Annotated in this window: 48 protein-coding genes, 1 tRNA gene and 2 pseudogenes (2 of these 51 only partly in view); 27 read left to right on the top strand and 24 right to left on the bottom strand. The window is 67.9% G+C overall.

What is annotated here, in order from left to right:
* The 3 genes in view from fdh to nrfD are tightly spaced (each overlapping or abutting the next) and all read left to right on the top strand, a layout consistent with a single transcriptional unit that may run on beyond the window.
* Positions 1–1974, top strand: the 3' portion of a protein-coding gene (gene fdh, locus AC5Y7D_RS05065) for a formate dehydrogenase (RefSeq protein ID WP_499922224.1). Its footprint begins 1332 nt before the window's first position; the window shows 1974 of its 3306 coding nt (coding positions 1333–3306); its start codon lies off the left edge, out of view; the stop codon is at positions 1972–1974.
* Entirely contained in the window at positions 1974–2930 is a 957-nt protein-coding gene (locus AC5Y7D_RS05070) for a 4Fe-4S dicluster domain-containing protein (protein ID WP_499922225.1), read from the top strand. Before fdh ends, AC5Y7D_RS05070 begins: the two co-directional genes overlap by 1 nt.
* A complete protein-coding gene (gene nrfD, locus AC5Y7D_RS05075) occupies positions 2927–4000 on the top strand; it encodes an NrfD/PsrC family molybdoenzyme membrane anchor subunit (RefSeq protein ID WP_499922226.1) in 1074 nt (357 codons plus the stop codon). The genes AC5Y7D_RS05070 and nrfD overlap by 4 nt, the downstream gene beginning before the upstream one ends.
* A 6-nt stretch (positions 4001–4006) precedes the next feature.
* Here nrfD and selD read toward each other — a convergent pair whose 3' ends face one another.
* Positions 4007–4978 (bottom strand): selenide, water dikinase SelD, encoded by a 972-nt coding sequence (gene selD, locus AC5Y7D_RS05080; protein ID WP_499922227.1) that lies wholly within the window; start codon positions 4976–4978, stop codon positions 4007–4009.
* A gap of 252 nt (positions 4979–5230) precedes the next feature.
* On the opposite strand from selD, the gene AC5Y7D_RS05085 reads away from it, so the two are divergent.
* From AC5Y7D_RS05085 to AC5Y7D_RS05105, 5 genes are all read left to right on the top strand, one after another.
* Positions 5231–9439, top strand: coding sequence for a PE family protein (locus AC5Y7D_RS05085; RefSeq protein WP_499922228.1), 4209 nt, complete (start codon positions 5231–5233; stop codon positions 9437–9439).
* 67 nt (positions 9440–9506) lie between these two features.
* Positions 9507–9600, top strand: a tRNA-Sec gene (locus AC5Y7D_RS05090).
* Between the two features lie 29 nt (positions 9601–9629).
* The gene (gene selA, locus AC5Y7D_RS05095) at positions 9630–10937 is read left to right on the top strand and encodes an L-seryl-tRNA(Sec) selenium transferase (protein ID WP_499922229.1); all 1308 of its coding nucleotides are present in this window, start codon (positions 9630–9632) and stop codon (positions 10935–10937) included.
* An 11-nt stretch (positions 10938–10948) separates the two neighbouring features.
* Positions 10949–12724 carry a selenocysteine-specific translation elongation factor gene (gene selB, locus AC5Y7D_RS05100; RefSeq protein WP_499922230.1) on the top strand — a complete coding sequence of 592 codons (1776 nt, stop codon included), beginning with the start codon at positions 10949–10951 and terminating at the stop codon, positions 12722–12724.
* A gap of 17 nt (positions 12725–12741) precedes the next feature.
* On the top strand, positions 12742–14001 hold the full coding sequence (locus AC5Y7D_RS05105; RefSeq protein ID WP_499922231.1) for an adenylate/guanylate cyclase domain-containing protein: 1260 nt from the start codon (positions 12742–12744) through the stop codon (positions 13999–14001).
* Here the strand turns inward: AC5Y7D_RS05105 and AC5Y7D_RS05110 are convergent.
* Together AC5Y7D_RS05110 and AC5Y7D_RS05115 are read right to left on the bottom strand one after the other, a co-directional pair.
* Positions 13998–15023, bottom strand: a complete 1026-nt coding sequence (locus AC5Y7D_RS05110; RefSeq protein ID WP_499922232.1) for a phosphotransferase family protein — start codon at positions 15021–15023, stop codon at positions 13998–14000. The genes AC5Y7D_RS05105 and AC5Y7D_RS05110 overlap by 4 nt on opposite strands.
* The gene (locus AC5Y7D_RS05115; protein WP_499922233.1) at positions 15020–16234 is read right to left on the bottom strand and encodes an acyl-CoA dehydrogenase family protein; all 1215 of its coding nucleotides are present in this window, start codon (positions 16232–16234) and stop codon (positions 15020–15022) included. Before AC5Y7D_RS05115 ends, AC5Y7D_RS05110 begins: the two co-directional genes overlap by 4 nt.
* A 62-nt stretch (positions 16235–16296) precedes the next feature.
* On the opposite strand from AC5Y7D_RS05115, the pseudogene AC5Y7D_RS05120 reads away from it, so the two are divergent.
* Positions 16297–16398: pseudogene (locus AC5Y7D_RS05120) on the top strand (hypothetical protein); the annotation flags it as partial.
* Here AC5Y7D_RS05120 and dmpG read toward each other — a convergent pair.
* Genes dmpG through AC5Y7D_RS05135 form a run of 3 tightly spaced genes read right to left on the bottom strand, consistent with a single transcriptional unit; the run spans position 16385 to position 19112 of the window.
* On the bottom strand, positions 16385–17392 hold the full coding sequence (gene dmpG / locus AC5Y7D_RS05125; RefSeq protein ID WP_499922234.1) for a 4-hydroxy-2-oxovalerate aldolase: 1008 nt from the start codon (positions 17390–17392) through the stop codon (positions 16385–16387). The pseudogene AC5Y7D_RS05120 and the gene dmpG overlap by 14 nt on opposite strands.
* A complete protein-coding gene (locus AC5Y7D_RS05130; RefSeq protein ID WP_499922235.1) occupies positions 17389–18348 on the bottom strand; it encodes an acetaldehyde dehydrogenase (acetylating) in 960 nt (319 codons plus the stop codon). The genes dmpG and AC5Y7D_RS05130 overlap by 4 nt, the downstream gene beginning before the upstream one ends.
* Positions 18345–19112 carry a 2-keto-4-pentenoate hydratase gene (locus tag AC5Y7D_RS05135; protein ID WP_499922236.1) on the bottom strand — a complete coding sequence of 256 codons (768 nt, stop codon included), beginning with the start codon at positions 19110–19112 and terminating at the stop codon, positions 18345–18347. Before AC5Y7D_RS05135 ends, AC5Y7D_RS05130 begins: the two co-directional genes overlap by 4 nt.
* Before the next feature lie 102 nt (positions 19113–19214).
* Between AC5Y7D_RS05135 and AC5Y7D_RS05140 the strand changes: the two genes are divergently transcribed.
* The 3 genes from AC5Y7D_RS05140 to AC5Y7D_RS05150 are packed head-to-tail and all read left to right on the top strand — an operon-like array spanning position 19215 to position 22628.
* Positions 19215–20783 carry a bifunctional 3-(3-hydroxy-phenyl)propionate/3-hydroxycinnamic acid hydroxylase gene (locus AC5Y7D_RS05140; protein ID WP_499922237.1) on the top strand — a complete coding sequence of 523 codons (1569 nt, stop codon included), beginning with the start codon at positions 19215–19217 and terminating at the stop codon, positions 20781–20783.
* The gene (locus AC5Y7D_RS05145; protein ID WP_499922238.1) at positions 20780–21655 is read left to right on the top strand and encodes an alpha/beta fold hydrolase; all 876 of its coding nucleotides are present in this window, start codon (positions 20780–20782) and stop codon (positions 21653–21655) included. The genes AC5Y7D_RS05140 and AC5Y7D_RS05145 overlap by 4 nt, the downstream gene beginning before the upstream one ends.
* Positions 21648–22628 carry a VOC family protein gene (locus AC5Y7D_RS05150; RefSeq protein ID WP_499922239.1) on the top strand — a complete coding sequence of 327 codons (981 nt, stop codon included), beginning with the start codon at positions 21648–21650 and terminating at the stop codon, positions 22626–22628. The genes AC5Y7D_RS05145 and AC5Y7D_RS05150 overlap by 8 nt, the downstream gene beginning before the upstream one ends.
* On the opposite strand, the gene AC5Y7D_RS05155 is transcribed toward AC5Y7D_RS05150, so the two are convergent.
* Complete coding sequence (locus AC5Y7D_RS05155) at positions 22625–24862, bottom strand: NADP-dependent isocitrate dehydrogenase (protein ID WP_499922240.1); 2238 nt, start codon at positions 24860–24862, stop codon at positions 22625–22627. The two genes, AC5Y7D_RS05150 and AC5Y7D_RS05155, sit on opposite strands and share 4 nt — an antisense overlap.
* Before the next feature lie 152 nt (positions 24863–25014).
* Positions 25015–25593, bottom strand: coding sequence for a TetR/AcrR family transcriptional regulator (locus AC5Y7D_RS05160; RefSeq protein ID WP_499922241.1), 579 nt, complete (start codon positions 25591–25593; stop codon positions 25015–25017).
* Between the two features lie 179 nt (positions 25594–25772).
* On the opposite strand from AC5Y7D_RS05160, the gene AC5Y7D_RS05165 reads away from it, so the two are divergent.
* Positions 25773–26672 (top strand): SDR family NAD(P)-dependent oxidoreductase, encoded by a 900-nt coding sequence (locus tag AC5Y7D_RS05165; RefSeq protein WP_499922242.1) that lies wholly within the window; start codon positions 25773–25775, stop codon positions 26670–26672.
* A gap of 10 nt (positions 26673–26682) precedes the next feature.
* Positions 26683–27639, top strand: coding sequence for an alpha/beta fold hydrolase (locus tag AC5Y7D_RS05170; RefSeq protein ID WP_499922243.1), 957 nt, complete (start codon positions 26683–26685; stop codon positions 27637–27639).
* Here the strand turns inward: AC5Y7D_RS05170 and AC5Y7D_RS05175 are convergent.
* From AC5Y7D_RS05175 to AC5Y7D_RS05205, 7 genes are all read right to left on the bottom strand, one after another.
* The gene (locus tag AC5Y7D_RS05175; RefSeq protein ID WP_499922244.1) at positions 27621–29237 is read right to left on the bottom strand and encodes an FAD-binding protein; all 1617 of its coding nucleotides are present in this window, start codon (positions 29235–29237) and stop codon (positions 27621–27623) included. The genes AC5Y7D_RS05170 and AC5Y7D_RS05175 overlap by 19 nt on opposite strands.
* A 154-nt stretch (positions 29238–29391) precedes the next feature.
* The gene (locus AC5Y7D_RS05180; protein WP_499922245.1) at positions 29392–30777 is read right to left on the bottom strand and encodes an L-serine ammonia-lyase; all 1386 of its coding nucleotides are present in this window, start codon (positions 30775–30777) and stop codon (positions 29392–29394) included.
* A 45-nt stretch (positions 30778–30822) separates the two neighbouring features.
* Positions 30823–31587, bottom strand: a complete 765-nt coding sequence (locus tag AC5Y7D_RS05185) for a PP2C family protein-serine/threonine phosphatase (protein WP_499922246.1) — start codon at positions 31585–31587, stop codon at positions 30823–30825.
* The gene (locus AC5Y7D_RS05190) at positions 31584–32945 is read right to left on the bottom strand and encodes an aromatic ring-hydroxylating oxygenase subunit alpha (protein WP_499922247.1); all 1362 of its coding nucleotides are present in this window, start codon (positions 32943–32945) and stop codon (positions 31584–31586) included. Before AC5Y7D_RS05190 ends, AC5Y7D_RS05185 begins: the two co-directional genes overlap by 4 nt.
* Before the next feature lie 9 nt (positions 32946–32954).
* Positions 32955–34715: an N-acyl-D-amino-acid deacylase family protein gene (locus AC5Y7D_RS05195; protein WP_499922248.1), complete on the bottom strand. Its 1761-nt coding sequence runs from the start codon at positions 34713–34715 to the stop codon at positions 32955–32957.
* 121 nt (positions 34716–34836) lie between these two features.
* Positions 34837–35271 carry an ATP-binding protein gene (locus AC5Y7D_RS05200; protein WP_499922249.1) on the bottom strand — a complete coding sequence of 145 codons (435 nt, stop codon included), beginning with the start codon at positions 35269–35271 and terminating at the stop codon, positions 34837–34839.
* Between the two features lie 48 nt (positions 35272–35319).
* Entirely contained in the window at positions 35320–35697 is a 378-nt protein-coding gene (locus tag AC5Y7D_RS05205; protein ID WP_499922250.1) for an STAS domain-containing protein, read from the bottom strand.
* A 278-nt stretch (positions 35698–35975) separates the two neighbouring features.
* On the opposite strand from AC5Y7D_RS05205, the gene AC5Y7D_RS05210 reads away from it, so the two are divergent.
* The 4 genes from AC5Y7D_RS05210 to AC5Y7D_RS05225 are packed head-to-tail and all read left to right on the top strand — an operon-like array spanning position 35976 to position 39743.
* Positions 35976–37025, top strand: coding sequence for an ABC transporter permease (locus AC5Y7D_RS05210; protein WP_499922251.1), 1050 nt, complete (start codon positions 35976–35978; stop codon positions 37023–37025).
* 3 nt (positions 37026–37028) lie between these two features.
* Positions 37029–38021, top strand: coding sequence for an ABC transporter ATP-binding protein (locus tag AC5Y7D_RS05215; RefSeq protein ID WP_499922252.1), 993 nt, complete (start codon positions 37029–37031; stop codon positions 38019–38021).
* A 46-nt stretch (positions 38022–38067) separates the two neighbouring features.
* Positions 38068–39189, top strand: coding sequence for a catalase family peroxidase (locus AC5Y7D_RS05220; protein ID WP_499922253.1), 1122 nt, complete (start codon positions 38068–38070; stop codon positions 39187–39189).
* On the top strand, positions 39189–39743 hold the full coding sequence (locus AC5Y7D_RS05225; protein WP_499922254.1) for a cytochrome b: 555 nt from the start codon (positions 39189–39191) through the stop codon (positions 39741–39743). The genes AC5Y7D_RS05220 and AC5Y7D_RS05225 overlap by 1 nt, the downstream gene beginning before the upstream one ends.
* 4 nt (positions 39744–39747) lie before the next feature.
* Here the strand turns inward: AC5Y7D_RS05225 and AC5Y7D_RS05230 are convergent, their stop codons facing one another.
* Positions 39748–40689, bottom strand: coding sequence for an extracellular catalytic domain type 1 short-chain-length polyhydroxyalkanoate depolymerase (locus AC5Y7D_RS05230; RefSeq protein ID WP_499922255.1), 942 nt, complete (start codon positions 40687–40689; stop codon positions 39748–39750).
* A 76-nt stretch (positions 40690–40765) separates the two neighbouring features.
* On the opposite strand from AC5Y7D_RS05230, the gene AC5Y7D_RS05235 reads away from it, so the two are divergent.
* Positions 40766–41221 carry a MarR family winged helix-turn-helix transcriptional regulator gene (locus AC5Y7D_RS05235; protein WP_499922256.1) on the top strand — a complete coding sequence of 152 codons (456 nt, stop codon included), beginning with the start codon at positions 40766–40768 and terminating at the stop codon, positions 41219–41221.
* On the opposite strand, the gene AC5Y7D_RS05240 is transcribed toward AC5Y7D_RS05235, so the two are convergent.
* The 5 genes and pseudogenes from AC5Y7D_RS05240 to AC5Y7D_RS05260 form a co-directional block, all read right to left on the bottom strand.
* Positions 41218–42570 (bottom strand): acyltransferase family protein, encoded by a 1353-nt coding sequence (locus AC5Y7D_RS05240; protein WP_499922257.1) that lies wholly within the window; start codon positions 42568–42570, stop codon positions 41218–41220. The genes AC5Y7D_RS05235 and AC5Y7D_RS05240 overlap by 4 nt on opposite strands.
* A 79-nt stretch (positions 42571–42649) precedes the next feature.
* Positions 42650–43726: pseudogene (locus AC5Y7D_RS05245) on the bottom strand (PE family protein); the annotation flags it as partial.
* Positions 43727–43736: 10 nt separating this feature from the next.
* Positions 43737–44117, bottom strand: coding sequence for a hypothetical protein (locus AC5Y7D_RS05250; protein WP_499922258.1), 381 nt, complete (start codon positions 44115–44117; stop codon positions 43737–43739).
* A gap of 80 nt (positions 44118–44197) precedes the next feature.
* Entirely contained in the window at positions 44198–45370 is a 1173-nt protein-coding gene (locus tag AC5Y7D_RS05255; protein WP_499922259.1) for a sulfotransferase family protein, read from the bottom strand.
* Positions 45367–46440: a DUF1214 domain-containing protein gene (locus tag AC5Y7D_RS05260; RefSeq protein WP_499922260.1), complete on the bottom strand. Its 1074-nt coding sequence runs from the start codon at positions 46438–46440 to the stop codon at positions 45367–45369. Before AC5Y7D_RS05260 ends, AC5Y7D_RS05255 begins: the two co-directional genes overlap by 4 nt.
* 17 nt (positions 46441–46457) lie before the next feature.
* Between AC5Y7D_RS05260 and AC5Y7D_RS05265 the strand changes: the two genes are divergently transcribed.
* Complete coding sequence (locus tag AC5Y7D_RS05265; protein ID WP_499922261.1) at positions 46458–47060, top strand: TetR family transcriptional regulator; 603 nt, start codon at positions 46458–46460, stop codon at positions 47058–47060.
* On the opposite strand, the gene AC5Y7D_RS05270 is transcribed toward AC5Y7D_RS05265, so the two are convergent.
* The gene (locus tag AC5Y7D_RS05270) at positions 47047–47619 is read right to left on the bottom strand and encodes a TetR/AcrR family transcriptional regulator (protein WP_499922262.1); all 573 of its coding nucleotides are present in this window, start codon (positions 47617–47619) and stop codon (positions 47047–47049) included. The genes AC5Y7D_RS05265 and AC5Y7D_RS05270 overlap by 14 nt on opposite strands.
* Before the next feature lie 142 nt (positions 47620–47761).
* Here AC5Y7D_RS05270 and AC5Y7D_RS05275 point away from each other — a divergent pair, with 142 nt between their 5' ends.
* The 3 genes from AC5Y7D_RS05275 to AC5Y7D_RS05285 are packed head-to-tail and all read left to right on the top strand — an operon-like array spanning position 47762 to position 51608.
* On the top strand, positions 47762–49981 hold the full coding sequence (locus AC5Y7D_RS05275; protein WP_499922263.1) for an acyl-CoA dehydrogenase family protein: 2220 nt from the start codon (positions 47762–47764) through the stop codon (positions 49979–49981).
* A gap of 8 nt (positions 49982–49989) precedes the next feature.
* The gene (locus AC5Y7D_RS05280; RefSeq protein ID WP_499922264.1) at positions 49990–51198 is read left to right on the top strand and encodes a thiolase family protein; all 1209 of its coding nucleotides are present in this window, start codon (positions 49990–49992) and stop codon (positions 51196–51198) included.
* A gap of 2 nt (positions 51199–51200) precedes the next feature.
* The gene (locus AC5Y7D_RS05285) at positions 51201–51608 is read left to right on the top strand and encodes a Zn-ribbon domain-containing OB-fold protein (protein WP_499922265.1); all 408 of its coding nucleotides are present in this window, start codon (positions 51201–51203) and stop codon (positions 51606–51608) included.
* A 73-nt stretch (positions 51609–51681) separates the two neighbouring features.
* Here AC5Y7D_RS05285 and AC5Y7D_RS05290 read toward each other — a convergent pair whose 3' ends face one another.
* Together AC5Y7D_RS05290 and AC5Y7D_RS05295 are read right to left on the bottom strand one after the other, a co-directional pair.
* Complete coding sequence (locus tag AC5Y7D_RS05290; RefSeq protein ID WP_499922266.1) at positions 51682–53136, bottom strand: aldehyde dehydrogenase family protein; 1455 nt, start codon at positions 53134–53136, stop codon at positions 51682–51684.
* Between the two features lie 99 nt (positions 53137–53235).
* Complete coding sequence (locus AC5Y7D_RS05295) at positions 53236–54213, bottom strand: LacI family DNA-binding transcriptional regulator (RefSeq protein ID WP_499922267.1); 978 nt, start codon at positions 54211–54213, stop codon at positions 53236–53238.
* A 224-nt stretch (positions 54214–54437) separates the two neighbouring features.
* Between AC5Y7D_RS05295 and AC5Y7D_RS05300 the strand changes: the two genes are divergently transcribed.
* The 4 genes from AC5Y7D_RS05300 to AC5Y7D_RS05315 all read left to right on the top strand — a co-directional run.
* A complete protein-coding gene (locus AC5Y7D_RS05300; RefSeq protein WP_499922463.1) occupies positions 54438–54665 on the top strand; it encodes a hypothetical protein in 228 nt (75 codons plus the stop codon).
* Positions 54559–54903 (top strand): CoA transferase, encoded by a 345-nt coding sequence (locus AC5Y7D_RS05305; protein ID WP_499922442.1) that lies wholly within the window; start codon positions 54559–54561, stop codon positions 54901–54903. Before AC5Y7D_RS05300 ends, AC5Y7D_RS05305 begins: the two co-directional genes overlap by 107 nt.
* Positions 54904–54985: 82 nt before the next feature.
* Complete coding sequence (locus AC5Y7D_RS05310; protein ID WP_499922268.1) at positions 54986–56143, top strand: thiolase family protein; 1158 nt, start codon at positions 54986–54988, stop codon at positions 56141–56143.
* Positions 56140–56335 carry the start of a Zn-ribbon domain-containing OB-fold protein gene (locus tag AC5Y7D_RS05315; RefSeq protein ID WP_499922269.1) on the top strand. 218 nt of this gene lie beyond the right edge of the window, so 196 of the gene's 414 nt are visible here — the first part of the coding sequence; its start codon is at positions 56140–56142; its stop codon lies beyond the right edge, outside the window. The genes AC5Y7D_RS05310 and AC5Y7D_RS05315 overlap by 4 nt, the downstream gene beginning before the upstream one ends.

Genomic DNA, 56335 nt, shown 5'->3' on the forward strand with positions numbered 1-56335 from the left:
ACCCTTGGTGCGCAATTCATCCGCACCGCAACCATTTTGCAACTACTGCTGGGCAATGTCGGGCGCCCCGGCAGCGGCATCATGGCGCTGCGGGGGCACGCCACCATCCAGGGCTCCACCGACATCCCGACGCTGTTCAACCTGCTGCCCGGCTACCTGGCGATGCCCAAAGCGGGCGTCCACGACACCTTCCGGGAGTACATAGAGGCGGTCGGCCCGAAGAATCAGAAGGGCTTCTGGGCCAACGCCGACGCCTACCTGATCAGCCTGCTCAAGGCGTGGTGGGGCGACGCCGCGCGCGAAGACAACGACTGGGCCTTCGACTACCTGCCGCGGCTGTCCGGTCCGCACGGCACGTACCAGACGGTCATGTCGATGCTCGAAGACGAGGTCGACGGGTATTTCCTGCTCGGCCAGAACCCGGCCGTCGGATCCGCACACGGCCGGATGCAGCGGATGGGCATGTCGCACCTGAAGTGGCTGGTAGTGCGCGACTTGAACATGATCGAGTCGGCCACCTTCTGGAAGGACGGACCCGAGATCGCCTCCGGTGAGCTCAAGACCGAAGACATCGAAACCGAGGTGTTCTTCTTCCCCGCCGCTACGCACGTCGAGAAGGCCGGCTCCTTCACCCAGACCCAACGTCTCGTGCAGTGGCGGCACCAGGCCGTGCAGCCACCCGGTGACTGCCAGAGTGAACTGCAGTTCTTCATCGAGTTGGGCAAGCGCATCAGGCAACGGCTGGCCGGATCGACCGACGAGCGCGACCGCCCGCTGCTGGACCTGACCTGGGACTACCCCACCGACGAGCACGGCGAACCCGACCCGACGGCGGTGTTGGCCGAGATCAGCGGCTGCTATTTGACCGGCTCGAAGGCGGGTCAGCCGGTGGCGGGTTACACGGAGCTGGCTGCGGACGGTTCGACGGCCTGCGGCTGCTGGATCTATTCGGGTGTGTACGCCGACGGCGTCAACCAGGCCGCCCGCCGGGTACCGCAAGGCGGCCCGAGCCCGAGCCAGTCGGAGTGGGGCTGGGCGTGGCCCGCCGACCGCCGCATCCTCTACAACCGGGCCTCGGCCGACCCGGACGGCAAACCGTGGAGCGAGCGCAAGCGCTACATCTGGTGGGACGCCGAGGCGGGTCGGTGGCTTGGACATGATGTGCCGGACTTCCCGGTCAACCGCGACCCGCACGCGCGCCCGGATCCCGACGTCGGGGGGCCGGACGCGTTGGCGGGCGACGACCCGTTCATCATGCAGGCCGACGGCAAGGCCTGGCTGTTCGCGCCCAAGGGTCTGGTCGACGGCCCGCTGCCCACCCACTACGAACCGCAGGAGTCGCCGGTGGCCAATGCGCTATATCCGCAGCAGCAGAACCCGTCGCGAATCGTGTTCCCGCGCAAGGACAATCTGTGGGCGCCCAGTGCCGGCGAACCCGGCAGCGACGTGTACCCGTACGTGTTCACCACCTATCGGCTCACCGAACATCACACCGCGGGCGGGATGAGCCGGTGGCTGCCCTACCTGGCCGAGTTGCAGCCGGAGATGTTCTGCGAGGTGTCTCCGGAGCTGGCCGCCGAACGCGGTCTGCAGCCCTACGGCTGGGCGACGATCGTCTCGCCGCGGGCGGCGATCGAGGCCAAGGTACTGGTCACCGAGCGGATGCGGCCGCTGGTCATCGGCGGTCACACCATCCATCAGATCGGGCTGCCGTACCACTGGGGTGTGGGCAGCGACGCCGTGGTGAGCGGCGATGCGGCCAACGACCTGCTCGGAGTGGTGTTGGACCCGAACGTGCAGATTCAGGAGTCCAAGGCCGGGTCCTGTGACATCCGCCCGGGCCGCCGGCCGCAGGGCGAAGCGCTGCTGCGCCTCATCGAGGAGTACCAGTCGCGTGCTGGGGTAACCGTCGAGACGGACAATGTTCGAATAACGACGGACGTCCGTGTGACCGATCCGCACCGGGAGGGCTGATGGCGCAGCTGGTCGAATCGACCGATCCCACCAAGGGGTGGCCGAATCCCAAGCCGCGTAAGGGATTTTTCACCGACACCTCCATCTGCATCGGCTGCAAGGCATGTGAGGTCGCCTGCAAGGAGTGGAACCGCAACCCGCGCGACGGCGACCTGGAAATTCTCGGCTCGTCCTACGACAACACCGGCCATCTTGGCGCCAGCACCTGGCGGCATGTCGCGTTCATCGAGCAAGGCCGCGATCGCATCAAGGAGGCGCGCGAATCCGGGCGTGCGCTGGTCAACCTGGGCATGCCCGCGCTGCCCGAACCGGCGGATACCACCCCACCTGACACGCCGGAGTTCCGTTGGCTGATGGCCTCGGACGTCTGCAAACACTGCACGCACGCCGGCTGCCTCGACGTCTGCCCCACGGGAGCGTTGTTCCGCACCGAGTTCGGCACCGTCGTCGTGCAAGACGACGTCTGCAACGGGTGTGGCACCTGCGTGGCCGGGTGTCCGTTCGGCGTCGTCGAACGCCGCAGCGACGGCACCTACGCCACCCCGGCGAAACGCACGGCGCGGCCGGAGCACGAGTTCGTCACCGGCGTGGCGCAGAAGTGCACGCTGTGCTACGACCGGCTTCTCGAGGACCAGACACCGGCCTGTGCCCAGACCTGCCCGACCACGTCGATCAAGTTCGGCAATCACGACGATCTGCTCGCGCAGGCCCGCGCTCGCGTCGCCGCCCTGCATGCCCAGGGCCTTACCGAGGCGCGCCTGTACGGCGCAAACGAGAACGACGGTGTCGGCGGCACCGGTTCGCTGTTCCTACTGCTCGACGAGCCCGAGGTTTACGGGTTGCCGCCCGACCCCAGGGTGCCGACCGCCGATTTGATGCAGATGTTCAAACGGGCCGGGGTGGCCGCAGCGGGGATGTTCGCCGCAGGTGCCGTGGCTTTCTGGCGAGCCCGATGAGTACTTCCGAGTACGACAGCCTCCGGCCGCCGGAGCCGTCGGGCCGGAGACGCCGGCGGCGCGGTGATGGCAAGCAGCGCCGGCGCGACGAGTCGCTGATGGTGCCGGAGGCAGAGTTCTCCTCGTACTACGGGCGTCCGGTGGTCAAGCCGGCGCCCTGGGGGCACGAGGTCGGCGCATACCTGTTTCTGGGTGGCGTCGCCGGCGGGTCCGGCCTGTTGGCCGCCGGCGCGCAGCTGACCGGTCGGAACGTGTTGCGCCGCAACACCAGACTGGCCGCGCTGGGCGCGGTCATGCTGGGGGCGGTCGCCCTGGTCAAGGACCTGGGCCGGCCGGAGCGCTTCGTCAACATGCTGCGCACCTTCAAGCTGACCTCGCCAATGAGCGTCGGGTCGTGGATCCTCAGCTTCTTCAGCGCGGGCATCGGCGTCGCCGCGGCATCCGAGCTCGACCGCCTGACCGGCGAGCGGCTGCCGCTGGGTCCGCTGCGGCCGGTGCTGCGCGCGGTGGAGGGACCGGCGGGCCTGGAGGCCGCGCTCTTCGCACCGCCGCTGGCGGTGTACACCGCGGTCTTGTTGTCCGACACCGCGACCCCGACATGGAACGCCGCGTACAAAGACCTGCCGTTCGTCTTCGTCAGCTCGGCCAGCCTGGCCGCGTCGGGACTGGCGATGATCACCACCCCGGTCGCCGAAGCCGGACCGGCCCGCCGGCTGGCCGTCATCGGTGCGGTCAGTGACCTGATCTCGGCCAGGTTCACCGAATACCGGATGGACCCGGTGACCAGAGAACCGCTACACGAAGGCACGCCCGGCAGGTTGCTGCAGTGGAGCGAGATACTCGCCGCCGCAGGCGGTCTGGGCGCCTTGCTCGGTGGCGGCCACCGCGGCGTGGCCGCCTTGTCCGGCGCGACCCTGCTGACCGCCTCGGCAATGCTGCGGTTCGGCTTCTTCGAGGCGGGCAAGGAATCGGCACGGGATCCCCGCTACACCATCGAGCCCCAGAAGCGCAGACTGGCGGCGCGCCGGGCGGCCGGGATCACCGACGACTCGATCACGACCGCTGGTTGAAGCGGGTCAGCGAATTTCGATGCCCTGGCCCGCGACCGTGTGCCCGATGACCGGGTAACCGGGTAGTTCGCCGACGACCAGCAGCCCGCCGGAGGTCTGCGCGTCGGCCAGCAGCAGCAGGTCGTCTTCGGTGACGCCGGTGGCGGTGTCGAGGTGGGGCCGGACCCAGTCGAGATTGCGGCGGGTGCCGCCCGAGACGAACCCGTCTTGCAGCGCCAGGCGTGCCGACTCGATCACCGGCACCGCGGCGCGGTCGATGACAGCGCCGACGCCGGAGGCCCGGCACATCTTGTGCAGGTGTCCCAGCAGCCCGAAGCCGGTGACGTCGGTGGCCGCTCTGGCACCGGCTTGCAGTGCCGCCGTCGCGGCATCGCGGTTGAGCCGGGTCATGACGTCGATGGCTTCTTGGCACACCTCGCCGGTCTGCTTGTGCCGGTTGTTGAGTAGGCCGACGCCGAGCGGTTTGGTGAGGGTGAGCGGCAGACCTGGTTGGGCGGCGTCGTTGCGAAGCAACCGCGCGGGGTCGGCCACTCCGGTGACGGCCATGCCGTATTTGGGTTCCGGGTCGTCGATGGAGTGTCCCCCGATGACGGGGCACCCTGCTTCCGACGCCACCGCAAGGCCGCCGCGCAGCACCTCCGTCATCAGCTCCAGCGGCAGCACCTCACGCGGCCAGCCGACCAGGTTGATCGCGACCACCGGCCGCCCGCCCATCGCGTAGATGTCGGACAGCGCGTTGGCGGCGGCGATGCGTCCCCAGTCGTAGGCGTCGTCCACCACCGGGGTGAAGAAGTCCGCCGTCGACAGCACCGCGAGGTCGCCGACCAGCACCGCGGCGGCGTCGTCGCCGTCGTCCAGGCCCACCAGCACGTTCTCGCCCGACTGGCCGGTCAATCCCCGCACTGCCTCTTCGAGCTCGCCCGGCGGTATCTTGCAGGCACAGCCCCCGCCGTGCGCGTAGCCGGTGAGTCGGGTCATCGCCTGAGCGTACGAGGCGGCACTGGCCGTGGCTGTAGACAGCTCAAGAGAACGGCCGGACCGAACATGTGAATCGCCTTGGATTCAGCCATGAAAAGTGCCTGTTCCCACCGTCGCAGTCGCCGAATTCGCCTTTCCCGCAGAGAAATTCATGCTCCGGCATCTTTGCATCGTTATTCGACACGCGTAGTGTCTCCGGTCTGACCGCATCGAAGCGGCGATGCCGGTCCTACCGCAACGATGGGAGTTCGGATGTCGCCTTCCCTGTTCGCTGTTCCCGAGGCGTTGGCTGCAGCGGCGGAGGACCTGAGCGCCATCCGGTGGACGCTCGCGCAGGCGAATTCGGCGGCGGCGGGTTCCACGACACAGGTGCTTGCGGCCGCGCAGGACGAGGTGTCGGCAGCGATCGCGCAGCTGTTCGGCACTCACGCCCGTGAGTACCAGGCGCTGAATGCGCGGGTGGCGACATTCCACGAGCAGTTCGTGCAGGCATTGAGCTCAGGTGCGCGGTTGTATGGTGCGACCGAAGCCGCTAGCGTGTCGCCGCTGCAGACACTCGAGCGAGACATCTTGGCCGTGATCAACGCACCTTCCAACACGTTGTTGGGACGTCCGCTGATCGGCGACGGAACCAACGGGGCGCCCGGGACGGGGCAGGCCGGCGGCGCCGGCGGGATCTTGTGGGGTCGCGGCGGCAATGGTGGTTCTGGCGTGGCCGGAACGGCCGCCAATCCGGGCGGTGGAATGGGTGGCGCCGGCGGGGCCGCCGGGCTGTTCGGGCGCGGCGGGGCTGGCGGCGCGGGGGGCACGGCATACGCCGGGAGCGGCGCGAGCGGCGGCACCGGCGGAGCCGGCGGCGCGGGCGGTCTGTTAGCCGGCAACGGCGGCGTGGGCGGCGCCGGTGGGGTCGGCTCGACCGGGGTCGGCTATGGCGTGGCCGGCGGCAACGGAGGTGCCGGCGGGGTAGGCGGTGCGAGCCGTGCGCTGCTGGGCTGGGCGGCCGGTCACGGTGGCGCCGGCGGTGCCGGAGGAGCCGGTGACGCGGGCGCTGCCGGCACCCCCGGTGGTGGTGCGGTGGTCGGGGCCGGTGAGTCCGGATTTGCCGGCGGCGCGGGTGGTAACGGAGGGGCAGGCGGCACCGGTTTGGGCCTGTTCAGTTCGGCCGGTACGGGGGGCGTCGGCGGCAACGGCGGCCTCGGCGGTGACGGCGGGGCGGGTGGCACCGGTGTGAGTTTTGCGGCCGATGGCGGCCACGGAGGCAACGCCGGAAACGGCGGTAACGCCGGACTGGGCGGTGCCGGTGGGGCCGGCGGGTTCATGGGAGCCAACGGTGCCGCCGGCGGTGCGGGCGTGGGCGGCAACGGCGGTGTCGGCGGCGCCGGCGGAGCCGGCGATTCGGGTTCCGGCCCCGGCGGCAACGGGTTCGACGGTGGTGCTGGTGGCGCCGGCGGCAAGGGTGGCGGCGCACCCGGCGGCAGCAACGGCAGTGGTGGTGCCGGGGGTGCCGGGGGTGCGGGGGGCGCGGGCTATCACGCGGCCGGGGATCCGTTGGCGGTCTCGGGTGCGGCCGGCGGTAGTGGTGGGGCCGGTGGTGACGGCGGGAGTGGCGGCGCGGCGGGGACCGGGGGAGTGGCGGGCAGCGGCGCGGTGGGTGCCGGTGGTGACGGCGGGGCCGGCGGCGAGGCGGGCAGTGGCGCCGCGGGTGCGGTCGGCAGTGGTGACGACGGCGGCGCCGGTGGCAGCGGCGGCAAGGGCGGGGCCGGCGGGGACGCTGGTGGCGCGGGTGGGGTCCGCGGCAGCGGCGGGGCCGGGGGTGCCGGTGGGCATGGCGGTCAGGGCGGTTCCAGCGCGACCAACGCCGGGCGCGGGGGTGCCGGCGGCGACGGCGGTGACGGCGGCACCACCGGAGCGGTCGGTGCAGGTGGGGTGCTCGGCGTCGCGGGTGACGGCGGCAGCGGCGGCGACGGCGGCGCCGGTCTTTCCGGCGGCACTACCGGAGTCGGCGGCAACGGCGGAAACGGCGGTCAAGGGGCGTCCGGCACCACCACCGCCGGCGGCCTGGGCGGTCTCGGCGGCAGGGGCGGCAACGGCCTTGGTGCCGGAACCGGCGGCGCGGGAGGCAAGGGTGGGGCTGGTGCCAGCGGATTCGCCGGCGGCACCGGCGGCATTGGCGGCTCGGGCGGCGACGGACTCGGCAGCGTCGGCGGCAAGGGCGGCGCAGGCGGCCAGGGCGGCCAGGCCGGTTCGGGCGGCACCGCCGGCACCGGCGGCCTCGGCGGCGCCGGCGGTACCGGTGACGCCGGCTTCAATGGTGGGGCCGGTGGCACCGGCGGGGTCGGCGCCGTCGGCAACGGCGCTGCCGGGGGGACCGGCGGCGAAGGCGGTCAGGGCGGCGTCAGCGGTGGTGGCGGCGCCACCGCCGGTGCTGGCGGTGCTGGCGGTGCTGGCGGTCAGGGCGGTACGGGCTTCGCCGGCGGCAAGGGCGGTGCCGGCGGTCAGGGCGGACAAGCCGGCGTCGGCGACAGCGGCGGTCAGGGCGGCGCCGGCGGCCAGGGTGGCGCGGCCGGCAATGGTGGCGCCGCCGGCACTGGCGGTTCCGGCGGTGACGGCAGCGCGGGGAACGGCGCCGGTACTCGCGGCGGCAATGGTGGGGCCGGCGGCCGCGGCGGCAACGGCAACAACAGTGCCGGCGGTCAGGGCGGCACGGGCGGCCTCGGCGGTACTGCCGGCACCGGAGGTATCGCGGGCACTGGCGGCGTCGGCGGTCAGGGCGGCACCGGAGGCACCGGCTTCAACGGCGGCACCGGGGGCACCGGCGGCCAAGGAGCCGACGCGAACCTCAGCGCGGCCGGCGCCGGCGGCAACGGCGGATTGGGTGGCACGGCCGGCAAGGGCGGTACTGCCGGCACCGGTGGCACCGGTGGTCAGGGCGGCAATGGGGACAGCAGCAACGCCGGCGGTACCGGTGGGGTCGGGGGCAACGGCGGCACCGCCAACTTCGGCAATGGCGGCAATGGTGGGGCCGGCGGCCAAGGCGGCACGGCCGCGGTGGTCGGCAACGGCGGCAACGGCGGCAACGGTGGCAGCGGCAGCGCCGGCTCCAACGGCACCAACGGCATCAGTGGAAGCGTGAACGGCACGACCGCCGGCGCGGGCGGAGCTGGCGGCAACGGTGGCAACGGCGGCGCAGGTGGAACGACATCGGGCAACGGTGGTACGGGCGGCATCGGCGGTGCCGGCGCCAACGGCGGCGTCGGCGGCAACGGCTTCAGCTTCACCAATACCGGCACCGGCGCCAGCGGCGGCAACGGCGGCAACGGCGGTGACGGCGGCGCGGGCGGTGCCGGCGGGCAAGGCGGAGCGGGCACGGGCACCGGAAACGGCGGTGCCGGCGGCAAGGGCGGGGCGGGCGGCGCCAATGGCAACGGCGGCAACGCCGGTGCCGGCGACAGCAGCGCCGGCGGCACGGGCGGCAACGCCGGCATCGCCGGCAACGGTGGCTCCGGCCTCACTCCGACGGCCGGCGTTGGCGGTGCCGGCGGGCAGGGCGGAGCGGCGCTGGGGTCGGGCAACGGCGGTGGCGGCGGCGCCGGTGGCAACGGCGGCAGCTCCGACGGCATCATCAGCCGCGGCGGCACCGGCGCCCAAGGCGGCACCGGAGTGACCGCCGGCACCAGCAGCGCCGGCGGCAACGCGGCTTCGGGCGGTGCCGGCGGGGCCGGCGGACATGGCGGCGCCGCGGTTTCCGGCACCGGCGGCGCCGGCGGCACCGGTGGCCTCGGCGGCAACGGGGGCTTCGGCGGCAAGGGCGGCGCCGGCGGCGTCAGCACCGGCATCGGCTCGGTCAGCGGCACCGGCGGCAACGGCGGCAACGGCGGCAACGCGGGAGCCGGCGGGGCGGGCGGTAACGGTGGCAGCTCTGTCTCCGGCACGGGTGGCCAAGGCGGCGCCGGCGGCAACGGCGGCTCCAACAATCCCGTCGGGACCGCGACCGGTGGCGCCGGCGGAGCAGGCGGTAACAACTCGACTGCCGGCGGCACCGCCGGAAATGGCGGCAACGGCGGACAGAATGGCACTGGTGGCACCGGCGGCAACGGCGGTACCGGGGGCTCGGGTGGGGTCGCCGGCAACGGCGGGCAGGGTGGCACCGGCGGCAAGTTTGGCGGCGGCAACGGCGGCGGATCCAGCACCGTCGGCAACGGCGGTGTCGGCGGTACCGCCACCGGCAGTGGCGGTACGGGCGGCAACGGCGGCAACGGCTCTGCCGGCGGCAACGCGGGCAACGGCGGGACCGGCGGCGCCGCCGGCAACGGCAATGTCGGTCAGGCAGGTGGTAAGGGCGCGAGCGGTGTTGCCGGAACCCTCGGCTTGCCGCCTGTCGGCGGTACGGGCGGCGCGGGCGGCAAGGGCGGCATCTACGGCAACGGCGGCGGTGCCGGCGGCGCCGGCGGATTGGCCTGAGCTGCCGATCGGGTAGCACACGGCATGCCGTACGCGGTCTCCGGGCGGCGCAGGTACGTTTGCCCATGGAGGCGTTTGGGTTCCTGGTGGTCCCCCCGGTCTTCAAAACCGGTGAGATCGAGCATCTCGGTCTGGCGGGTTCGATTCCCGTCCGCCTCCGCGCATGCCAACCAGCAAGCCGAGAGGTCACGTGACTCAGCTCGACCCACGCCGATTGATTCCGCGCACGGATCAGTTGCTGGCCCTGCCGGCCGTGCGGTCGCAGCGAATTAGACTGGGCGACAAGGCTGTCCGCGAGGTGGTGCGCGACATCCAGGAGCGGGCACGCCGCGGCGAACTGGCGCCCGAGCAGGTGTCCCACGTCGTCGAGACGGCCTTGGCAAGCCAGCCGACCACCGCGTTGCGGCCGGTGCTCAACGGCACCGGCGTCGTCGTCCACACCAACCTGGGCCGCGCACCGCTGGCCGCGGGTGCGGTCGAAGCACTGATAGCGGCCAGTGGCTACGTCGATGTCGAACTCGACCTCGCCACCGGCACCCGATCCAAGCGCGGCGTCACCGTCCGTGAGGCGCTGCTGAACGCCTGTGCCGCAGCCGAGGACGCGCTGGTGGTCAACAACGGTGCCGCCGCACTGGTGCTGGCGACCACCGCGCTGTCCGCCGGTGCCGAGGTGGTGGTGAGCCGCGGCGAGCTGATCGAGATCGGCGCGGGGTTCCGGCTGCCCGATCTGATCGCCTCGACCGGCGCCCTACTGCGCGAGGTCGGCACCACCAACCGCACGCATCTCAACGACTACGCGGCGGCGATCGGTCCGGAGACCGGCTGTGTGCTCAAGGTGCACCAGAGCAACTTCCGGATGGACGGGTTCACCGCCGCCGCGTCGCTCGCCGAACTGCACACGTTGACCGCAGCCAAGCACATCCCGCTGATCGCCGACCTGGGCAGCGGACTGCTGGCTCCGGATCCGCTGCTGCCCGACGAGCCCGATGCCGCCACCGCGCTGGCGCAGGGCGCCGACGTGGTCACCGGGAGCGGAGACAAACTTCTCGGCGGTCCCCAGGCCGGCCTCGTGCTCGGCCGCGCCGATCTGGTAGCCACGCTGGCGCGGCACCCGCTGGCCCGGGCGGTCCGCGCCGACAAGCTGACCCTGGCCGCGCTCGAGGCGACGGTGCGCGCCGGCGCATCACCGGTCACCGAAGCCCTGCACGCCGATCCCGGCCGGTTGCGGGTCCGCACCGAACGGTTGGCCAAGGCGGTCGGCGCGATGGTCGTCGCCCATGACGGCCGCGTCGGCGGCGGGGGCGCCCCCGGCGTGCCACTCCCGGGCTGGGCGGTCCGCTTGCCGGAGTGGGCCGCCGCACCGCTGCGGACGGGGGCACCGGCTGTGCTGCCCCGGGTGCACGACGGCGCCTGCCTGCTCGACCTGCGCTGCATTGCCGAGGATGACGACGACCGCCTGCTGGCCGCGGTGCGCACGGCGCTGGGTGTGGAACCCTGAGCACACACGTCGTGGCCACCGCGGGCCACGTGGACCATGGCAAGAGCACGCTGATCCACGCGCTCACCGGCATGGAGCCCGACCGCTGGGAGGAGGAGCGTCGCCGTGGCCTGACCATCGACCTCGGCTTCGCCTGGACCACGTTGGCCTCGGGGCGTCAGGTCGCCTTTGTGGATGTACCCGGCCACCAGCGTTTCCTGGGCAATACGCTGGCCGGCCTGGGTCCCACTCCGGTGGTCTGCTTCGTCGTGGCCGCCGACGAGGGCTGGCAGGCGCAGTCCGATGACCATCGCGATGCCGTTGCGGCACTGGGCATTCGGCACGGCCTCATTGTGATCAGCCGCGCCGACCGGGCTCCCGGGCGCGGGGCCGAGGTGCTTGCGCAGGCGCGTACCGAGTTGGCCGGCACCGGGTTGCGCGCCGCGCCCGGCGTCATCGTGTCGGCTGTCGCGGGCAGCGGTCTCACCGAGTTGCGCGCCGCCCTGGACGACGTGCTCGCGCAGGTGCCGGCGCCGGTGACCAGCTCCCGACTGCGGCTGTGGGTGGACCGCTCCTTCACCATCACCGGTGCCGGCACGGTGGTGACCGGAACGTTGCCGGCCGGCATGCTGTCGGTCGGCGACCGACTGGACCTGGTGGGCGCGTCGCGCACCCGAACGGTGACCATCCGCGGTCTGCAGAGTTGCGGACAGCCCTACCCCGCGCTTCAACCGGTGGCGCGGGTGGCGTTGAACCTTCGCGGCGTTCCCCGCGACGCCGTCCGCCGCGGCGACGCGCTGATCACCCCCGGCGCCTGGCCGAGTACCCGACTGATCGACGTGCGTCGCACCTCCGGCGGTCCGTGGAGCGAGGCACCGACGCAGCTGGTCGCGCATGTCGGGACGGCGGCCGTGCCGGTACGGCTGCGACCGTTCGATCAGGAGCATGGCCGGCTCGCCCTCGATCGGCCACTGCCGTTGGTGCTCGGCGATCGGCTGGTGCTGCGCGACCCGGGCAGCGCGCGCGTGCTGGGCGGTGCCGAGGTGCTCGATGCCGATCCTCCCGCCCTGCGCCGACGCGGTGACAGCGCCCGCCGGGCGGCGGCCTTGGCGCGGTCGGAGGCCGGCGGTGACCTCGCGGCGGAAGTGGCGCGCCGGGGCGCCGTGCGCGAAAGTCACCTGCGCCGTCTTGGGCTGCTGCCACACGCGGTGCCGGCCCAGGTGCGGGTGTGTGACGGTTGGTGGGTGCACGGCCCGACACACGAGGGGTGGCAACGACGGCTGCGTGCCGCCGTCGAAGAGCTGTATGCGCGAGATCCGTTGGCCGAGGGCCTATCCCGGGGTGCCGCAGCGGACCTGCTGGCGCTGCCTGACGACATGCTGCTGGATTCCGTTGCCGGTGCTGCCGGACTCGAGCAGCGCGGCGGCCACATCCGGCTACCAGGCGCGCAGAACGCACTCGGGCATGCCGAAGCATCGGTGCATGAGTTGGAAATCCGTTTGCAGGCAGAACCGTTCCGGGCGCCGGAGGTCTACGAACTGCAGGCGCTGAAACTCGGCACCCGCGAACTGGCCGCCGCCCAACGCGCCGAGCGCCTGTTGCGACTGCGGGACGGCGTGGTGCTGCTTCCGAATGCGCCCGCGCTGGCGATGCGCACGTTGGCCACGCTCGATCAGCCATTCACGACAAGCCAAGCGCGCCAGGCACTCAACACCACCAGGCGGGTCGCAGTTCCGCTGCTCGAATACCTCGATGCGCGCGGTTGGACCCGTCGTGTCGATGCCGGCCACCGCGAAGTCGTGCGCTGACCGACTATCCTGCACGAATGGCGCCTGAAGCGCGTTCAGCGGCCGCGGTGCCGGTCACGAGTCGGCGCCGGCGTGTCCCGCCGCGCAGCACGGCGTATCCGAAAAGCCTTGCCCGCCAGCGGCGCGTGCTCGGTAGAGCCACCCGTATCGGCGCCTTTGTCAGCGGCTTTTACACATTGGTTTCGCTTCTCGTCGGGACTGGCGGGATGTCGATCGGGCTGCTCAGCGCCGTCAGTACCGTCGTCTACCTTGGGATTCCGCTGCTGTATCGGTACGGGGAACTCGTCGCACCAATGGCTTTCATCACGGCGGCATACGTCCTGATCACCGTTCTTTGCCTGCGGGTCGGTACCGGATCGGGAATCCAGTTCTACTACCTGGTGGGTGCGTCGATCATCGTGTTGGTCATTGGCATCGACCACATCGCACTGGCGTCGCTGATGGCGGCAGTCGGCGCGGTATTGACAGTCGTGCTGCAGCTCACGGTGCCCGAAACAATGAACGGGCAACCTGATTGGGCGTATACATTCGGCTATATCGTGTCGGTGGCGTCGTCGTGGCTGATGGTGATCGCGATCGTATGGTCCGCGCTACGCGATATCACCCGCGCCGAAAGGGTGATCGAAGCGGAATACCAGCGATCCGAGGCGTTGCTCGCCAACATCCTGCCGGCCAAGGTCGCTGAGCGGTTGAAGTACTCGGAGCGAAGCGTGATCGCCGACAGATATGACGACGCCTCGGTGCTGTTCGCCGATATCGCAGGATTCACGAGCCGAGCAAGTGACACCGCACCCACCGACCTGGTCCGATTTCTGGATCAGCTCTTTACCCAACTGGATGCCCTTGTTGACCGGCACGGGCTGGAGAAGATCAAGACGAGCGGCGATTCGTACATGGTCGTCAGCGGGGTACCGGAACCTCGCCAGGACCACCTCGAGGCGCTGGCGCAGCTCGCGCTGGATATGTCCCACGCGGTGACCGGTCTGAAAGATCCCCGCGGGCGGGCGGTTCCGCTGCGAATCGGTTTGGCGGTCGGGCCCGTGGTGGCCGGTGTGGTCGGGGCGCGCAAGTTCTTCTACGACGTGTGGGGCGATGCGGTGAACGTCGCGGCACGGATGGAGACCACTGACGTCGAGGGCCGGATTCAGGTGCCCCAGGAGGTGTACGACCGGCTCAAGGATGACTTCGTCTTCGAGGAGCGCGGTGACATCGAGGTCAAGGGGAAAGGCGTGATGCACACCTGGTATCTGGTCGGTAGAGCTGTGCCGGCGGGTTAGATCCCTGCCGCGTCCGCGATTTCGCGTGCCTTCTGTACCCGGGCGTCGATCCAGGCGACGACGGGAGTTCCGGCCGATGCCTTGTTCTGGGGTTCGTCCATCGCCCGGCGCATCACGCCCTCGGCGATGATCGCCAGCTTCCACAGGCCGAGTACGTGCCAGTAGTGCAGCGCGGCCGGATCGCGACCCGTCTCATCCAGGTACAGCCGGGTCATCTCGGCGCGGTCCGGGAACCCCTCCAACGTCGACGGCGCGTAGTCACCGCTGAGCGCTTCACCGGGCTCGGCCCAGTAGGTGAGCAGGCTGCCCATATCGGCCAGCGGATCGCCCAGCGTGGACAACTCCCAATCCAGCGTCGCCACGATTTCACCGGTCTCCGGTGAGGTGATCAGGTTGCGCAGGTGAAAGTCGCCGTGCACCAAGCTGACTTCGCGCTGTTCGGGCGCCGCGGCAGCCAGCCGGCGGGTGAGGTCGTCGAGTTCGGGCAGTTCGCGGGTCTTCGAGAGCTCCCATTGCCCCGCCCAGCGTTTGAGCTGTCGCTGCGCATATGGCTTGTGGCTGGCCAGGTCCGCCAGCCCGACCTCGTCGAGGTCGACCGCGTGGATCTTGGCCAGGGTGCGCGGCAGGTCTAAGGCAATCCGATGCCGTTGCTGCGGCGTCAGCGCTTCGGCGACTCCCATGGTGTCGACCACCAACCCGTCGACGAACTCCATCAGCACCAGCGGCACGTCGGAGAACTGCGAATCGGTTGTGGTGGAAAGGATTCCAGGCACCGGAACTGGCGTGTCGGCCAGCGCGGCGATGATGCGCGCTTCCCGCAGCACGTCATGCGCCGAGGCCAGCAGGTGGCCCAGAGGTGGGCGGCGCAACACCCAGGCGCGGCCCGCGGCGTCGCTGACCCGGTACGTCAGATTCGACTGCCCGAGCCCGATTCGCTGAAACTGCAAGGGCGACTCGAACTCGATGCCAAGCTCGGTGAGCCAGCGTGCCACCGCATCGGGTTCGAGGCCTACCACCGTCACTTCGGTGCCCGGTACTTACGTAGCTCCTGACTGGCGATAGACCGCTTGTGCACCTCGTCGGGACCGTCGGCGAGCCGCAAGGTGCGCAGGTGCGCCCACGCCATGGCCAATGGGAAGTCGTCGGTGACGCCGCCGCCGCCGTGCACCTGGATGGCGCGGTCGATGATCTTCAGAGCGATGTTCGGCGCGGCGACCTTGATGGCCGCGATCTCGGTTCTCGCCTCCTTGTTGCCGACCGTGTCCATCAGGTACGCGGCCTTCATGGTGAGGAGCCGGATCATCTCGATGTCGATCCGGGACTCGGCGATCCAGTCGCGGATGTTGGCGTTGGCGCTGATGGGTTTGCCGAAGGCGATACGGGACTCGGCGCGTCTGCACAGCAGCTCCAGGGCCCGCTCAGCCATGCCGATGGCGCGCATGCAGTGGTGGATGCGGCCCGGGCCCAGCCGGGCCTGGCTGATCGCGAAGCCTTCGCCTTCGCCCTTGAGCACGTCCTTCGACGGCACCCGCACGTCCACGAAGTCGATTTCCGCGTGGCCCTCGCGGTCCTGGTAGCCGAAGACCGACAGGTTGCGCCGAACCGCGATGCCCGGGGCGTCGATCGGCACCACCATCATCGACTGCTGGCGGTGCGGCGCGGCGGTCGGGTCGGTCTTGCCCATCACGATCAGCACCTTGCAGTTGCGGTGCATCCCGTTGGAGGCGAACCACTTCCGGCCGTTCAGGACATAGTCGTCACCGTCGCGGACCATGGACATCTCGACGTTGGTGGCGTCGGAGCTGGCGACCGCCGGCTCGGTCATCGCGAACGCCGACCGGATCTTGCCGTCCAGGAGTGGCTTGAGGTAACGCTCCTTGTGCTCCTCGGTGCCGAACAGTGTCAGCACCTCCATGTTTCCGGTGTCCGGGGCACTGCAGTTGCACGCCTCCGAAGCGATATGACTGCGGCCCATGACCTCGGCCAGCGGTGCGTACTCGAGATTGGTCAGCCCAGGCCCCCACTCGGGGTGCGGGTGAAACAGGTTCCACAATCCGCGTTTTCGTGCCTCGGCCTTGAGGTCTTCCAAGATCGGCGGGTGGAAGTGCGGGTCGCCCGCCTCGCGCATCTGTTCGTCGTAGACGGCTTCGGACGGGTAGATATGCGAATCCATGAACTCGAGCAGGTCCGACTGGTACTGCTGGGCGCGCTCGGAGAGATCAAACAAGGACATACTCAGTGGTCTACACCACCGACGTGGTGACTCCGCCCGCGGCATCGCCAACCGGGTGCTGCCTCGAAGAACTGGTGAGCGCGAAGTACCGCCTCGAAGATGTCGACCAGGCCTACCAGGACTTACGGGACGGCAAGAACATCCGCGGCGTCATCGTCCACTGACCAGATCCAGGGCGATGTCGACCAGCATGTCTTCCTGCCCGCCGATCATGCCGCGGCGGCCCGCCTCTTCCAGCAACGCGCGGGCGTCGATGCCGTAGCGGGCTGAGGCATTCTCGGCGTGCCGCAGGAAGCTCGAATACACGCCGGCGTAGCCGAGGGTCAATGTTTCGCGATCCACCCGAACAGGCCGGTCCTGCAGGGGACGGACCAGATCGTCGGCGGCGTCCTGCAGTGCGTGCAGGTCGCACCCGTGCGGCCAGCCCAGTTTGTCCGCGGCGGCGACGAACACTTCCAAAGGCGCGTTCCCCGCGCCCGCGCCCATCCCGGTCAAGGACGCATCGACCCGGACGGCCCCGTGCTCCACCGCAACGATCGAGTTGGCCACGCCCAGCGCCAGGTTGTGGTGCGCGTGGATTCCGATTTGCGTTGTGGCTGAGAGGGTTTGCCGTACCGCGTCGACGCGCTCGGTGACGTCGCGCATCGTCATCGCGCCGCCGGAATCGACCACGTAGACGCAGGTGGCCCCGTAGCTCTCCATGAGCCTCGCCTGTTCGGCCAGTGCGGCCGGGGTGCTCAGGTGGCTCATCATCAGGAATCCGGCGGTGTCCATGCCGAGTTCGCGCGCGGCGGCGATGTGCCGGGCGGACGTGTCGGCTTCGGTGCAGTGCGTGGCGACGCGTACCACGGTGGCGCCGGCGCGGTGCGCGTCTTTCAGGTTGCGCACGCTGCCGATGCCGGGCAGCACCAGCGTCGCGACCCGCGCGTGCCGCAGCACGTCGGCGACGGCCTCGATCCACTCCAGGTCGGTGTGGGCGCCGAAGCCGTAGACGCAGCTGGACCCGGCCAGTCCGTCGCCGTGGGCGACTTCGATGGAGTCGACTCCGGCGGCGTCGAGTGCGGCGGCGATCTTCGCCGCCTGCCGCAGCGTGTACTGGTGCCGGACGGCGTGCATCCCGTCGCGCAACGTGACGTCGCTGATGTAGAGCTGAGTCATGATGCTGCTCCGGCTGTTTGGCGGGCAATGTGTTCGGCGGTGGCCTGCGCGGCGGAGGTCATGATGTCGAGATTGCCGGCATAAGCGGGCAGATAGTCGCCCGCCCCGGCCACTTCGATCATGGTGGTGACCCGGGTGCCGGTGAACTTGCCCGTTTCGGGGATATAGAGCGGGTTTTCGGCGGTGAAGGTCTCGAACTGCACGCCCTGGGTGAGCCGGTAGCCGGGCACGTAGGCGTTGACGCGTGCCACCATGTCGATGATCGACGCCTCGATCGCCCCATGGTCGGCCTCCCCGTCGACCAGACAGTAGACGGTGTTGCGCATCAGGACGGGCGGATGAGCCGGGTTGAGGATCATGACGGCCTTGCCGCGTTGCGCTCCGCCGATCGATTGCAATGCGGCCGCGGTTGTTTCGATGAACTCGTCGATGTTGGCCCGCGTTCCGGGACCCGCCGACTTAGACGAGATGGCCGAGACGATCTCGGCGTAGGAGACGATGCCGTGTGCGGCCACCGCGGCGACGATCGGCACCGTGGACTGGCCGCCGCAGGTCACCATGTTCAGGTTTTGGGCGTCGAGGTGTTCGTCGATGTTGACCACCGGGACGCAGTAGGGCCCGACGGCGGCGGGAGTGAGGTCGAGCATGCGCACTCCGGTCGGCTGCAGCCGTGCCCAGTTGTCGCGGTGGGCGGCGGCCGCCGTGGCGTCGAACACCAGCCTGATATCAGCGAAGTGCGGCATGGCCAGCAGTCCGTCCACACCGTCGGCCGTGGTGGGGACGTGTAGCCGTCGGGCGCGGGCCAGTCCGTCGGAAGAACGGTCGATGCCGACCATGGCGGCGACCCGCAACGGCCCGTCGCTACGCAGAATCTTCATCATCAGGTCGGTGCCGATGTTGCCCGAGCCGATGATCGCGACCGGCCAGTCACCCTGTGCCACTGCTGGTTTCCTCATGTGAAGCTCAGCGAGACGGTGCCCAGTGTGCCGATGGCCGCGGTTGCGGTATCGCCGGATTGCACGAATGCGGCGGTGGTGAACGACCCGGACATGACGAACTGGCCGGCAGCCAGTTCGGTGTCGTACTCGGCCAGCGCATTGCCCAGCCACGCGACGGCTGCCGCGGGGTCGCCCATCACCGCAGCACCGGTGCCCCGGTCGACTTCGGTGCCGTTGAGGACGAGCGACGCGACGACCTGCGTCAGCCCGAGGTCGTCCGTGCAGGGGACCCAGTCGCCGATGGCTACCGCTCCCGAGCTCGCATTGTCCGCGACGGTATCGACCAGAGTGAGCTGCCAGTCAGCGATGCGGCTGTCGACGATCTCCAGCGCCGCAGCTACGGAGTGCGTTGCGGCATAGACGTCCGCGACCGTCAGGCCGGGGCCACGCAGCGAATCGCGCAACAGGAAGGCAATCTCGGGCTCCACCCGGGGACTGCAGAATCGCGAGGCTTCGACACTTCCCCCGGCGATCACCATGTCGTCGAGGACATAGCCGAAATCCGGTTCGTCGACACCGAGCAGCTTTTGCATCGCCTTGGAGGTCAGCCCGATCTTGCGGCCCACCAGGACGGCACCGGCGGCCAGTCGGCGCTGCAGGTTCACCTGCTGGATCTGGTAGGCGTCCGCGACGCGCAGGCCAGGGAAGGACTCTGTCGGCGGACGGATCGGGGTGCGATCGCGTGCGGCTATCCAGAGGGCGTCGGCGGTATCGGTGAGCACGAGATCTCCTTGGGCTATTGACTCCGTAGTGATCGCTACATTACCGTAGGGATCACTACAGTACAAGTGTCGACGGCGACACCCGAAGAATGAGAGTCAGAAGTGAGCGATTCGGAAGCACACCGTTCCGCGACGCAGGACTACGACGTGGCGATCGTCGGCTACGGGCCGGTCGGTGCCACGGCTGCCAACCTGTTGGGCAAGCAAGGCTTGAAAGTCGTTGTCATCGAGCGTGATCCCGACGTCTACAGTCGGGCCCGCGCCATCTCGACGGACGAGGAAGTGATGCGGATATGGCAGTCGGCGGGTCTGGCCGACCGCCTGCAGCAGGACATGCTTCCCGATCGTCCGGTGGCCTTCGTCGACGCTGACGGCGCCCCGTTCTACGAGACGACGATCACCGGACACGGCTGCGGGCATCCCCCGCAGCAGTTCATCTACCAGCCGGCGGTCGACCACGTCCTGCGCGAAGGAGTGGCCCGCTTCGACAACGTGGAGCTGATGCTCGAGCACGAATGTCTGCGGGTGCTGAACAAGGGCGACCACGTCGAGCTGATGCTGGCCGACTTGCGCTCCGACCTTTTCAAGCGGATCCGCGCCTCCTACGTGATTGCGGCTGACGGCGGATCGTCACCGACACGCGGTCAGCTGGGTGTCGGCTACTCGGGCAAGACGTACAGCGAACGATGGGTGGTCATCGACACCAAAGTCCTTCAGGAGTGGGATACCCACGACCGCTTGAGGTTTCACTGCAATCCGGCCCGCCCTACCGTCGACTGCCCGACACCGCTGGGGCATCACCGGTGGGAGTACCCGGCCACTAACGGCGACACCGACGAATATCTCGTTAGCGATGAGGCCGTCTGGAAGGTGCTCAATGAACAGGGCATCACCGACGAGCACGTCAAGGTATTGCGGGCCGTGATCTACCGCCACCATGTGCGCACAGCGGACAGGTGGCGCGTGGGCCGGGTGTTTCTGGCCGGTGACGCCGCACATGCCATGCCGCCGTGGATCGGCCAGGGCATGGCCGCCGGTGTTCGCGACGTCGCCAACCTGTGCTGGAAGCTGGCCGCGGTGCTGCACGGCCGGGCGCCCGAGGCGCTGCTGAATTCTTATGAGAGCGAACGCAAGCCACATGTCACGGAAATCACCAGGCGGGCGGTGCTGATGGGCCGCGTCATCACCGAGCGCAACGCGGTGCTCGCGGCCATGCGGAACCACCTGCTGCGGGTGATCACCAAAGTGCCGGCCATCACCCGGCAGGGCCAGAAGCTGTACTGGGTTCCCGAGGCGCACTATGCCGACGGCTTCTTCGCCGGCGGACACAAAGCCGTAGGCAGGCAGATCATCCAACCCCGAGTGGCCGACGACACCGGCGCCACCACGCGCCTCGACGACGTGCTGCAGGGCCGTTGGGCGCTGCTGCACACCGGCGCGCTCCCGGCCGGGGCGCAGGCGTGGCTGCTGCGCGGCGTCATGACTCTGGCAGTTCGCGACGCCACGCTGACGGCTTGGCTCAGCAAGCACAAGGCAACAGCGGTGATCGTCCGCCCGGACGGATTCATCTACGCAGCCGCGGATTCCGCCGGTCTGCTACCCCCGCCGCCCCAATCCTTGGACTGCACCGAAAGCGCCGCGACACCGATCTCGAACGGAGTACCCGCATGACCAGCACCGAACTCGCCGAACAGACCGTCTTCGTCAACGGCCGACCGATCTTCTTCGCCGAAAGCGGCAGCGGGACCCCCGTTGTGCTGTTGCACGGCGGCGGACCCGGTGCCTCCGGAGTGTCGAACTACTCCCGCAATATCGAAGCACTCGCGCAACGTTTCCGCGTGATCGTTCCCGACATGCCCGGGTATGGGCGCTCCACCAAGACACTGAACCACTCCGACCCCATCGGTTACGTCGCCGACATGATTCGGGGACTGCTCGACGAACTCGGCATCAAGGCCGCGCATCTGGTCGGCAACTCCTACGGCGGCGCGGCCGCGTTGCGACTGGCGCTGGACACCCCGGGACGGGCCGAAAAATTGGTGTTGATGGGTCCCGGCGGAATCGGAATTACCCGTGCGTTGCCCACCGCCGGGCTCAACAGGCTGTTGTCCTACTACAGCGGCGGTGGCCCCAGCCGCGAGAAACTTGCGACCTTCATCCGCGACTACCTTGTCTACGAGGGTGACTCGGTGCCCGACGATCTGATCGACCTGCGCTACCAGGCTTCGGTCGATCCGGAAGTGGTGGCCAATCCGCCGCTGAGCCGTCCGTCGGGACCCCTGGCGCTGCGCACTGCGTGGCGCATGGACCTCACCCGAGATTCGCGGCTGAAGCGGCTGCAAACACCGACATTGGTGCTCTGGGGACGCGACGACAAGGTCAATCGGCCCTCGGGCGGACCGATGTTGCTCAACATGATGCCCAATGCCGAACTGGTGATGACGTCCCACACCGGACACTGGTTGCAGTGGGAACGCGCGGAACTCTTCAACGAGATGGTTTGCGAGTTCCTGCAGAAGGATTCGAGGTTGGCTCATGCGTAACGTGTTCGGTCGGGTCCACCTCGGCTATCTGGTTATCGAGACGAACAAGTTCGCCGAGTGGCGGCGGTTCGGCCGCGACGCCATCGGCATGCATCTCGACGACGCGTTGCCCGACGTTCAGCGCTTCCGGGTCGACGATCACGCCTGCCGCTTCCTGCTGCAGCGCGGACCCGCCGAAGATGTCACGACGCTCGGCTGGGAACTCGACGACCACAATGCCTTCGACGAGATCCTGTCCCGGGTCACCGGTCACGGCGTTCCCGTCGCCGACGGCACAGCCGAAGAGGCCGCGTTGCGCGGTGTCGAGCGCCTGGTGCGATTCCCCGGACCCAACGGCCTGACTCAGGAGATCTTCACCCGCGCGCAGACCAGCACCGTCCCACTCGACACCCGTGCCGAATTCGTCACCGGCGCTTCCGGTTTGGGCCACGTCGCGCTCACCAGCAAGAAGCCGGAGCAGGTGCGCGGTTATTACCAGACCGTGTTCGACGCCAGGTTGAGCGACTACATCGATGAAACCATCAGCGGACTCAAGTTCAAGATCCGCTTCCTGAGGGTCAACGAGCGTCACCACTCCGTCGCGGTCGCGGCGGTGAACCGCCTGCCGCTCAACCCGATTCGTACGCGGGTGCAGCACTGCAACATCCAGGTCGCCGACCTCGACGACATGACCACGGCCTATCAGCGGGTCAAGCAACTCGGCTTCGACATGGCGCTCGGGGTCGGCCAGCACACCAACGACCGGGAACTGTCCTTCTACGCGGTGACCCCGTCCGGCTTCGAATGGGAGCTGGGCTGGAATCCAGTCGTCGTCGACGAAACCACCTGGGAGCCAACGACATACCAGGGCATCAGCATCTGGGGCCACACCCCGGAAGGCCAGACGATCCTGGACAAACTGCACCAGTTCAAGATCGGGGCACAATCGTTGCTGCACCGCGAGGACACCGTGCCGGCATTGGCCGGCACCTAGTCGCGCGCGGCCGCCAAGGCGTCGTTGAACGTCTTGCTGGGCCGCATCACCGCCGTCGTCTTGTCCGGGTCCGGGTAGTAGTAGCCGCCGATGTCGGCTTCCTTGCCCTGCACCGCATTCAGCTCGCTCACGATGGTCTCTTCGTTCTTCGCCAACGCCTCGGCGAGCGAGGCGAAGTGCTTCTTCAGCTCTTCGTCGTCCTCCTGCGCGGCGAGCTCCTGCGCCCAATACAGGGCGAGGTAGAACTGGCTGCCCCGGTTGTCGAGTTCGCCGGTCTTGCGCGACGGGCTCTTGTCGTTCTCCAGCAGCTTGCCGATCGCGTCGTCCAGCGTCTTGCCCAGGATCTTGGCGCGCTCGTTGCCGGTCTTGATGCCGATGTCCTCGAAACAGGCACCCAACGCCAGGAACTCGCCGAGGGAGTCCCAGCGCAGGTGATTCTCCTCCACCAACTGGTGCACGTGCTTGGGCGCCGAACCCCCGGCCCCGGTTTCATACATGCCGCCGCCGGCCATCAGCGGCACGATGGACAGCATCTTCGCGCTGGTGCCGAGCTCCAGGATCGGGAACAGGTCGGTGAGGTAGTCGCGCAGGATGTTGCCGGTGGCGGCGATGGTGTCCAGCCCGCGCACCAGGCGCTCCAGCGTGTACCGCATCGAACGCACCTGGGACATGATCTGAATGTCGAGTCCCTCGGTGTCGTGATCTTTCAGATACGTCTTGACCTTCTTGATCAATTCGTTCTCGTGCGGCCGGTACGGGTCGAGCCAGAACAACACCGGCATCCCGGAGTTGCGCGCCCGGTTGACGGCCAGCTTGACCCAGTCGCGAATCGGCTCGTCCCGCACGATCGGCATGCGCCAGATGTCGCCTTCTTCGACGTTCTGGCTGAGCAGCACCTCGCCGGTCTCGATATCGACGATGTTGGCGACGCCGCCCTCGGGGACCTCGAAGGTCTTGTCGTGGGAGCCGTATTCCTCGGCCTGCTGGGCCATCAGGCCGACGTTGGGGACGGTGCCCATCGTCGTCGGGTCGAACTGGCCGTTCGTCTTACAGAAGTTGATGATCTCCTGGTAGATGCGGGAGAAGGTGGACTCGGGGTTGACGGCCTTGGTGTCCTTGGGCCGCCCGTCGGCGCCCCACATCTTGCCGCCGGCCCGGATCATCGCCGGCATGGACGCGTCGACGATCACGTCGCTGGGCGAGTGAAAGTTCGAAATGCCTTTGGCCGAGTCGACCATCGCCAGTTCGGGCCGGTGTTCGTGGCAGGCGTGCAGGTCGCGGATGATCTCGTCGTGCAGTGAGGCGGGCAGCGACTCGATCTTGTTGTAGAGGTCGACCAGTCCGTTGTTCACGTTAACGCCCAGCTCGTCGAACAGCTCCTGGTGCTTCTCGAAGGCGTCTTTGTAGAAGATGCGCACCGCATGCCCGAACACGATCGGGTGGCTGACTTTCATCATGGTCGCCTTGACGTGCAGCGAGAACATCACGCCGGTCTTGTGCGCATCCTGCATCTGCTCTTCGTAGAAGTCGCACAGGGCCTTCTTGCTCATGAACATGCTGTCGATGACGTCGCCTGCGAGCAGCTCAACCTTCGGCTTGAGCTCGAGCGTCTTCCCGCTCTCGGTCTCCAGCACCATCTTCACGTTGCGAGCCCGGTCCAGCGTCATCGACTTCTCGCTGTGATAGAAGTCGCCGTGCTTCATGGTCGCTACGTGCGTACGCGACGCCATGGACCACTCGCTCATGCTGTGCGGGTGCTTGCGCGCGTACTCCTTGACCGCCTTGGGTGCGCGACGGTCCGAGTTGCCTTCGCGCAGTACCGGGTTGACCGCACTGCCCAGGCAGTTCCCGTAGCGCTGCCGCAGCTCCTTCTCCTCGTCGGTCTTCGGATTCTGCGGAAAGTCCGGAATCTTGTAGCCCTTGCTCTGCAGTTCCTTGATGGCAGACACCAGCTGCGGCACCGAGGCACTGATATTGGGCAGCTTGATGATGTTGGTGTCCGGGTCCTGGGTCAGCTTGCCCAATTCGCCGAGGTTGTCGGGAACGCGCTGATCTTCGTCCAGGTAATCGGAGAACTGCGCCAGGATTCGCGCGGCCACCGAGATGTCGCTCGTCTTTACGGTGATGCCCGCCGGCTCCGCGAAGGCGCGGACTATCGGCAGAAATGCGTAGGTCGCCAGCAGTGGCGCCTCGTCGGTCAGCGTGTAGATGATGGTCGGCTGCTCGGCGCTCATGCGTGTTCTCCCGGCGTCAGTGTCGGTCCGATTGTGAGGGGCTCAGTTCATCGCCAGCCACACCAGCGACCCTAACGTACGGCGGCCGCTGCGGTAGGAGACGTCGTCGGTTCGCTGTCCCAGCCCACCCGTGCGCCGCAGCAAGGTACCGATCAGCTCTGTCGCAGTCCGTCGTGTCGCAGTCCATCCAACGCGACATCGGTCACCCGCTCGGCCAGGTCGGCGTTGTATCCCTGCATTGCCTGACATCCGACGAGCAGTGTTTTCACTTCCGGCACACCGACATCCGGCCGGGCGGTACCGGCTTGTTGGGCGGCGCGCAGCAGCTCACCCAGCATGCTCAGAAATTCCTCTTCTGCCTGCGGGACCGCTTTGTTGACATCTATCCCGATGCCGGCCAGGGCTTCGACCATGCCCCGGTCGGCGGCGCCCCACTGCAGCACCATCGATCGCAGGAACGTGAACAACGCCTGGCCGGGATCCTCGGACTTCAGCAGGGCGCGTCCTTCATCGATGAGGTGGTGCATGCGGTCGGCGATCACCGCCTGAAACAGTGCGTCCTTGGTCGGGAAATGGCGATAGACGGTGCCCGCGCCAACGCCCGCGCGCCGCGCGATCTCGTCTATCGGCACCGACAAACCCTCGGCGGCGAAAGTCTGGTAGGCGACGTCGAGTACCCGCGCCCGATTACGCGCGGCGTCGGCACGTACCGGCCGCTCGGCGGTCGCCATTACAGACCCCCTGACGCTAACGGTTGACAAAACGGGGCGTACGTTCCGTATAGTAGTCGCAAGCGGAGCGCTCGCCCCGTTTCTTGAAGACCTTACGCGATGATCCTGCGCAGAGGGTGGCGGCAACTCGCACTTCGTCGCCCAGACCGCAGAGTCAACTGCTCAAAGAGGAGTGCCCCATGGCGAAATGGACCACCAACGACATCCCCGACCAGACCGGGCGAACGGCCGTGATCACCGGTGCGAATACCGGCCTCGGCTTCGAGACGGCCGCCGCTCTCGCTGCCCGCGGTGCACGCGTCGTGCTGGCCGTGCGCAACCTGGAGAAGGGCAAGCAGGCCGTCGCCCGGCTGAATGACGCGACGCCGGGCGCCGACGTCCAGCTCCAAGAACTCGACCTCGGCTCCCTGGCGTCGGTACGGGACGCCGCGGCGCAACTGCGTTCCGACCATGACCGCATTGATCTGCTGATCAACAACGCCGGCGTCATGTATCCGCCCAAGTCGACCACTGCGGATGGTTTCGAAATGCAGTTCGGCACCAATCATCTGGGCCACTTCGCCTTGACCGGGCTGCTGCTGGATCGGCTGCTGCCGGTCGCCGGATCGCGCGTGGTCGTGGTCAGCAGCGTCGGACATCGTATCCGTGCCGCGATCCATTTCGACGATCTGCAGTGGGAGCGCAGCTACAGCCGGGTCGGCGCGTACGGGCAATCCAAGTTGGCCAACCTGCTGTTCACCTACGAGTTGCAGCGCCGCCTGGCCCCGCACGGCACGACCATTGCGGCCGCGGCGCACCCCGGCGTCTCCGACACCGAGCTGACCCGGCACTTGCCGCCGCTGATGGGGCGACTGGGCAAACCGTTGTTCCAGCCCGCGGAGCTCGGTGCCCTGCCGACTCTGCGTGCCGCCACCGACCCGAACGTGCAAGGCGGCCAGTACTACGGACCCGACGGCTTCGCAGAGGTCCGGGGCTACCCGAAAATCGTTGCCTCCAGTGCACAGTCGCACGACGCAGAGCTGCAGCGCCGGTTGTGGGCGGTGTCGGAGGAACTCACCGGGGTCACCTACGACGTCTAGACCCGACACCATGCGCTGCAAAGGGCCGAAGCAGGCGTTGCGCAAGTTGATCCTGTTGACGTCCATTGCGGCGACGGCGCTGGCCGGCTGCGGCGCGGTGTCGCCGGGCGGTCGGCCGTCGCCGGTCGCGGGTTCCCACGGTGACTTCGCCGGGCCGGTGGAGATCGGCAATGGACGCCACCTGTACCTGCAATGCCGCGGCCGGGGCACCCCGACCGTCATCCTGGAGTCCGGCTATCACAACTCGTCGGACCCGTGGAGCCAGTCCGACGCCGCGGCTCCGGCGACTGGACCGGCGGTGATGCCGGCGCTGGCCGGCGCACACCGGGTCTGCGCCTACGACCGGCCAGGGACGCTACGCAACTCCGAGCCGCCTACTCTTTCCGACCGTAGTTCGTCGGTCCCGATGCCGCGCACGGCGAGCGACGTGGTGAGTGACCTGCATGCGTTGCTGGAGGCTGCGCGTCTCCCTGGCCCTTTCGTGCTGGTCGGTCACTCGCTGGGTGGGCTCTTCATTCGGTTGTATGCGCAGACCTACCCCGCGCAGGTGCGGGGACTGGTCTTCGTGGACGCTTTCGCAGCCGAGATCCCGGAGCTGATGGGATCCGACTGGCCGGCCTATCGGCGGGCTCTGGACGGGCCGCCGCGGCAGTTCGCGGACGTACCGTCGTTCGAGATCGTCGACATCGACCGCAGTGTGGCACAGGTCGCCGCGGCGCCGGCATTGCCGGCTGTTCCGGCCGTGGTGCTGACCAGGACCGAACCGTTCTTGATTCCGCCTGATCTGCCCGCCGACCAGGGCGAGAAGTTGGAACAGGCCTGGCGCGACGCCACTACCGATCTGGTCGCCCTGCGTCCGCAGACCCCGCGGATCGCCGCGACCGGCAGCGACCACTTCATCCAGATTCACCAGCCCGATTTGGTCGCTGCCGGCGTCGATCTGGTGATTCAGCGGTCGGCGGGTTGAGCGGCGGCGTGTCGGCCGGCCCGGCGACCCGCATACACGCAATCGGCCAGCGAGAGTCCGCTGACGTAGGAGTTGGAGCAGATCCCGGTCGCGGTGCGCCCTGCGCTGTACAGCCCGGGGATCGCCGCACCTGCTGCGTCGAGCACCGCCCCGGTCGTCTCGTCGACCCGGATGCCGCCCAGGGTCAGCATCGGCGTCGGGTTGAGCAGGTTCGGCCGGATCGAGATGTTCAGCAGCGTGAACGGCGGCTGGCTGATCCGGCGGACGAAGTCCGCCGGCTTGCCGACCGGGTCCGCGGTACCGGTATCGATGGCGTTGTTGTGCGCTTCGACGGTGGTGACCAATCCGTCCGGGTCGATGCCGGCGCGCCGCGCGACCTCACGCAGTGAGGCGCCCTTGACCGAGTCGAGGAACATCAGTGCCGCGGACTGAGCGCGCTGAAACCACAACGGCTGCTTGATCATTTGACGTCGTGCCTCCTTCAGCAAGGCTGCGTCGGCCAGGAGCCAGCCCTTCCCGCCGTGGTGTCGCACCATGTGATAGCCGACCGCTGCGCCGTAGCGACTCTCGTCGATGATGCGTTGCCCGTGCTCGTCGACGATGATCGCGCTGATGAATGCGCTTGGGGGAGTGATGAATCGCCATGCCGAGACATTGTCCATCCGCTCGGTGACGGCGCCGGCGCTCTGCGCCATCGCGATGCCGCTTCCGTCATCGCCGCTGGTGCCGAGTTGAAGGCCGCCCAAGTATTGGGGCGCAAAGCGTTTGACCCATTCGGTGTTGGCCATGTAGCCGCCGGCGCAGATGATCACTCCGCGCCGCGCGTGAATCCGTACCGGCTGGGCGTAGCGCCGTTCGAGACTGCGCAGCTGACGTTCCGTCAGGGCGCGCAGCGGCGGATAGTAGATGCCGGGCTTCCTCGACAACTCGGCCAGCCGGGAATACCGCTTCTGGATGCGGGCCGGGACGTGGCGCATCGTCGTCGCCTCCACCCCGATCACCCGGCCGCCGGAGTCCTGAATCAGTTTGTCGACGCAGGTGTGGGGCGAGAACCTGACACCCAGTGCCACAGCTGATTTGGCCAACGGCTCGTACATCTTCTTGCCGGAGGTGCCCTTGCCCTTCACCCGGTGCCCGCGCTGCACAGGCGGCGTATGGGCGCGGAACGCGCCGGCGTTCTCGCTGCCCGAGTGGTACAGGTAGTAGTGGTTGTTGGGGTAGGACGTCTTGTACGGACACAGCGTCGAATCGAAGGGCACGCCGTAATCGGTGAGCCAGCGGATCATCTCGGGACTGCCCGCCACGAACGATTCCAAGGTTTGCGGGCTGACCGCGTCGCCGACTTCCAGACGAAGGTACGTCAGCATCTGTTCGTAGCTGTCGTGCACGCCGGCTTGCTTCTGCACCCAGGTGCCGGCACCGGCGTAGATGATGCCGCCCGACACCGCGGTGGATCCGCCGCCGTTGGCGCGATCCAGCGCGAGCACGTCGGCGCCGTTCTCACGGGCAGCGATGGCAGCGCAGGCACCGGCCGCGCCGAAACCGACCACCACCACGTCGGCGGATTCGGTGAAGTCTGTCGACTGCTCGATAGCCAACCTGTCACGTTCCTTTCCGGCGTGTTTCGTCGAAGTATGAATCCGCCGCGATCAATGCGGTGAGGCGGGTCATGGACAAAGGTGCCGGCACCTGCGGGTCGTGGGTCCCTGCCGTCGGACCGTCGCGTCACCGCGCCGCATCACCACGGTGGGCTCAGCACTCGACGATGTTGACCGGCACGCTGATGGCGAGTCCGCCGGCCGAGGTCTCCTTGTACTTCGTGTGCATATCCGCGCCCGTGGCGCGCATGGTGTCGATCACCTGATCGAGGGTCACTCGGTGGATGCCGTCGCCGCGGATGGCGATCCGGGCGGCATTGATGGCCTTGCCGGCAGAGATCGCGTTGCGCTCGATACAGGGAATCTGCACCAACCCTCCAATGGGGTCGCAGGTCAAGCCGAGGCTGTGCTCCATGGCGATTTCAGCGGCATTTTCCACCTGCCGCGGCGTTCCGCCGAGAATCTCGGCCAGTCCAGCCGCAGCCATGGCCGCCGCAGACCCAACCTCCCCCTGGCATCCCACCTCGGCGCCGGAGATGGAGGCGCGCTCTTTGAACAGCGAACCGATCGCGCCGGCGGTGAGCAGGAAACGCGCCGCGGTATCGTCCGCATCTGCCGCGCCCGCCGACGTGTAGTGCGTGGCGTAGTGAAGTACCGCCGGCACGATACCGGCCGCACCGTTGGTGGGGGCGGTGACCACTCGTCCCCCGGATGCGTTTTCCTCGTTGACGGCGAGCGCCACCAGGTTCACCCAATCCTGGGCGAACTCCGGACTGCGTGTCGGGTCTTCCTCGCTGAGTCGGGCATGCAATGCCTTCGCGCGGCGCCGCACCTGCAGTCCCCCCGGCAGCAAACCGTCGCGCGTTATGCCCTGCCGCTCACACTCAACCATCACCTGTCGCAGGTGCAGCAGCCCAAGCCGGACCTCTTGCTCGCTGCGGCAACATGATTCGTTGCGCAACGCCACCTCGCTGATCGATGCGCCGATGCGGTCGCAGATGGCGAGCAGTTCCGCAGCGGAACCGTAGGGGAATGGCGTCGGACAGTTGTGCGGGACGTCGCCGGGCTGGTCGTGTTCGCCCACGATGAAGCCGCCACCCACCGAGAAATAAGTCTGCTTCGCCAACACCTCGGCGTGCGAACCAATCGCGGTGAAGGTCATCCCGTTAGGGTGGCGCGGCAGGACGACGTCGGGGTGCAGCTCGATGTGCTCCTCGGCGAATGGTACGGGCGCGGCGTCGCCGATGTGGATGATGCCCGACGCCGCGATCTCGGCCAGTCGACGTTCTTTGATCTGCGCGGTGATCGTCTCGGGCCGAAAGCCTTCCAGGCCGAGAAGTATCGCCGACAGGGTGCCGTGCCCGGCTCCGGTGGCGGCGAGGGAGCCGTACAGGTCTACGTGAACTCTGTGCAGGTGGTGAATGTGCTGTTCGTGACGAAGGGTGGCCGCGAATTCGCCGGCCGCCCGCATCGGGCCGACGGTGTGGGAGCTGGAGGGGCCGATGCCCACCGTGAACAGATCGAAGACACTGATCGTCATCGCCGGGGCAACGGGGAGTGGAGGGGTAACCGCATGGCACCAGTATCAGGAGCTGGGGTCGGTTTCCGGAATGGTCAGCACGACGGCGGTGACGTTATCGGGGCCACCCGCCTGTAGCGCAGCCGCGATCAGCGCCTCGCACGCGTCGGCAGGGTCGGGGTGGGAATCCAGGATCTGCGCCAGGGATGGATCGTCGACCACGCCGTGTAACCCGTCGCTGGACAGCAGGATCCGGTCACCGGGCTGCAGGTCTACCGCCGCGGAGTCGGGCAAGGCTCGGGGGAGCATCGCCACGTGCCGGGTCAGTATCGCCCGCGCCGGATGGCGCTCGGCTTCCTCGATCGAGACCTCACCGGCGTCGATCATGTCCTGAATCACGCTGTGGTCCCGCGTGATCTGCTGCAGCTGCTGTCTGCGGAACAGGTAGGCGCGGCTGTCGCCGAGATGGGCGACCAACGCTCGCGTTCCCGCCACCACGACGGCCACCACCGTGGTGTTGGCGCCGGCGGCGCGGTCGTCGGTGGCCGCGAAAGCACGGAAGTCGTCACAGTATTCGACGATCGCGCGGCCCAGTAGCTCGGCGGCGCCCTCGCCGTCGAGGTCATCGGGCGTCAGATGGCGGCTCACGTACGTCGGCAGCAGTTCGACCACCAGAGCGGCCGCCAGCGCGCCGTCGGTGCTGCACGCCACCCCGTCGGCCACGATGAACAGGGACTGTTTCGGGTCGGCGCCCCAGCGGTCCTGGTTGTTCGCGCGCAACCGGCCGATGTCGGACAGGCCAGCGAACTTCAGCACTTCCGCCGCCGTCATCGCCGGCTGCCGATAGCAAGGCCGGTGCTGCCGCCGGTCATCCGCTCGGATTCGGGCAGGTCGAGGTAGCGCTCCAGATTGCGGTGCATGTTGATGACGCGGCGCTCCTCGTTGGACAGCACCAGGTGGGTGAAGCCGGGCTGATGCAGGCCGCGCTGCAGGCCCGGCAGCACCCGGATGTCCTGGGTTAGCACGATGCCTGGTTCGGCGTCGTCGGCCGATATCCGGACGTCGGTCGGTTTGTTGCGCCCGGCTCCCGGCGGCATCCGCGTCATCAGGAACATGGTCAGCTCACCGTGATCGGGATCGGGCCCCGGCCGGGAGGTCATGAGCGTCAGGTGGTCGGCGTTGGCCAGAAACGTCATGTTCGGAAACACGTTGTACTGGTGCAGCCGAGTCACCCGGTCGGTGTCGGCCCAGTCCAGATCGACCCCGCGGCCGGCGGCGAAGGCCCGGGTGCGCGCGGCGATCAGGTCGGCAACCGTCTGTCCGGGTCGGCGTTCCGCGGCCGGAAACGGGGTGCCCGCGGGTGCGCCCATCAGTGCGCCCTGCGTGTAAACGTAAGATTCCCAGACTTCTTCGTCGCTCAGCGCGCCGTCGAAGCGCGGGCTCTGCACGCCATAGGGTTGGTCGGACTTGCCCGCATGCAGCCAGATCTGTTGTGGCGCATGGATATCGTCGACGCATCGCAACAGTTCGGGATGCAGCGTCTGAATGTGGTAGGTCTCGCTGTATCCGTCGGCGATCGTCTTCCAATTCGCCTCGACTGACACGGTGAGCGTCGCGTAGCAACGGAAATCACCGATGCGGCACCACGCGATGTCCTCAGGTATCGCGTCCAGATACTCGAGCAGCGGCATCGCATCGAGGTCGAGGTTGACGAAAACCATGCCCTCGAAGGTGTCGACCCGGGCCGGCAGCAGTGGAAAGTCGGACAGCCGCAGCGAGCCGAACCCTTTGCGGTCGGGCACTCGCTTGAGCGCGCCGGCCAGATCCCAGGTCCAGCCGTGGTAGCCGCACTTGAGTTCGCGCAGTCCGGAACCCGAGCCCACGCACAGCGAGTTGCCACGATGACGGCACACGTTCTGGAACGCGCGCAGCGTACCTTCCTCGCCGCGGACTATCAGCACATCGTATGGGCCGCAACGGTATTCTAAGTAGTCGCCCGGCTCGGCCACGTGGTCGACCATGCAGGCCAGCTGCCACACCTTCGGCCACATCCGCTCGACCTCGAGCGCGGCGAATGCCGGAGAGTAGTACCGCTCGGCCGGCACCAGCGTGGGCGAGGGCGGCGGGGTGCCGATCGCGTCCTCGTCGCGGGCGCGGGCGGGGGCGCGTTTCCCGGCGGCTGTGGTCACGGGGGCAGCTTAACGCGCCCCGCGCACCAGACGGCCGGGGCGGGCACCGGTATCGACGTCGTTGCGGCGGGTCACCGTGCCGCTGACGATCGTCGCCGCATATCCGCTGGCCCCCTGCAGAATTCGGCGTCCACCGGCCGGCAGGTCATAGGCCATACCCGCGGGGTGCAGGGTAAGCGCCTCCAGGTCGATCACGTTGATGTCGGCCTTCTTGCCCGGCTCGATGGTTCCGCGATCGGTCAGGCCGAACAGGTGGGCGGTGTCGCGGGACTGCTTGCGGATCACGTATTCCAGCGACAGCTTCTCACCGCGACGGCGGTCCCGGGCCCAGTGCGTCAACAGGAACGTGGGGTAGGAGGCGTCGCAGATCATTCCGCAGTGCGCGCCCCCGTCGGAAAGGCCCAGCACGCCGGCGGGATGCAGCATCATCTCGCGGATTGCGTCGTGGTTGCCGTCGGCGTAGTTGAACAACGGCAACATCAGCATCGAGGTGGCATCGCCTTCGAGCATCAGGTCGTACAGGGTCGACAACGGGTCCTCGCCACGTGCTTTGGCGATCGCGGCGACGGTGCGGTCTTGGGTGGGCTCGTAGTCCGGCGGGTTGCCCAGCGCATAGAGCCGTCCCAGCGAATGCTGCACCATCGCGAACATGCCGTCGAACAGCACGCCCGGCTCGATGGGCAGATCGTCCTCGGACAGGATCGCGGCCTTCACCGCCGGATCGGCCAGGCGCTGGGCAAGCTCTTCGCGTCCGCACTCGGCCTTGAGCCGCCGGTAGGTGGGCCGGTGGGTGAAGCCGTGGTGGCCCTGAAATCCGATCATCATGCCGAACGGGCGGGCCGCGATCTGCGGGTGCAGCCGGCTGCCCTCGGCGTGTGCGGCCGCCGAGACGTCCAACTGTTCGCGCCAGAGATTGGGGTCGGCATCGACCTGGATCAGCGCGAAAGACACCGGCCGGTCGATCTCGCGACTCAACCGGCGCATCCAGTCCAGCTCCTTCTTCGGCCCGACGATGTCTTCACCCGCCGCCCCCTGCGGCGCCAGCTCGAATACGGCCTGGCCGCCGGCGGCCATGGCCCGGCCCAGCCCGAACAGCTCCTCTTCGGCGGCGAAGGTGCCGGGCACGGGTTCGCCGTCCATGGCGACATGGGCCAGGGTGCGAGATGTCGAGAACCCGAGCGCGCCGGCCTCCACCGCCTCGGTGACCAGCCTGGCCATCGCCTCGATGTCTTCGGGTGTGGCCGGCTCGTTGCGGGCGCCCCGCTCACCCATCGCGTAGGCTCGGATGGCGCCGTGGGCGACCTGACTGCCCACATCGATGGAGAACTGCTGCTTGCCGACGGCGTCGAGGTACTCGGGGTAGGTCTCCCAGCCCCAGGTGATCCCCTCGGTGAGCGCGGTGCCGGGAATATCTTCGACGCCTTCCATCAACCTGATCAGCCAGTCCTCGGTGCCCGGCCGCACGGGCGCGAAGCCGACCCCGCAGTTGCCGGTGACCACGGTCGTGACACCGTGCCCGCTCGACGGTTCCAGCAGGCTGTCCCAGCTGACCTGGCCGTCGTAGTGGGTGTGGATGTCGACAAAGCCGGGCGCGACCACGTGCCCGGTCGCGTCGATGATTTCGGCTGCTTCGCCCGGCAGCTCCGGGCTGTCGGCGCCACGGCGCACCACGTCGACGATCTTGCCGTCCTTGATGCCGATGTCGGCGCGGTAGCGCTGCGCACCCGTGCCGTCCACGACTGTGCCACCGATGATTTTCAGGTCGAACATGAGTGCCTCCGCGGCGGGGAACCGGACTGGCCCGTTATTACGCTACGATGCGTAGCGTATGTGAGTGACGGTAGGCGTCCCGGCCGCCGCAGTCAATGAACCTTGGAGTATCTCTCGCGCGTCAGCCGACGGGGGCGGTCAGGCGCCGCCAGGTCAGGGTGACCTGGGTGCCGTGCTGGGTGCCGTGGATGTCGGCCTCGTCGGCCAGTACCCGCATCAACGGGATGCCCCGGCCCCGGGTCAGGTCCCTGGCGGCACCTGCGCGCTGACGCCACCTGCCCCGATCGTTGACGGTCACCGCGAGGGTGTCCGAGGCGGAGTCATAGGCCGCGCTGACATCCATTGTCCCGCGGTCGCCGGTGTCGGTGTAGGCGAATTCGGCGGCGTTCGCCAGCGCTTCACTGACCGCCAGCACCAGGTCGCTGAACCGCTCGGCGCCAAGGGTGAAGTGGCGATCGAGCCAGTTGCGGAATTCGACGCGGATCCGATTGGCGGTGAGCGCATCGGCGGCCACCCGCAGCCGGACGAAGCGGAACCGGTCGTCGAGAGGCGTCATGAGGGGACCGGCAGTCAGCGTTCCCGGTCCTCCGTGGTACAGCCCGGCTCAGGCACCGGCGATCCAGCTCAGTGCGTTGTCCAGGGTGCGGTGCAGCGCCAGCAGGCTGTCGATGCCCATCAGCTTGATCGGCCGGCTGGTGGCGGGACCGTCGGCCACCACTGCGAAGCGGGTCGGTGGCGACACCTCGGCCTGTCCGTTCACCAGAACGCTCAGCCCGGCGGAGGCCAGAAACTCCACCTTCGTCAAGTCGACGACCAATGCTGCGGGCTTGGGAGCCAGCGCCGCGTGTATCGCGTCGGCGAGCTGTGGCGCGCTGAGCATGTCCACTTCGCCCGAAACGGCGAGCACCACGGCACCGTCTGTCTCGTACTGCTCGACCTCGAATGGGGCCCGATTTACTGAATCGCCGGGTTGATCGACCATGCTGTATCTCAAATCCGTCCTCGCGGGAAAACGCTATTCAGACAACCACGCAAAACCGGGGCTGTTGCTTCAACCCGCCGAACAACGCCGGACCCTGCATCGGCAAGAGCCGCGCGCCGGCAGTTAACGAGGACAATTCTAGGCCACCCGGCGAAATCGCCCGACAGGTGCCGTGCCGCGGCCGTCCGGGACCGGCGGTAAGCAGTGCCGACGCCGTCTACGACGCTGTGTAGAACAAAATCCGGTCCGGGGCTTGTGCACGTTGGTAGCGTCTGGGGATGCTCTTTGCTGCCCTGCGCGATATGCAATGGCGGAAACGACGCCTCGTCATCGCCGTTGTCAGCACCGGACTCATCTTCGGGATGACGCTCGTGATGAGCGGGTTGGCGAATGGCTTCACCGTCGAGGCTCGCAATACGGTCGATTCGCTGGGTGTCGACGCATTCGTGGTCAAAGACGGCTCTGCCGGGCCTTTCCTGGGCTCGACACCGTTTCCCGACGTCGACCTGGCCCGGGTGCGCGGGGAGGCCGGTGTTTCCGCGGCCGCGCCGCTGGGCTGCGTCGGGACGATCATGAAGGAAGGGGCGTCGACGAGGAACGTGACCGCCTTCGGGGCGCCCGAGCACGGACCGGGGATGCCGCAGGTCTCGGAGGGCCGGGCGCCGTCTCGTCCCGACGAGGTCGCCGCGTCGAGCACCCTGGGCCGCCGTCTCGGCGACACCATCCAGGTGGGCGCGCACACTCTGAAGATCGTCGGCATCGTGCCCAACTCGACGGCCCTGGCGAAGATTCCCAACATCTTCCTGACCACCGAAGGCCTGCAGCGGGTCGCCTACAACGGCCAGCCCATGGTCACCTCGATCGGTATCGACGGAAGCCCTCGTGCCCTCCCGGCCGGCTATCGCACGTTCGACCGCGACGGCGCCGTCAAGGACCTGATCCGGCCGTTGAAGGTGGCGGTGAACTCGATCTCGATCGTGGCGATCCTGCTGTGGATCGTGGCCGTGTTGATCGTCGGGTCGGTGGTATATCTGTCCGCGCTCGAACGGGTGCGCGACTTCGCGGTGTTCAAGGCGATCGGCACTCCGACGCGCTCGATTCTGGCGGGACTGGCGCTGCAGGCACTGATCGTCTCGCTGCTGGCTGCGGCGGTAGGCGTTATCCTTTCCAAGCTGTTGGCGCCGTTGTTCCCGATGGTCGTCGCGGTGCCGACACTCGCCTACGTACTGTTACCGGTGGTTGCCATCGTCATCGGCCTGTTGGCCAGTCTCGCCGGGCTGCGGCGAGTGGTGGCCATCGATCCCGCTCTCGCATTCGGAGGTCCCTGACCAGTGGGCGATCTCAGCATCCAGAACCTGGTCGTGGAGTACTACAGCGGCGGTTACGCGCTGCGCCCGATCAACGGGCTGAATCTCGACGTGACGTCCGGCTCGCTGGTGATCCTCCTCGGGCCCAGTGGTTGCGGGAAGACGACGCTGCTGTCGTGTCTGGGTGGCATCCTGCGCCCGAAGTCCGGCGCGATCAAGTTCGACAACCTCGACATCACGACACTCGACGGTGCGGCGCTGGCCAAGTACCGGCGGGAGAAGGTGGGCATCGTGTTCCAGGCTTTCAACCTGGTCCCCAGCCTCACCGCGCTGGAGAATGTGATGGTGCCGATGCGCGCGGCCGGCATGTCGCGCTCCGCCGCGCGCAAACGCGCCGTGGAGTTGCTGGAGCGAGTCAACCTCGGTGAACGCATGAAACACCGCCCAGGCGACCTCAGCGGCGGGCAGCAGCAACGCGTTGCGGTGGCACGCGCGATCGCACTGGATCCGCCGTTGATCCTGGCCGACGAACCGACCGCTCACCTCGACTTCATCCAGGTGGAAGAGGTGCTGCGGCTGATCCGGGAGCTGGCCGACGGCGAGCGCGTGGTGGTGGTGGCGACCCACGACAGCCGGATGCTTCCGCTGGCCGATCGCGTCGTCGAACTGACACCCGATTTCGCCGAAATGGACCGGGAACCCGAAACGGTCCAACTGGAGGCCGGCGAGGTGCTGTTCGAGCAGAGCACGATGGGCGAGCTGATTTACGTCGTGAGCGAGGGCGAGATCGAGATCGTCCACGAAATGGCCGACGGCGGCGAGGAATTGTTCAAGGTGGTCGGCCCCGGGGACTACTTCGGTGAGATCGGTGTGCTGTTCCATCTGCCGCGCTCGGCCACCGCGCGGGCGCGCACCAATGCGACCGTCGTCGGCTACACGGCGCCGGTGTTCCGTGAGCGGCTGGGTGCGGGCGGACTGCGCGACCTCATCGAACACCGTGCGCTCGGCGGTGACTGACCCGTTCGATCGCGCAGGTGTCTGAAGGAGTCGACAGGATGGCGGTATGGAACAAGTTCAGGACGACGACGATCCGAAACATCGTGCTGCTGACACGAAATCCTCCGCGCCACAGGGCATCTCCGGATTGACCCGGCGGGGTGCGCTGTTGGGAATGGGGGCGGTGGCAGGTTTTGCCGCCGTGGATGTGGGGGCGTTCGCGTACGCCGGGGGCTGGCTACGGCCCGATGCGCTGACGCCGGGGCGGTTCACCGACCGCTTCGAGAGCAGCTACGGACGGCACGCCGGCTTCCGCCGAAATCACGCCAAAGGGCTCAGCGCCACCGGAACTTTCGAGAGCAACGGCTCGGGTGCGACGATCTGCCGGGCCTCGGTGTTCCGGCGCGGCACGGTCGGGCTGACCGGCCGGTTCTCCCTGGGCGGCGGGCTGCCCGACCAGGCGGACAAACCCGACACGGTCCGCGGTCTCGGTCTGTTGCTGCAGACCACCGACGGCCAGCAGTGGCGCACCGCCATGATCAACCTGCCGGTCTTCACCGACAGCACCCCCCAGGGCTTCTACGAGCGGATGCTGGCGTCCAAGCCGGACCCCGACACCGGCAAACCGGACCCCGAGCGCATGGCCGCATTCCTGCAGCGTCATCCGGAGACCGCGGCGGCGCTCAACATCATCAAACAGTCGCCACCCAGCACAGGCTTCGCCGACAGTACCTTCAACGGGCTGAACGCTTTTCACTTCACCAGCGCGGCGGGCGAGACCGTTGCGGTGCGCTGGTCCGCGGTTCCGATCGACGCCGATGGGCTGGAAGCTCCGCCGCCGTCGCCCGGAAAGGACTATCTGTTCGACGAATTGATCCGCACGGTGGCGCGGCGGCCGGTCCGCTGGCGCCTGGTGCTCACCGTGGGTGAGCCCGGTGACCCCACCGGCGATGCCACCAAACCGTGGCCGCCGACACGGCGTGCCATCGACGCGGGCACCATCACCATCACCGCGGTGCAGACCGAAGCGGCCGGCAACGCACGGGACATCAACTTCGACCCGACCGTGCTGCCAGACGGGATCACGCTGTCCGATGATCCGATACCCCGGGCCCGGGCGGGCGTCTACGCGCGGTCCTTCACCCGACGCTCCGAAGAGCCCAAGTCACCCAGCGAGGTTCGCGCCTGATGGCCGAGACAACCGGCAAGGCGGTCCGTTTCGCTGTCCCGTCACGAATCCTGCACTGGCTGATGGCCCCGATGGTCATTGCGCAACTGCTCATCGGGGTGACGATGGTCGCGTCGCTGAGCTACTACCCGTTGCTGCTGGCCATCCACCGGCCACTCGGCGTGCTCATCCTGATCTTTGCGGCAATTCGATTGGTGAACAGGCTGACCCATACCCTGCCGCCGTTTCTGGCCACCATGGGCCCCGCTGAACGCCGCATCGCCTCGTATTCGGAGTATCTGTTGTACGGCTTGCTTGTGGTTCAGCCTCTGACGGGATGGGCGATGCTGTCGGCCGCGCGGAATCCGATCGCCTCGCTGGGGCCGTTCGAGCTGCCCGGCATTGCGCCGCACAACCTCGATCTGTACGCGGTGTTGCGGCAGTGCCACGACGTCTTCGCTCTGTTGTTGTTCCTGGCGTTCACCGCGCATGTCTGCGCGGTCCTGTTTCACACGTTCGTCTTGCGCGACCGCATCATCGACCGAATGGCACTGTGGCCCAGCAAGCGTCGGTGACTCCTCAACGGTGATGCTGACTGAAGAACTGCCAGATGGTGTCGGTGGCGTCCAGCGCCGTGGACGGCTCCGGAAGGCCCAACCGCTCCAAGGCGGGCCCACGCACGCCGCCCGGCCACTGGTGGCCCGCCTCAGCTATCGAGATCAACTCGACGGTGTGTCCACCGGGGCATCCGGACGTCTCGGTGGTCACCACCCCGGCGGTGGTCGAGGTCGGTGGTTGGCAACTGTCGATGGCCCGCCAGGCGGCGGCCACCATGGGCACCGGCGGTCCGTCGACCCGTGGAGTTCCGTTGATTTTCAGTGCTTTTCCGGGTCCGCCCTGGTACGGAACGCTCGCGTCCGCGGTGCCGTGGATCTGCAGTACCGAGGTAGGCCGCGCCCGCGAACAATCGGTGACCAAGGTGCCCGCCACCGGCGCGATCGCGGCGAACATATCCGTCTCGCACGCCAGCCGTAGCGCCATCATGGCCCCGTTCGACATACCCGTCACGTAAACCCGGGCCGGGTCGACGGCCGTCTGGTGCTCGACGGCGCCCACGACAGCGGTGATGAATCCGACGTCGTCGACATTGTTCTGAGAAGGATTGCCGCAGCAAGACCCGGCATTCCAGGCCCGGCCCGCACCGTCGGGGTAGACGACCAGGAATCGGCCCTTATCGGCCTCGCTGTCCCAGTGGTAGGCCCGTTCGGCCTGTGCGCCGCTGCCGAAACCGCCGTGCAGCATCACCACCAACGGCGCGGCACCGGTCAATCCCTGTGGTCGGTACACATGAAACGTGCGGTCGGCGCCGGCCCACTCGATGCTTTGCGAGGACTTGCCGACGGGGATTGCCGGCGACTCCGGTGACCCCACCGCGTGACCGCCGCCGAAACATCCGCCTACCAGGACCACCAGAGCCGCGATCAGGACAATGGCGCGGAGCCGGGCGCAACGAGATGCCATCAACCCATGGTGACAGCCCCGTCCAAGAATGACAAGATGCTTGTCAAAATCGATATAGGTGGCAGACTGTGCAGTCATGCGAGGTCAGGCAGACCCACAATGGGAACCCACTGTCCCCGCCCTGGTGCAGCGGTTGGCGGCAACCGGTCGACCGCGGCTGCTCCGCGCGTTCGCGGCGGCCGGACTGGACGGAATACGGCCCGCGCAGGCGGTTGCGCTGGTGCCGCTGGCTGCCGGGGGACTACACGCTTCGGATCTGGCCGATCGGCTGGGAGTGAGCCGCCAGGCGGTGGCCCAGGCCATCACGGCGCTGGAGCGGCACGGTTACGTCACGCGTGCGTCGAATCCAGACGACGCTCGCACCAGAATCATCGAACTCACCCCGCGCGGCCGTCAGACGCTGCGCGTAATGCGCTCTACCGCAATGGAGTTGGAGGAACGCTGGCAGCATATTCTCGGGCGGCGACGGCTCGGCGAACTGCGTGAGACGCTGCAGATGCTGCTGGCCGGGACAGGCTCCGAAGACGGCTAACGCGCCGGTCGGATGCCCAGTGCCCGTCCCAGCGCGCGGGTTGCCGAGCCGCCCCGGGGCAGGTGAACCGCGGCCAGCACGCGAGCGGCCAGCAGCGCGGCGAGCATCACCGCGACGCAGACCAGGCCGTCGTCCTTCAGGCCCCACTTCACCGCGGCCAGCAGCGCCGCCCCGGCCACGCACACCAGCATGCCGACCGCACTGCCGCGCCGGTGCGACGTGATCGCGAGGGCGCCGTCCCAACCGGGCAGTGGATTGTTCTCCAGCGGGCGCAGTGCCACGAACAAGACCGCCACCGCACCGATCATGATGACGAGCTGCGCAACGGTGACCGTGCAAAAGTCCGGCCGGCCCGGGAAGCGGGGGTTTCCGAAGCTGTCGAAGAGTACGTGCACCGTCAGCAGTGCGGGCATGTGCCACAAGTACAAGGTCATCGCGCCGGAGTTGCCGATAGCGGCGAACCACCAGACCCGCGGCCGCCGCGCCCATCGATTGATCGCGGGCGCCACCGCAATCGCCAAGGTACTCAGCACAATTGCGTGCCCGGCGAGCAACAGTGACGGGGGACTCATGTTGGGCAGGCGCATGCCCTCGATGCCGACCAGGCTCAGCTCGTAGGGCCCCCGGACCAGCAGTGCCACATCGACTGCCAACAACGCCGCCGCCGTGACCAACGCGGCGCGTCCGGTGAGCAGGTCACGCCGGTAGGCGACACCGAACATGCCGGGGATGAGCCAGGCGGCGAGGTTCAGGTAGCCCAGCGGCGCAGCGGCAGACCAGTGCAAGCGGACGGCGTCGACGGCCGCGACCATCGCATACACCCCGAGGACCCCGGCGGCGAGGCGGCCGGATGTGGTGATCCGGGCCAACACCGGCATCGCAGCCAACACCAGCACGTAGACACCCAGGAACCACAGCAATTGAATGCTGATGCCGGCGACGGGCTCATAAACATGTTGCGGCAGAACGGGATACAGCGAGACCAGGGCCAGTGCCCAGAAAGCCAGGTAGTAGAACACCGGGCGGAACAGCCGGGTGCAGCGCTTCATCAGCCAGGTGCCCCAATTGCCGCCCGGGTGCCAGGACGTGACACACGCGGCGACGCCGGCGAAGAAGAAGAGCGGCATGATCTGGAAGATCCACGTCAGCGCCTGAAACACCACCGAGGTGGTGAGCAGGTTGTCCCAAATCAGTACACCGCCGCGGATGACGCTGACGGCCATCACGGTGTGGCCGACCACGACTCCGATCAGGGCGGTGATGCGGATGACGTCGATGGCGCGGTCACGGTCGGACGGGGTGCGCGCGTCCAGTTCGGTAGGGCTGGGAAAGCCCAGCAGCGTGGTCATCCAAGCAGCATCGTCGTTCGGGTGGGGCCGACGCCTGCGTAGTTCTACTCGACCTCGCCAGGAAGGCCTACGGGCCAAGCCCGTCGGCGCCATGCCGTCCGGCCCGGCCCAGGTATTCGCCACCACTGCCGCCCACCCCGCCGTGCGCGGGGCGCAAACCGGAGCCGCCGGCACCGCCGTTGCCGCCGTCCCCGATGAACTGCGCGCTGCCGCCACTGCCGCCGGCTCCGCCCGACCCGTCGATAGGGGATGCCTCCCCGCCCGCACCGCCGTCACCACCGAAGCCGATCAGCCCACCGTCGCCGCCGTCGCCCCCGACTCCGCCGCGCGCGACGCTAGTTGACCCGAAGCCATTGCCGCCGGCACCACCACAGCCGATGAACTGGCCGCCATTGCCACCGTTGCCGCCGTCACCGCCGCCCGCCGGACCCTGGGCACCCGGCCCGCCGGCGCCTCCGTTGCCGAACCAGCCGGCACTGCCGCCGTGTCCGCCCCAGCCGCCGGCGATGTTCGCACCACCCTGCGGAGCCAACCCGCCTTGTCCCCCGGCACCGCCGTTGCCGAACAGCCAACCGCCGGCGCCGCCGTTTCCGCCCGGAGGGGCGATCTTGTTGATGGCGGTGCTTACACCGCCCTGGCCACCGTTGCCACCGTTACCGATCATTCCGGCGGCACCGCCGCGGCCGCCGAACTGGCCGGGACCGCCGGAGCCGCCGTTGCCGCCGTTGCCGAACAACAGCCCGCCCGCGGCGCCGGCCTGGCCGGTTCCGGGGGCTCCGTCGGCGCCGTTTCCGATCAGCGGACGCCCCAGCGCCGCCTGGGTGGGCGCATTGACGGCGTCGAGCAGGGGTTGCGGTACTCGTTGCAGCAACCCGGCGACATTCGTCGACTCCGCGGTGGCGTAGCCGGCGCCCGCGGCACTGAGCGCCTGGACGAACTGCTCGTGGAAGGCCGAAAGTCGGGTGCTGGCCAACCGGTACGACTGGACGTTCTGGCCGAACACCGCCGCGACCGCGGCCGACACCTCGTCTGCTCCGGCCGCTAGCACTCGGGTCGCCGGGCCGGCCGCATTCGCCGCGTTCAGTGCCGCACCGATGCCGGCCACGTTGGTGGCCGCCGTCGCCAGTAGTTCGGGCACCGCCGCCAGATAAGACATTGGACCGCCGTTACATCGGAGCGGCGTGCTGGGTCAGGGTGAAGAACAGGTAGGCGATGCAGAAAAGAAAGTTCAGGGCGACCAGGATCAGGCCCGCGCAGATGACCGCGTGCCGGCAACGGCGCTGCATGTGCTTGGTCTTGGCGGCCTTCTTCTCCTGCAGGTAGTGAGTAGCGATCAGTGCGAAATTGACGTCGGTCAGCTCGCGGTCCGCTACCTGGGTGCCGGCGACCAATTGCTGCAGGCGCGTCGGAGGGATGTGCACGCCGACGACCGCGAAGCGCCGACTGAGGCGCCGCGCCTGCCGGCGGCCAAGATACTGCCCTCGCATCTGCAACTGGTGCGAGAGTCTCCGTCGTTCGTCGCCCCAGGGGTTCGACGGGGTCGTCACAAGCGGGAAGTCTATGTCCTACGTCACATTCTGGAGGGCTTAACCGAATTCATTCTTCGATGAATCCTGCGCTGGGCCCGCTAGCGCAACTGTTCCGTCGGTACTGCGTAGCGCTCCTGGTAGGCGCTCACACGTTCCCGAACTTCGCCGGCGACCAGCCCGGTGTCCGCCCAGGTGTAGCGACCGCGCCCGCCATCGCCGGGATGCGCCGCCAGAAAGGCGCGCATGCGCCGCTCGGTTTCCGGCGCCAACTCGCGGCCCAGCTTCTGATAGATGCCGCCGATGGTGGCCCAAGGGTCGTTGACGAAGTCCGCGTAGTGGATGTCGATCACCTGGTCGTCGGGGAGCTTGCCGCAGTCGCGCAGCGCCATCTCCCGGTCGAGTCCGACGGCGATCTCCTCGTAGGACTGGGCGGCGCACCCGGCGATGTCCGATTCGTCGCTGCTCATCCGGCGCAGGTGATGGGTGAGTGCCGCAATCGAGGAGATGACGTTGAGCGGGTCACGGTGTGTCTGCACGATCAGCGCATCGGGATACTCGGCGAGCAGGGTATCGAGCTGCCACAGGTGGGCCGGTGACTTCAACAGCCATTGCCCGGACACCCCGGACTGCAGGTGTTGCAGGAAGATTCGATGGAAGCGGTACGCGCCGGCGTGGTCGGCCTGGTACAGCAGCCATCGGTAGTAGCTCGGCAGCCGGTATTGCACCGAGAAGATCATGCTGGTGAACTCGGCGGCGGTGATGCGCACGCACTCCTGCCCGACCAGCGCGCCCATCGGATGAAAAGCCAGGAAGCCGGGAATGATCTGCTCGGACATCTCGATGCCGGCCTGCGCGGCCGCGATCCGCGGATCGTCATGATAGGTCTCGGGCCGGGGCACCGGACAGGGGGCGTCAACCTCCCAGGTCAGGGGCGCACGCAAGTCGGGATCCTGGGCGAGCAGATCGTAGAGGATGGTCGTTCCGGTGCGGGGCTGGCCGACGATGACGATCGGTGCGTCGATACCCTGCGCGGCGACCTCCGGATGTTGCTTGCGCCAGGCGATCACGTCGAGGCGGTTCTTCAGGGCGCGCATCAGATCGAGATGGGCGATCTCGACGCCGATGGGTGACAGCCGCGCCTCATTGACGAGCCCATCGGTGACCAGTTCGAGTCCGTGCTGCCAGCCGTCTGCACCGAAATCGTCGTAACCGGTCTCCTCGCATGCGGTGGCGACGAGCCGTTCCGGGGTGAAACGCTCCCGCAGGCTCATGGCTGCTCTCCCCGGTCCCGCACCGACACCACGACATTCGGCGGCGACGGATTGTCCAGCCAGCGCAACACGACGAAACCCCGGTGGCGGCCACCGGTGTCGAGCCAGTGGCCCATTCCGAAGTCCTGTGCGGAGATTGCGATCCGCACCCGTCCGTCCGGGTCGGGGTGTACGGCGCGGCTGGTCACCGAACTGTGCCGGCGGCGCGGCTCGAGGCACTCGTGCCAGATGTTCTCCAACGTGACGTTCCAGTACCTGGTGTCGGGTGGATCGATGTCGAGCACCAGGGCCTGATCGGGTTCGAGGCGGAAGGTGCCGAGCATGTAGAGGTTGTCCGGGGTGGTGTCGGCCGAGCCTAGGTCTGCCGCCTGCGCGGTCACCAGCGTGTTCGGCTGATCGAGGAGTTCGGGTTTGATCGTGCGGTGAAGGGTGACCAGCTTCATCAGTGTCCACGCCATCGCGGTGAACTGCTCGGCTAACTGGCCTTGGGTCAGTGGCGCCACCGGGTCTGGATCGAGGGCTTCGATCCGCAGCGCGGCCAACTGTTCGGCGGCGGGGTCGCCGAGGTACTCCCGGACCACCAGGGACGACGCGTCCGCGGGTATCTGCAGCCAGTGCGTTCCGTCGGGATTGGATGGGGCCTCCGCGGACAGGGTGATCGCGAAATCGTTTGAGCCCAGATCGGTGTCGCTGAGATAACCGGCCATCCGCCGTGGGGTCAGCCCGGTGCCGGCGAGAACCTGGAAACCGAGATAGGCGCTGGTGCCGCGGGTGCCCGTGACCAGATAGCTGCGATCGCCGCGGATCATCGCCAGGTAGTAGTTGCCGTCCGGATTGGGGCCGCCGATCATCCGGTGGGGCGTGGACATGTCGAAGAACGCCGGCTGCGCGGTATCGGCCTCGACGGACAGTTGCGAACACAACGAAGACACCCGCGCGATCACCCGCAGCCCCTCCAGCAGCTCACGCTCGGATTCCGCATCCTCGATCACGACATTGGTCGCGTTGCCGAGCATCTGCTGGAAGAACTGCCACGCCGCGACCGCCTCCGGCGCCTCGATTTGAGTCATGGTCTCATAATTAGACTATGTCTCAGCCAATGGCCAGTGCTTCACGAGAATCGCTCTCCGAACGACGGCGCGTCGCGACGCGGCGGCGGATCGCGGCCGCGGCCGCCGCGCTGGTCGCCGACGTGGGTCTCTCGGGAGCCACCGTGGAACGTATCGCGGACGCGGCCGACATCGGGCGCGCCACCTTCTTCCGCTACTTCAATTCCAAGGAAGACGCCGTCGCCGAAGGAGTGAACGCCGAGTGGCTGCAGCGGATCACCACCGCTTTGACCTCGCAGCCGGCGGAGCTGTCGGCCATGCAGGCTGTCGTCGGCGCATTCGGTGATCTCGCCGACGGCTTCGGCGAGATCGAGGACCAGGTGCGCGAATTGGCCACCCTGACCAGGTCGTCCGAAACGCTGGACGCCTGGACCCTGCGCATCTACGTGCGTTACGAGGCGGCGATCGCCGACCTGATCGCCCCGCGGCTCGGGCAACTGGCTCCGCAGGACCCCCGGCCGCGCCTCATCGGAGCATTGGCGATGGCAGTCATCCGACTCGCGCTCGACGACTGGCTGCTGCATGGGGGGTCACTTCCGGAGCGGGTGCGCCACGGCCTGTCCGCCATCACGATTGGATGAGCGACTCGACGATCAGTCGTGTCGTCAACTCGGCGCGCTGCGGCGAATACCCTTGCGCGCCGGACAGAATCGGGTACACCACACCACCGACGATGGCGTCGGCGGCCGACTCGGCGGTGGCGGCGTCGATGTCGTCGGCCACCAGACGCATCCGAACGCTGTCGTGCAGGGGCTTACTGAATCCGGCGCGCAGCTTGACGGCGGTGTCCTCGTGCTCCATCCCGGCTACGGTCAGAATCCGCAACATCGCCGCCCCGCGGTCCGTGGTCAAAGTGGTGGCGAGCTTGCCGACCCACTCCACCAGGTCGGCGGCCACGTCATCGGTGTGATTCATCGACGCGAGGATCCGATCGGCATCTTCGAGCATGACGTCGGCGACAAGTGCGGGGCGGCTGCGCCACCAGCGATAGATGGTCTGCTTGCCCACCCCCGCCCGCGCGGCGACGGATTCGATGGTCAGACCATCGAATCCGCGCTCCAGGAGCAGTTCCCGCGTGGCGGTCACGATGGCCGTGCGTGACTTCTCACTGCGGCGCCGTGGCGTGAGATCGGTTGGCATCGAGTCGCCTTTACAGAACCTGACCGGGCACGTAATCTTCGACAAGACGAGACGGTTCGTCTTGTAAAGGGAAAGGATAGCAGTCAGTGCGGCCCAAGCCGAGCCCTTTCACTCCGGACGTCATCCTCACCGGGTCGCCCTCGTGACCCTCGGACTGACTGCCGAGCAGCAGGAACTCAGCGACGCCGTTGCCCAGTTCGCGGCTCGTCATGCTCCCATTGCCGAGACGCGGGAGAACTTTGAGGCTCTCGCCGCCGGGAAGCTCCCGCGATGGTGGGAAGCCCTCATTGCCCACGGACTCCATGCGGTGCACCTACCGGAAGAGGTGGGCGGCCAGGGTGGGCGACTGATGGACAGTGCGTGCGTCCTGGAGTCCGCCGCGAAGGCGCTGCTGCCTGGGCCGCTGCTGCCGACGGTGACGACGGGCGCCGTCGCGCTGCTGGCGGATCCGGGACCGGCGGCTGACTCGCTGTTGCGTCAACTCGCCGCGGGGGCACCGGCGGCGATCATCCTGCCCGGCAACGGAGAATTCCGGACCCGTCGCGACCGCGCGGGCTGGGTGGTGTCGGGCGCATCCGACGTCACCGCGGGTGTCTGCTCGGCACAGGTGATCCTGGTCGCGGCCGTCGCCCCGGACGGCGACGTGACGTGGTTGGTCGTCGATCCCGAACAGGCCACGGCCACGGCCGAGTCCGCGGATGGCACGGACATCGTCACCGACGTTGGACGGTTGCGGTTGACCGAACATCGCGCCATCGGTGTACTCACCGGCATCGACCCGGACCGGGCGTCCTGCGTCGTGGCGGCATTGGTGGCCAGCACGATGGCCGGCATCACCCAGTGGTGTGTCGAGGCGGTCACCGCGCACCTTCGTATCCGGGAACAGTTCGGCAAGGTAATCGGCACCTTCCAGGCACTACAGCACAGCGCGGCGATGTTGCTGATCAACAGCGAATTGGCGACGGCGGCAGCCTGGGACGCGGTGCGCGCCAACGACGAATCACTCGACCAGCACCTCATCGCCGCGGCCGGTGCTGCGGTGATCGCGATCTCACCGGCGCCGGACTTGGTGCTGGACGCCCTCACGATGTTCGGTGCTATCGGTTTCACCTGGGAACACGACGTCCACCTGTACTGGCGGCGCGCGACCAGCCTGGCGGCGTCGATCGGCCCGGTGAACCGTTGGGCACGTCGGCTGGGCCGGCTGACCTGCGCCCGGCAGCGCGACATGTCGGTCAACCTCGGCGACGCCGATGCGGAGTTCCGCGCGCAGGTAGCTCAAACCCTGGATGCCGCACTGGAACTGACCAACGACACGCCGGGCCGGCAAGGCGACTACGAAGACTTCAGAACCGGGCCGCAACGGACCCTGATCGCCGAGGCGGGCTTGATCGCGCCACACTGGCCGCAACCCTGGGGACTCGACGCCGGTCCTCTGCGCCAGCTCATCATCGACGACGAGTTCGCCAAACGGCCCACGCTGGTCCGTCCCTCGCTCGGCATCGCCGAGTGGATCCTGCCTTCGGTACTGCGTGCTGCACCGAAAGAACTGCAGGAGAAACTGATACCGCCAACCCAGCGCGGCGAGATCGCGTGGTGTCAGCTGTTCAGCGAGCCGGGTGCCGGTTCCGATCTCGCCGCGCTCGCCACCCGCGCCACCAAAGTCGACGGCGGGTGGAACATCAACGGGCACAAGATCTGGACGTCCGTGGCACATCGAGCCGACTTCGGCGCCCTGCTGGCCCGCACCGACCCGGCGGCCGGAAGGCACCGCGGCATCGGCTATTTCATCCTGGACATGCGCTCAACCGGGATCGAAATCCAGCCGATCAAGACCGCGACGGGCGAGGCGCACTTCAACGAAGTCTTTCTCACCGATGTCTTCATACCGGACGACATGCTGCTCGGTGATCCGGTCGGCGGCTGGAACCTGGCGATCGCCACCATGGCCGAAGAGCGTTCGGCGATAAGCGGATACGTCAAGTTCGACCGTGCCGTCGCACTACGCCGGCTGGCCGCCGAACCAGGGCCGGACCGCGACGATGCGCTGCGTGCACTCGGCGAACTCGACGCGTACACCAACGCCATCAAGGCGCTGGGGGTACGGGAAACCATCCGGCTGCTCGATGGGCAGCCATCGGGACCGGCGTCCAGCATTGCCAAGGTCGCGATGAATGTGTTGCTGCGGCGTACGTTTGAGGAGACGCTGCAGTTGACGGGGCGGTTGGCGATGGTCGCCGACTCCGATCCCGCCATCGTGGAGCCGTATCTGCACCTTCCGGCCGAACTGATCGGTGGCGGAACTCGGGAGATTCAGCTGAACATCATCGCCCAGATGATCCTCGGTCTGCCACGCAAGTAGGGAAACGTATGGGACTACGCGGAGAAGCTGCCATCGTCGGCTTTGTCGAGCTGCCGCCCGAACGGCTCAACAAGGCCTCGCCCGCGCCGTTCGTTCTCGAGCAGTGGGCCGAACTGGCCGCGGCGGCGCTCGACGACGCTGGACTGCCCGGCGATGTCGTCAACGGCATTGTGTCCTCGCATCTGGCCGAGTCACAGATCTTCGTACCTTCGACCATCGCCGAATACCTGGGCATGCCTGCGCGATTCGCCGAACTGGTGGACCTCGGCGGAGCCAGCGCCGCCGCGATGGTCTGGCGTGCCGCCGCGGCGGTCGAACTCGGCATCTGCGACGCCGTGCTGTGTGCGCTACCGGCACGCTATATCACCCCGTCGTCCAAGAAGAGGCCCCGCCCGCTGGTGGACGCGATGTTCTTCGGTTCGTCGAGCAACCAATACGGTTCTCCGCAAGCCGAATTCGAGATTCCCTACGGAAACCTCGGCCAGAACGGACCCTATGGTCAGGTCGCCCAGCGCTATGCCGCCGTCTATGGCTACGACGAGCGGGCGATGGCCAAGATCGTCGTCGACCAGCGGGTGAACGCCAACCACACGGAGGGCGCAATCTGGAAAGACAAGCCGCTCAACGTCGACGACGTGCTGGCCAGCCCGGTCATCGCCGATCCGCTGCACATGCTGGAGATAGTGATGCCGTGTGTCGGCGGTGCCGCGGTGGTGGTCGCCAACGCCGACCTGGCCCGACGTGCCAGGCATCGGCCGGTGTGGATCAAGGGATTCGGTGAGAACGTGCCGTTCAAAACGCCGACCTATGCCGAGGACCTGTTGAATACACCGATGGCCGCCGCCGCCGACACCGCGTTCGCCATGACCGACCTCACCCGCGACCAGATGGACATGGTGTCGATCTACGACTGCTACACCATCACCGTGATGCTCTCGCTCGAGGACGCGGGATTCTGTGCGAAGGGAACGGGTTTGGCGTTCGTCGCCGACCACGACCTCACGTTCCGCGGCGACTTCCCCCTGAACACCGCCGGCGGCCAACTCGGATTCGGGCAGGCCGGGTTGGCCGGCGGCATGCACCACGTCTGCGACGCCACCCGTCAGATCATGGGCCGTGCCGGTGCGGCGCAGGTTACCGACTGCAATCGCGCCTTCGTGTCCGGCAACGGCGGGATCCTGTCCGAGCAGACGGCGCTCGTCCTGGAGGGGGACTGACGATGAAGTTCGACCGTCCGATGCCCGTGAAAACGCCGACCACGGCACCGTTCTGGGATGCGCTGTCCCAGCATCGCATCGTCGTCCAGTACTCCCCGTCATCGCAAAGCTATGTGTTCTACCCCCGGGTACGGGCGCCGCGCACCCTGGCCGACGACCTGGAATGGCGTGAGATCTCCGGCATGGGAACGCTGTATTCCTACACCGTGGCGCGGCGGCCGGTCAGTCCGCACTTCGCCGACGCCGTTCCGCAACTGCTGGCGATCGTCGAATGGGACGAAGGACCAAGGTTTTCCACCGAGATTGTGAACGTCGAACCCGCCGCGCTACGAGTCGGCATGCGGGTACGGCCGGTGTTCTTCGACTACCCCGAGCACGATGTCACCATGCTGCGATACGAGCCCGCCTGAGAGTGGCGAGCAGACGCGAAAGCCCCTGAATTCGGCATAAATCAGGGGCTTTTGCGTCTGCTCGCGCCATTGGCTACATCTGGGCCCAAACGATTTTGGTCTGCAGGTAGGTCTCCAGGCCCGCCTGGCCGGACTCGTAGCCCCAGCCGGACTGCTTGTAGCCGCCGAACGGCATGGAGTGGTCGAACTGCATCTGGCAGTTCAGGCCCACCGTCCCGGCCTTGAGCCGCTTGGCGATTCGGTGCGCGCGCCCCAGGTCCCTGGTCCAGGCGGTGGCCGCCAGGCCGTAGGTGGTGTCATTGGCCAGGGCCACCGCCTCATCCTCGTCGTCGAAGGGAATGACCGCGACCACGGGTCCGAAGATCTCCTCTTGGAACAGGCGGCTGGTGGTGGCGACGTTGGTCAGGACGGTGGGGCGAACGAAATAACCTTTGCGGTCAGCGCGATTGCCGCCGGTGACGACCTCGATGCCGTCCGAGCGGCCCTGGTCGAGGTAGCCGAGCACGCGGGTGAGCTGCTTCTGGCTGATCAACGGGCCGATCAGGCTGCCCTCGTCCTTGGGGCCGCCCTGCGGCAGTCGGTCAGCGACCTTCGCCAGGCTGTCCACGAATTGGTCGAAGATGCCACGCTGCACGAAGATTCGGGACCCGCAGACGCACGCCTGGCCGGAGTGGATGAACGTGCCGAACGCCGCCATGGGGACGGCTTTGGACAGGTCGGCGTCGTCGAAGACCACCACCGGCGATTTGCCGCCCAGCTCCAGGGTCAACTTCTTGAGGTTGCTTTCGCCGGCGGCGTGCACGATCGCCCGCCCCACCTCCGTCGAACCGGTGAAGGCGACCTTCTCGACGTCGGGGTGCGCGGTGATCGCCGCGCCTGCGGTGTGGCCGTTGCCCAGCACCAGGTTCGCCACCCCCTCGGGAACTCCGGCCTCGTGCAGGATGTTGTCCAGCACCAGGGCCGAGAGCGGCGTCTCCTCGGCGGGCTTGACCACGCTGCTGCAGCCGGCCGCCAGGGCCGGGGCGAGCTTGCAGCAGAAATTGAAGACCGGCCCGTTCCACGGGAAGATCAGGCCGACCACGCCGTACGGCTCTTTGAGGGTGTAGGCGTGCTGGTGGGAGTCGATGCCGGTGAGGCCGCCGGTGTGCACGTCGGCGGCGATGCCCTCGATCTTGGTGCACCAGCCCGCGTAGTAGCGGAAGAACTCCGATCCGACGGTCACGGTGCCCTGGGCCTGTAGCGGGGTCATGCCGGCGTTCAGCGATTCGAGCTCGGCCAGCAGCTCGGCGTTCTGGTCGATCAGTTCGCCGACGCGCCAAAGGATCTTGGCCCGCTCGCTGGGCGGTTTGTCCCGCCAGACACCCGACTCAAAGGACGCCTTCGCCCGTGCGACGGCGTGGTCGACGGCTTCGGGGCCGCAGTCTTTGAACTCGGTGACCTGTTCTTCGGTGGCGGGATCGACAACCGCGATCACCTCGCCGGTCCCCGGACGCTCCCGGATTTCGTCCAACACAGCCTGGACCGTCATCGGTACTCCTCCCTGAGTATCGGACCTGTGATGGCGAGGTTATGCGCTTAACCAAGGGATGTCTAGAGCCTGAGTAGTCGATCGGCTATTCGGCAGCGCCTATGTCGAGGCGCGCACAACGACCCGCGCGATGTCGGTGATGTCCGGCGACGGCGGGGCCGGGTAGCCCAACCGTTCGTAGATGGCCGCGATCGCAGCGTCGGCCACCGCGCGCGGGTCGAATTGGACCGAGGTCAACGGCGGTGTGCTCACCTCGCCCATCGGGCCGGCGTCGACGCCGATCACCGCGAGATCGCCAGGACAGTGCAGGCCTGCCCGATGGATGCCGTACAGGACCAGGCAGGCGATGTCGTCGCTCTGCGCGCACACCGCCGTCACGCCGTCGCGCACCCACCCGGACACTACGTCGGTGGTGTTCTCGACAGTGACCGTCGCGACGCGCACCGGTGGCAGGCCGCGCGCTTGCGCCGCGCGCGAGACCCCCTCAAGCCAGTAGTCACCCAGCGCGCGCCACTTGGCGGTCCCGCCATAGGCGAAGGCGATGTTCCGATGCCCCCGGGAGACCAGATGGGCGACTCGCATCTCGCCGACGGCCAGATGCGGAGCGCCAAGAGCGGGCAGGCTCCCTATGTCGATGTGCGGAATTCCGGCAGCCTTGACCGCGCGGGAAGCGGCCTCGCTGAGCGGGAACAGACTCGCCACGGCGACCGGGTCGAGATTCTCGATGGCATCGACGACATGATGGTCGTCTTCAGTTTCGAAGATCTGAACCTGCAGCAACCCCAGGCGCGCCAGTTCGGTGGTCATCCGGCTGCCGGCCTGCATCGGCATGTCGCCCACCGCCACCTGCGGTACGACGTAGAGCACCACGCCGCCCTTGCCGCGGGCGAGATTGCGCGCCGCCAGGTTCGGGCGGTAGCCCAGCAATTTCGCTGCGCGGTTGACCGCATCCCGGGTCTGCGGCGAGATCCGGCGGCCCTCGGCGTTGTTCAGCACATAGCTGACCGTTGCGGTGGACACGTCCGCCAGGCGCGCGACATCAGCGGTGGTGGGTCGTGCACCCCTGTCCGTGGTCAATTCGTTACCTTCCGGGACCGGCCATGCCTCATGGTGGCACGCGTGTCAACGGCCGACCGGCCGCGCGACCGTGGACTAATGGTCCCTCGTTTCATACCTCTCACTCGGGCTGCTTCGCGTACCGAACCCCCTGTGCAGCCGTTTCCCGAGCGAGTGCGGCGCCGTGGGTGTCCTCGATCAGGTTTGACATCATGATCTACTAGTCAACAAATCGGGGAGCCCGCATGAACCAAGCCGACCTGATCCTGATCAGCGTTGACGACCACATCGCCGAACCGGCCGACATGTTCGACGCACATGTCCCGGCCACGCACAAACATCTGGCGCCCCGCGTTGGACCGGACGATCGCCGACTGGGCGGCGCGCCGTACGGTGCCCGACGCGGTCCGCGCGCTCCGTTCGGCCGCCTTGGCCGCCGCACCGGTCAACCCACCGACCGGCTTGCTCACTGATCCGCACCTGCTTGGCCGGGGGTTCTGGGAACGCGTCGACCATCCGGTCGCCGGCTCGCTTCTGTGCACCGGCATGCCGTTCACCTTCGTCGGCAAGACGAGACGCTGGATTCACCGCCGGGCCCCGCTGTATGGCGAGCATACGCGCGACTTGCTGACCGAACTACGTTACGGCGCCGATGATCTCGTCGCGCTGACCCAGTCGGGAGGCACGGCGGCACGGCCGGCGGGTTTGTGACGTGGCAGTGACGCCGTGTGTGCCACCGCGGCCGGGTGAGTGCTGATGAAAACTGAACGACGCCAGAAAGAACGGAGTTGAGGTGAGCCCACCGTGCAACGCCGCCATCGTCGGGGTGTACAACACCGTCCAGGGCCGGCGACTGGACGGCGAGACGTCGCGCAGCTTGGCCATCAAGGCGATCAAGGGTGCCCTCGACGACGCGGGCCTGCGCCTCGACGACGTGGACGGAATCAGTGCCGGACCGCTGTCGACCGCCCTGATCTACGACCTGCGCCTCGGACCGGCCTGGCAGGGAATGGGTTTCGGTGTCGGCATGATCACCGAAGCCCTTATTGCGATCGAGCACGGCATGGCCGATGTGGTGGTACTCGTCGCCGCCCAGGCCGGCGAGTACCGCGACCACGCGGCTACCGCGCCGTGGACGCGGCCGGAGAACGAGTTCGTGGCCCCTTGGGGAATGTTCACCACCGCGGAGTTCGCGCTCATCGCCCGACGGCACATGCACGTCTACGGCACCACGCGCGAACAACTTTCGATGGTCGCGGCAACCATCCGCAACAACGGGTCGAAGAATCCCGCAGCCGTCTACTACGGGCGGGGCCCGTTCGGTCCCGGCGACATCACGGCATCGCGACTCATCGCAGACCCCTTTCATCTGCTCGATTGCGCCACCACCTCAGAGGGAGGGTGCGCACTGGTTCTTGCCAACGTCGACCGGATCGAAACGTCCGCACAACCGATTTACGTCTTGGGCAGCGGCGCCGACTTTCACGGTCCTTCCTACCAGCACCCACCGGCGTGGGACCTCGCCGGCCGCAGAGGCGACCACGTCAACGGCGTGGTGGGCCGGCGGGCGGCCGACCGTGCATTCGCGCACGCGGGAATCCGGCGCGAAGACGTGGACGTGCTCGAGCTCTATGATCCCTTCTCGTTCGAGATCATTCGCCAGCTGGAGGCTTTCAGGTTCTGCGGTGACGGCGAGGGTGGACCCTTCGTCGCTGAGGGTCATATCGCCATCGACGGCAGCCACCCGATCACCACCGACGGAGGAACCATGTCATTCAGTCATGCCGGCGCGAACCCGCAGATGATGCAGCGCGCGGTGCGCGCGGTGCAGCAACTGCGTGGCGACGCGGACATTTTGCAGATCCCCGCTGCCCGAGTCGCACTGTGCAGCAACGGCGGCGCCGGAGCCCTGTTCACTACCGTGCTGTTGCTGGGAAGCGAGCCCCGATGAAGCTACATGCTCAATCGGGACCGTTGCCGCACGCCAGTAGCCCGGTCAGCCTGCCGTTCTGGGACGGCTGCCGCGCCCACGAGCTGCGGTATCAGCACTGTGCCGATTGTGGCACCGCCAACTTCCCGCCGACAGAGCATTGCCGGCAATGCCTTTCGGCCGCGCTGGAGTGGATGCGAAGCCGGGGCGAGG

This window comes from Mycobacterium sp. NGS49, from assembly GCF_059812565.1.

What these genes read in the sequence shown, in the direction of transcription:
- AC5Y7D_RS05070 (WP_499922225.1), top strand. Translation starts at nt 1,974, where the DNA reads ATGGCGCAGCTGGTCGAATCGACCGATCCCACCAAGGGGTGGCCGAAT.
- nrfD (WP_499922226.1), top strand. Translation starts at nt 2,927, where the DNA reads ATGAGTACTTCCGAGTACGACAGCCTCCGGCCGCCGGAGCCGTCGGGC.
- selD (WP_499922227.1), bottom strand. Translation starts at nt 4,978, where the DNA reads ATGACCCGACTCACCGGCTACGCGCACGGCGGGGGCTGTGCCTGCAAG.
- AC5Y7D_RS05085 (WP_499922228.1), top strand. Translation starts at nt 5,231, where the DNA reads ATGTCGCCTTCCCTGTTCGCTGTTCCCGAGGCGTTGGCTGCAGCGGCG.
- AC5Y7D_RS05105 (WP_499922231.1), top strand. Translation starts at nt 12,742, where the DNA reads ATGGCGCCTGAAGCGCGTTCAGCGGCCGCGGTGCCGGTCACGAGTCGG.
- AC5Y7D_RS05115 (WP_499922233.1), bottom strand. Translation starts at nt 16,234, where the DNA reads ATGTCCTTGTTTGATCTCTCCGAGCGCGCCCAGCAGTACCAGTCGGAC.
- dmpG (WP_499922234.1), bottom strand. Translation starts at nt 17,392, where the DNA reads ATGACTCAGCTCTACATCAGCGACGTCACGTTGCGCGACGGGATGCAC.
- AC5Y7D_RS05130 (WP_499922235.1), bottom strand. Translation starts at nt 18,348, where the DNA reads ATGAGGAAACCAGCAGTGGCACAGGGTGACTGGCCGGTCGCGATCATC.
- AC5Y7D_RS05145 (WP_499922238.1), top strand. Translation starts at nt 20,780, where the DNA reads ATGACCAGCACCGAACTCGCCGAACAGACCGTCTTCGTCAACGGCCGA.
- AC5Y7D_RS05150 (WP_499922239.1), top strand. Translation starts at nt 21,648, where the DNA reads ATGCGTAACGTGTTCGGTCGGGTCCACCTCGGCTATCTGGTTATCGAG.
- AC5Y7D_RS05155 (WP_499922240.1), bottom strand. Translation starts at nt 24,862, where the DNA reads ATGAGCGCCGAGCAGCCGACCATCATCTACACGCTGACCGACGAGGCG.
- AC5Y7D_RS05160 (WP_499922241.1), bottom strand. Translation starts at nt 25,593, where the DNA reads ATGGCGACCGCCGAGCGGCCGGTACGTGCCGACGCCGCGCGTAATCGG.
- AC5Y7D_RS05165 (WP_499922242.1), top strand. Translation starts at nt 25,773, where the DNA reads ATGGCGAAATGGACCACCAACGACATCCCCGACCAGACCGGGCGAACG.
- AC5Y7D_RS05170 (WP_499922243.1), top strand. Translation starts at nt 26,683, where the DNA reads ATGCGCTGCAAAGGGCCGAAGCAGGCGTTGCGCAAGTTGATCCTGTTG.
- AC5Y7D_RS05180 (WP_499922245.1), bottom strand. Translation starts at nt 30,777, where the DNA reads ATGACGATCAGTGTCTTCGATCTGTTCACGGTGGGCATCGGCCCCTCC.
- AC5Y7D_RS05185 (WP_499922246.1), bottom strand. Translation starts at nt 31,587, where the DNA reads ATGACGGCGGCGGAAGTGCTGAAGTTCGCTGGCCTGTCCGACATCGGC.
- AC5Y7D_RS05195 (WP_499922248.1), bottom strand. Translation starts at nt 34,715, where the DNA reads ATGTTCGACCTGAAAATCATCGGTGGCACAGTCGTGGACGGCACGGGT.
- AC5Y7D_RS05200 (WP_499922249.1), bottom strand. Translation starts at nt 35,271, where the DNA reads ATGACGCCTCTCGACGACCGGTTCCGCTTCGTCCGGCTGCGGGTGGCC.
- AC5Y7D_RS05205 (WP_499922250.1), bottom strand. Translation starts at nt 35,697, where the DNA reads ATGGTCGATCAACCCGGCGATTCAGTAAATCGGGCCCCATTCGAGGTC.
- AC5Y7D_RS05210 (WP_499922251.1), top strand. Translation starts at nt 35,976, where the DNA reads ATGCTCTTTGCTGCCCTGCGCGATATGCAATGGCGGAAACGACGCCTC.
- AC5Y7D_RS05220 (WP_499922253.1), top strand. Translation starts at nt 38,068, where the DNA reads ATGGAACAAGTTCAGGACGACGACGATCCGAAACATCGTGCTGCTGAC.
- AC5Y7D_RS05225 (WP_499922254.1), top strand. Translation starts at nt 39,189, where the DNA reads ATGGCCGAGACAACCGGCAAGGCGGTCCGTTTCGCTGTCCCGTCACGA.
- AC5Y7D_RS05230 (WP_499922255.1), bottom strand. Translation starts at nt 40,689, where the DNA reads ATGGCATCTCGTTGCGCCCGGCTCCGCGCCATTGTCCTGATCGCGGCT.
- AC5Y7D_RS05235 (WP_499922256.1), top strand. Translation starts at nt 40,766, where the DNA reads ATGCGAGGTCAGGCAGACCCACAATGGGAACCCACTGTCCCCGCCCTG.
- AC5Y7D_RS05240 (WP_499922257.1), bottom strand. Translation starts at nt 42,570, where the DNA reads ATGACCACGCTGCTGGGCTTTCCCAGCCCTACCGAACTGGACGCGCGC.
- AC5Y7D_RS05255 (WP_499922259.1), bottom strand. Translation starts at nt 45,370, where the DNA reads ATGAGCCTGCGGGAGCGTTTCACCCCGGAACGGCTCGTCGCCACCGCA.
- AC5Y7D_RS05260 (WP_499922260.1), bottom strand. Translation starts at nt 46,440, where the DNA reads ATGACTCAAATCGAGGCGCCGGAGGCGGTCGCGGCGTGGCAGTTCTTC.
- AC5Y7D_RS05265 (WP_499922261.1), top strand. Translation starts at nt 46,458, where the DNA reads ATGTCTCAGCCAATGGCCAGTGCTTCACGAGAATCGCTCTCCGAACGA.
- AC5Y7D_RS05270 (WP_499922262.1), bottom strand. Translation starts at nt 47,619, where the DNA reads ATGCCAACCGATCTCACGCCACGGCGCCGCAGTGAGAAGTCACGCACG.
- AC5Y7D_RS05280 (WP_499922264.1), top strand. Translation starts at nt 49,990, where the DNA reads ATGGGACTACGCGGAGAAGCTGCCATCGTCGGCTTTGTCGAGCTGCCG.
- AC5Y7D_RS05285 (WP_499922265.1), top strand. Translation starts at nt 51,201, where the DNA reads ATGAAGTTCGACCGTCCGATGCCCGTGAAAACGCCGACCACGGCACCG.
- AC5Y7D_RS05290 (WP_499922266.1), bottom strand. Translation starts at nt 53,136, where the DNA reads ATGACGGTCCAGGCTGTGTTGGACGAAATCCGGGAGCGTCCGGGGACC.
- AC5Y7D_RS05300 (WP_499922463.1), top strand. Translation starts at nt 54,438, where the DNA reads ATGAACCAAGCCGACCTGATCCTGATCAGCGTTGACGACCACATCGCC.